At 72.4% G+C, this 55,068-nt stretch carries 55 protein-coding genes (2 of these 55 cut by a window edge); 25 read left to right on the top strand and 30 right to left on the bottom strand.

What is annotated here, in order from left to right; genetic code table 11:
- The 6 genes in view from ACQEWB_RS37215 to ACQEWB_RS37190 are tightly spaced (at most 32 nt apart) and all read right to left on the bottom strand, a layout consistent with a single transcriptional unit that may run on beyond the window.
- Positions 1-1,071, bottom strand: the 5' portion of a protein-coding gene (locus ACQEWB_RS37215; protein WP_432839020.1) for a beta-ketoacyl-[acyl-carrier-protein] synthase family protein. It extends 180 nt beyond the left edge of the window; only the first 1,071 of its 1,251 coding nucleotides appear in the window; the start codon lies at positions 1,069-1,071; the stop codon falls past the left edge of the window.
- 20 nt (positions 1,072-1,091) lie between these two features.
- Positions 1,092-1,355, bottom strand: coding sequence for an acyl carrier protein (locus ACQEWB_RS37210; protein WP_432839018.1), 264 nt, complete (start codon positions 1,353-1,355; stop codon positions 1,092-1,094).
- 25 nt (positions 1,356-1,380) lie between these two features.
- A complete protein-coding gene (locus ACQEWB_RS37205; protein ID WP_432839016.1) occupies positions 1,381-1,812 on the bottom strand; it encodes a MaoC/PaaZ C-terminal domain-containing protein in 432 nt (143 codons plus the stop codon).
- 1 nt (position 1,813) lies between these two features.
- Positions 1,814-2,311, bottom strand: a complete 498-nt coding sequence (locus ACQEWB_RS37200; protein ID WP_432839014.1) for an FAS1-like dehydratase domain-containing protein — start codon at positions 2,309-2,311, stop codon at positions 1,814-1,816.
- Positions 2,312-2,343: 32 nt separating this feature from the next.
- Entirely contained in the window at positions 2,344-3,762 is a 1,419-nt protein-coding gene (locus tag ACQEWB_RS37195) for an aldehyde dehydrogenase family protein (protein WP_432839012.1), read from the bottom strand.
- The gene (locus ACQEWB_RS37190) at positions 3,762-4,868 is read right to left on the bottom strand and encodes an AMP-binding protein (protein WP_432839010.1); all 1,107 of its coding nucleotides are present in this window, start codon (positions 4,866-4,868) and stop codon (positions 3,762-3,764) included. Before ACQEWB_RS37190 ends, ACQEWB_RS37195 begins: the two co-directional genes overlap by 1 nt.
- 145 nt (positions 4,869-5,013) lie before the next feature.
- Between ACQEWB_RS37190 and ACQEWB_RS37185 the strand changes: the two genes are divergently transcribed.
- Complete coding sequence (locus ACQEWB_RS37185; protein ID WP_432839008.1) at positions 5,014-6,570, top strand: acyl-CoA carboxylase subunit beta; 1,557 nt, start codon at positions 5,014-5,016, stop codon at positions 6,568-6,570.
- 33 nt (positions 6,571-6,603) lie between these two features.
- On the opposite strand, the gene ACQEWB_RS37180 is transcribed toward ACQEWB_RS37185, so the two are convergent.
- A complete protein-coding gene (locus ACQEWB_RS37180; protein WP_432839006.1) occupies positions 6,604-7,527 on the bottom strand; it encodes an LLM class F420-dependent oxidoreductase in 924 nt (307 codons plus the stop codon).
- A gap of 246 nt (positions 7,528-7,773) precedes the next feature.
- Between ACQEWB_RS37180 and ACQEWB_RS37175 the strand changes: the two genes are divergently transcribed.
- Positions 7,774-7,935, top strand: coding sequence for a hypothetical protein (locus tag ACQEWB_RS37175; RefSeq protein ID WP_432839004.1), 162 nt, complete (start codon positions 7,774-7,776; stop codon positions 7,933-7,935).
- Positions 7,936-7,938: 3 nt separating this feature from the next.
- On the opposite strand, the gene ACQEWB_RS37170 is transcribed toward ACQEWB_RS37175, so the two are convergent.
- The 4 genes from ACQEWB_RS37170 to ACQEWB_RS37155 all read right to left on the bottom strand — a co-directional run bounded on the left by ACQEWB_RS37170 (position 7,939) and on the right by ACQEWB_RS37155 (position 10,875).
- On the bottom strand, positions 7,939-8,409 hold the full coding sequence (locus ACQEWB_RS37170; RefSeq protein ID WP_432839002.1) for a DUF6099 family protein: 471 nt from the start codon (positions 8,407-8,409) through the stop codon (positions 7,939-7,941).
- Between the two features lie 180 nt (positions 8,410-8,589).
- Positions 8,590-8,928, bottom strand: a complete 339-nt coding sequence (locus tag ACQEWB_RS37165) for a nucleotide pyrophosphohydrolase (protein ID WP_432839000.1) — start codon at positions 8,926-8,928, stop codon at positions 8,590-8,592.
- Positions 8,925-10,085, bottom strand: a complete 1,161-nt coding sequence (locus ACQEWB_RS37160) for an ATP-binding protein (protein ID WP_432838998.1) — start codon at positions 10,083-10,085, stop codon at positions 8,925-8,927. The genes ACQEWB_RS37165 and ACQEWB_RS37160 overlap by 4 nt, the downstream gene beginning before the upstream one ends.
- A 400-nt stretch (positions 10,086-10,485) precedes the next feature.
- A complete protein-coding gene (locus ACQEWB_RS37155; RefSeq protein ID WP_432838996.1) occupies positions 10,486-10,875 on the bottom strand; it encodes a cell division protein SepF in 390 nt (129 codons plus the stop codon).
- Between the two features lie 202 nt (positions 10,876-11,077).
- Here ACQEWB_RS37155 and ACQEWB_RS37150 point away from each other — a divergent pair, with 202 nt between their 5' ends.
- Positions 11,078-12,814 carry a hypothetical protein gene (locus ACQEWB_RS37150; RefSeq protein WP_432838994.1) on the top strand — a complete coding sequence of 579 codons (1,737 nt, stop codon included), beginning with the start codon at positions 11,078-11,080 and terminating at the stop codon, positions 12,812-12,814.
- Positions 12,815-12,821: 7 nt separating this feature from the next.
- Here the strand turns inward: ACQEWB_RS37150 and ACQEWB_RS37145 are convergent, their stop codons facing one another.
- Positions 12,822-13,334 carry a YceI family protein gene (locus ACQEWB_RS37145; protein WP_432838992.1) on the bottom strand — a complete coding sequence of 171 codons (513 nt, stop codon included), beginning with the start codon at positions 13,332-13,334 and terminating at the stop codon, positions 12,822-12,824.
- A gap of 136 nt (positions 13,335-13,470) precedes the next feature.
- On the opposite strand from ACQEWB_RS37145, the gene ACQEWB_RS37140 reads away from it, so the two are divergent.
- The gene (locus tag ACQEWB_RS37140) at positions 13,471-13,998 is read left to right on the top strand and encodes a MarR family winged helix-turn-helix transcriptional regulator (protein WP_432838990.1); all 528 of its coding nucleotides are present in this window, start codon (positions 13,471-13,473) and stop codon (positions 13,996-13,998) included.
- On the opposite strand, the gene ACQEWB_RS37135 is transcribed toward ACQEWB_RS37140, so the two are convergent.
- The 4 genes from ACQEWB_RS37135 to ACQEWB_RS37120 form a co-directional block, all read right to left on the bottom strand.
- Positions 13,991-14,659: a sigma-70 family RNA polymerase sigma factor gene (locus ACQEWB_RS37135; protein WP_432844209.1), complete on the bottom strand. Its 669-nt coding sequence runs from the start codon at positions 14,657-14,659 to the stop codon at positions 13,991-13,993. The genes ACQEWB_RS37140 and ACQEWB_RS37135 overlap by 8 nt on opposite strands.
- 62 nt (positions 14,660-14,721) lie before the next feature.
- On the bottom strand, positions 14,722-15,417 hold the full coding sequence (locus ACQEWB_RS37130) for a hypothetical protein (RefSeq protein WP_432838988.1): 696 nt from the start codon (positions 15,415-15,417) through the stop codon (positions 14,722-14,724).
- A gap of 117 nt (positions 15,418-15,534) precedes the next feature.
- A complete protein-coding gene (locus ACQEWB_RS37125) occupies positions 15,535-16,269 on the bottom strand; it encodes a YcnI family copper-binding membrane protein (protein ID WP_432838986.1) in 735 nt (244 codons plus the stop codon).
- 38 nt (positions 16,270-16,307) lie between these two features.
- The gene (locus tag ACQEWB_RS37120; protein WP_432838984.1) at positions 16,308-16,946 is read right to left on the bottom strand and encodes a hypothetical protein; all 639 of its coding nucleotides are present in this window, start codon (positions 16,944-16,946) and stop codon (positions 16,308-16,310) included.
- A gap of 105 nt (positions 16,947-17,051) precedes the next feature.
- Between ACQEWB_RS37120 and ACQEWB_RS37115 the strand changes: the two genes are divergently transcribed.
- The 3 genes from ACQEWB_RS37115 (at position 17,052) to ACQEWB_RS37105 (ending at position 18,709) form a co-directional block, all read left to right on the top strand.
- Entirely contained in the window at positions 17,052-17,522 is a 471-nt protein-coding gene (locus tag ACQEWB_RS37115) for a DUF5990 family protein (RefSeq protein WP_432838982.1), read from the top strand.
- 70 nt (positions 17,523-17,592) lie between these two features.
- Positions 17,593-17,994 carry a DUF6153 family protein gene (locus ACQEWB_RS37110; protein WP_432838980.1) on the top strand — a complete coding sequence of 134 codons (402 nt, stop codon included), beginning with the start codon at positions 17,593-17,595 and terminating at the stop codon, positions 17,992-17,994.
- 88 nt (positions 17,995-18,082) lie between these two features.
- Entirely contained in the window at positions 18,083-18,709 is a 627-nt protein-coding gene (locus ACQEWB_RS37105) for a DUF305 domain-containing protein (protein WP_432838978.1), read from the top strand.
- Positions 18,710-18,769: 60 nt separating this feature from the next.
- On the opposite strand, the gene ACQEWB_RS37100 is transcribed toward ACQEWB_RS37105, so the two are convergent.
- From ACQEWB_RS37100 to ACQEWB_RS37090, 3 genes are all read right to left on the bottom strand, one after another.
- A complete protein-coding gene (locus tag ACQEWB_RS37100; protein ID WP_432838976.1) occupies positions 18,770-19,930 on the bottom strand; it encodes an NAD-dependent formate dehydrogenase in 1,161 nt (386 codons plus the stop codon).
- A 105-nt stretch (positions 19,931-20,035) separates the two neighbouring features.
- Positions 20,036-20,962, bottom strand: coding sequence for a LysR family transcriptional regulator (locus ACQEWB_RS37095; RefSeq protein WP_432838974.1), 927 nt, complete (start codon positions 20,960-20,962; stop codon positions 20,036-20,038).
- A gap of 10 nt (positions 20,963-20,972) precedes the next feature.
- Positions 20,973-22,520 (bottom strand): PucR family transcriptional regulator, encoded by a 1,548-nt coding sequence (locus ACQEWB_RS37090; RefSeq protein ID WP_432838972.1) that lies wholly within the window; start codon positions 22,518-22,520, stop codon positions 20,973-20,975.
- A gap of 185 nt (positions 22,521-22,705) precedes the next feature.
- Between ACQEWB_RS37090 and ACQEWB_RS37085 the strand changes: the two genes are divergently transcribed.
- The gene (locus tag ACQEWB_RS37085; protein WP_432838970.1) at positions 22,706-23,527 is read left to right on the top strand and encodes an FAD binding domain-containing protein; all 822 of its coding nucleotides are present in this window, start codon (positions 22,706-22,708) and stop codon (positions 23,525-23,527) included.
- Positions 23,524-26,268, top strand: a complete 2,745-nt coding sequence (locus ACQEWB_RS37080) for a molybdopterin-dependent oxidoreductase (protein WP_432838968.1) — start codon at positions 23,524-23,526, stop codon at positions 26,266-26,268. The genes ACQEWB_RS37085 and ACQEWB_RS37080 overlap by 4 nt, the downstream gene beginning before the upstream one ends.
- Here ACQEWB_RS37080 and ACQEWB_RS37075 read toward each other — a convergent pair.
- From ACQEWB_RS37075 to ACQEWB_RS37065, 3 genes are all read right to left on the bottom strand, one after another.
- Complete coding sequence (locus ACQEWB_RS37075) at positions 26,219-26,680, bottom strand: molybdopterin-dependent oxidoreductase (RefSeq protein WP_432838966.1); 462 nt, start codon at positions 26,678-26,680, stop codon at positions 26,219-26,221. The genes ACQEWB_RS37080 and ACQEWB_RS37075 overlap by 50 nt on opposite strands.
- A 124-nt stretch (positions 26,681-26,804) precedes the next feature.
- Positions 26,805-27,758, bottom strand: a complete 954-nt coding sequence (locus ACQEWB_RS37070) for an XdhC family protein (protein ID WP_432838964.1) — start codon at positions 27,756-27,758, stop codon at positions 26,805-26,807.
- A 21-nt stretch (positions 27,759-27,779) separates the two neighbouring features.
- Positions 27,780-32,000, bottom strand: a complete 4,221-nt coding sequence (locus ACQEWB_RS37065; protein WP_432838962.1) for a molybdopterin-dependent oxidoreductase — start codon at positions 31,998-32,000, stop codon at positions 27,780-27,782.
- A gap of 399 nt (positions 32,001-32,399) precedes the next feature.
- On the opposite strand from ACQEWB_RS37065, the gene ACQEWB_RS37060 reads away from it, so the two are divergent.
- The 7 genes from ACQEWB_RS37060 (at position 32,400) to katG (ending at position 39,532) form a co-directional block, all read left to right on the top strand.
- Positions 32,400-33,014 carry a hypothetical protein gene (locus ACQEWB_RS37060; protein ID WP_432838960.1) on the top strand — a complete coding sequence of 205 codons (615 nt, stop codon included), beginning with the start codon at positions 32,400-32,402 and terminating at the stop codon, positions 33,012-33,014.
- Positions 33,011-34,327, top strand: coding sequence for a CopD family protein (locus ACQEWB_RS37055; RefSeq protein WP_432838958.1), 1,317 nt, complete (start codon positions 33,011-33,013; stop codon positions 34,325-34,327). Before ACQEWB_RS37060 ends, ACQEWB_RS37055 begins: the two co-directional genes overlap by 4 nt.
- A 60-nt stretch (positions 34,328-34,387) precedes the next feature.
- Positions 34,388-35,404 (top strand): cupredoxin domain-containing protein, encoded by a 1,017-nt coding sequence (locus tag ACQEWB_RS37050; protein WP_432838956.1) that lies wholly within the window; start codon positions 34,388-34,390, stop codon positions 35,402-35,404.
- Positions 35,405-35,506: 102 nt separating this feature from the next.
- On the top strand, positions 35,507-36,022 hold the full coding sequence (locus tag ACQEWB_RS37045) for a hypothetical protein (RefSeq protein ID WP_432838954.1): 516 nt from the start codon (positions 35,507-35,509) through the stop codon (positions 36,020-36,022).
- The gene (locus tag ACQEWB_RS37040; protein ID WP_432838952.1) at positions 36,010-36,702 is read left to right on the top strand and encodes a cupredoxin domain-containing protein; all 693 of its coding nucleotides are present in this window, start codon (positions 36,010-36,012) and stop codon (positions 36,700-36,702) included. Before ACQEWB_RS37045 ends, ACQEWB_RS37040 begins: the two co-directional genes overlap by 13 nt.
- A gap of 180 nt (positions 36,703-36,882) precedes the next feature.
- The gene (locus ACQEWB_RS37035) at positions 36,883-37,320 is read left to right on the top strand and encodes a Fur family transcriptional regulator (RefSeq protein WP_432838950.1); all 438 of its coding nucleotides are present in this window, start codon (positions 36,883-36,885) and stop codon (positions 37,318-37,320) included.
- 25 nt (positions 37,321-37,345) lie between these two features.
- Entirely contained in the window at positions 37,346-39,532 is a 2,187-nt protein-coding gene (gene katG, locus ACQEWB_RS37030) for a catalase/peroxidase HPI (RefSeq protein WP_432838948.1), read from the top strand.
- Between the two features lie 10 nt (positions 39,533-39,542).
- On the opposite strand, the gene ACQEWB_RS37025 is transcribed toward katG, so the two are convergent.
- Positions 39,543-40,292, bottom strand: coding sequence for a restriction endonuclease (locus ACQEWB_RS37025; protein ID WP_432838946.1), 750 nt, complete (start codon positions 40,290-40,292; stop codon positions 39,543-39,545).
- Positions 40,293-40,543: 251 nt separating this feature from the next.
- Here ACQEWB_RS37025 and ACQEWB_RS37020 point away from each other — a divergent pair, with 251 nt between their 5' ends.
- The 3 genes from ACQEWB_RS37020 to ACQEWB_RS37010 all read left to right on the top strand — a co-directional run bounded on the left by ACQEWB_RS37020 (position 40,544) and on the right by ACQEWB_RS37010 (position 43,761).
- Positions 40,544-41,680, top strand: a complete 1,137-nt coding sequence (locus ACQEWB_RS37020) for an ABC transporter substrate-binding protein (protein WP_432838944.1) — start codon at positions 40,544-40,546, stop codon at positions 41,678-41,680.
- 126 nt (positions 41,681-41,806) lie between these two features.
- Positions 41,807-43,111, top strand: a complete 1,305-nt coding sequence (locus ACQEWB_RS37015) for a sensor histidine kinase (protein ID WP_432838942.1) — start codon at positions 41,807-41,809, stop codon at positions 43,109-43,111.
- Positions 43,108-43,761: a response regulator transcription factor gene (locus ACQEWB_RS37010; protein WP_432838940.1), complete on the top strand. Its 654-nt coding sequence runs from the start codon at positions 43,108-43,110 to the stop codon at positions 43,759-43,761. The genes ACQEWB_RS37015 and ACQEWB_RS37010 overlap by 4 nt, the downstream gene beginning before the upstream one ends.
- Before the next feature lie 3 nt (positions 43,762-43,764).
- On the opposite strand, the gene ACQEWB_RS37005 is transcribed toward ACQEWB_RS37010, so the two are convergent.
- From ACQEWB_RS37005 to ACQEWB_RS36990, 4 genes are all read right to left on the bottom strand, one after another.
- Positions 43,765-44,487, bottom strand: a complete 723-nt coding sequence (locus ACQEWB_RS37005) for a glutamine amidotransferase-related protein (RefSeq protein ID WP_432838938.1) — start codon at positions 44,485-44,487, stop codon at positions 43,765-43,767.
- Between the two features lie 31 nt (positions 44,488-44,518).
- On the bottom strand, positions 44,519-45,838 hold the full coding sequence (locus ACQEWB_RS37000) for an aminotransferase class I/II-fold pyridoxal phosphate-dependent enzyme (RefSeq protein ID WP_432838936.1): 1,320 nt from the start codon (positions 45,836-45,838) through the stop codon (positions 44,519-44,521).
- 188 nt (positions 45,839-46,026) lie between these two features.
- Positions 46,027-47,298: an MFS transporter gene (locus ACQEWB_RS36995; RefSeq protein WP_432838934.1), complete on the bottom strand. Its 1,272-nt coding sequence runs from the start codon at positions 47,296-47,298 to the stop codon at positions 46,027-46,029.
- Positions 47,299-47,318: 20 nt separating this feature from the next.
- Positions 47,319-47,849, bottom strand: coding sequence for a DinB family protein (locus ACQEWB_RS36990; RefSeq protein WP_432838932.1), 531 nt, complete (start codon positions 47,847-47,849; stop codon positions 47,319-47,321).
- A 287-nt stretch (positions 47,850-48,136) separates the two neighbouring features.
- Here ACQEWB_RS36990 and ACQEWB_RS36985 point away from each other — a divergent pair, with 287 nt between their 5' ends.
- Positions 48,137-49,108: an alpha/beta hydrolase gene (locus ACQEWB_RS36985; RefSeq protein ID WP_432844207.1), complete on the top strand. Its 972-nt coding sequence runs from the start codon at positions 48,137-48,139 to the stop codon at positions 49,106-49,108.
- A gap of 129 nt (positions 49,109-49,237) precedes the next feature.
- On the opposite strand, the gene ACQEWB_RS36980 is transcribed toward ACQEWB_RS36985, so the two are convergent.
- The 3 genes from ACQEWB_RS36980 to dhaM form a co-directional block, all read right to left on the bottom strand.
- Entirely contained in the window at positions 49,238-50,071 is an 834-nt protein-coding gene (locus ACQEWB_RS36980) for a PIG-L family deacetylase (RefSeq protein WP_432838930.1), read from the bottom strand.
- A 244-nt stretch (positions 50,072-50,315) separates the two neighbouring features.
- Positions 50,316-50,600, bottom strand: coding sequence for an HPr family phosphocarrier protein (locus tag ACQEWB_RS36975; protein ID WP_432838928.1), 285 nt, complete (start codon positions 50,598-50,600; stop codon positions 50,316-50,318).
- Complete coding sequence (dhaM, locus tag ACQEWB_RS36970) at positions 50,584-50,976, bottom strand: dihydroxyacetone kinase phosphoryl donor subunit DhaM (protein ID WP_432838926.1); 393 nt, start codon at positions 50,974-50,976, stop codon at positions 50,584-50,586. Before dhaM ends, ACQEWB_RS36975 begins: the two co-directional genes overlap by 17 nt.
- A 68-nt stretch (positions 50,977-51,044) precedes the next feature.
- On the opposite strand from dhaM, the gene ACQEWB_RS36965 reads away from it, so the two are divergent.
- The 5 genes from ACQEWB_RS36965 to ACQEWB_RS36945 all read left to right on the top strand — a co-directional run.
- A complete protein-coding gene (locus ACQEWB_RS36965) occupies positions 51,045-51,809 on the top strand; it encodes an IclR family transcriptional regulator (protein WP_432838924.1) in 765 nt (254 codons plus the stop codon).
- Between the two features lie 266 nt (positions 51,810-52,075).
- Positions 52,076-52,834 carry an MIP/aquaporin family protein gene (locus tag ACQEWB_RS36960; protein ID WP_432838922.1) on the top strand — a complete coding sequence of 253 codons (759 nt, stop codon included), beginning with the start codon at positions 52,076-52,078 and terminating at the stop codon, positions 52,832-52,834.
- Positions 52,831-53,829 carry a dihydroxyacetone kinase subunit DhaK gene (gene dhaK, locus ACQEWB_RS36955; RefSeq protein WP_432838920.1) on the top strand — a complete coding sequence of 333 codons (999 nt, stop codon included), beginning with the start codon at positions 52,831-52,833 and terminating at the stop codon, positions 53,827-53,829. Before ACQEWB_RS36960 ends, dhaK begins: the two co-directional genes overlap by 4 nt.
- A 133-nt stretch (positions 53,830-53,962) precedes the next feature.
- The gene (gene dhaL, locus ACQEWB_RS36950) at positions 53,963-54,589 is read left to right on the top strand and encodes a dihydroxyacetone kinase subunit DhaL (RefSeq protein WP_432838918.1); all 627 of its coding nucleotides are present in this window, start codon (positions 53,963-53,965) and stop codon (positions 54,587-54,589) included.
- Positions 54,586-55,068: the start of a phosphoenolpyruvate--protein phosphotransferase gene (locus ACQEWB_RS36945; RefSeq protein WP_432838916.1), read on the top strand. The gene runs 1,203 nt beyond the window's last position; only the first 483 of its 1,686 coding nucleotides appear in the window; the start codon lies at positions 54,586-54,588; the stop codon falls past the right edge of the window. The genes dhaL and ACQEWB_RS36945 overlap by 4 nt, the downstream gene beginning before the upstream one ends.

The following is a 55,068-nucleotide window of genomic DNA, read 5'->3' as shown; positions in this document are numbered from 1 at the left end:
GATCGTCGGCGGAATGAAGCCCTCGCGCAGGGCGAGGGTGCAGGCGATCGCGGCGAGGGCGCTGGCCGCGCCCATGGTGTGGCCGATCATCGACTTGATGGAGACCATGCGGGGCGAGCCGGCGCCGAAGACCTGGTGCATCGCGCGGGCCTCGCTGACGTCGTTGGCCTTGGTGCCGGTGCCGTGCGCGGAGATCAGGTCGACGTCGGCGGCGGTGACGCCCGCGTTCTCGTGGGCCAGCCGCACACAGCGGGCGAAGCTGTCCTCGTTCGGCGCGACCGGGTGGTCGGCGTCGCAGTTGAGGCCGTAGCCGAGCACCTCGGCGTGGATGCGGGCGCCCCGGGCGAGCGCCGACTCCAGGCTCTCCAGGAGCAGCATCCCGGCGCCCTCGCCGGTGAGGATGCCCTTGCGGTCGCGGTCGAAGGGCTGGCAGCGCTCGGGGGCGATGGTGCCCAGGCGGTAGAAGCCGGCGAAGGTCTTCAGGCACACCGCGTCCGCGCCGCCGCACAGCGCGAAGGCGAACTCGCCGGTGCGGACGGCGTCGTAGCCGTAGCCGATGGCGTAGTTGCCGGCCGCGCACGCGGTCGGCAGGGTCACCGCCTCCACGTCGACCAGGCCCAGCTCGCGGGCCGCGGCCACCGACAGCCGCCCGGCCGGGACCCGGCGGGCGACCACCGGGTCCATCCGGTCGGGCCCGAGCTCCACCTCCTGGCGCACCAGCCCGTCGAGGTCGCGGGACTCCCCGTCGGTGGTGCCGACGGAGACCAGCGAGCGCGCGGCCCGCAGGTCCTCGACGGGCAGCGCCGCGTCCGCGACCGCCATCCGCGCGGCCGCGGCGGCGAACTGGCTGGCCCGCCCGTACTCGCGGGCCGGCAGCCGGGTGACGAAGCGGTCCGCGTCGAACTCGGTGATCTCGCACCCCTGGGAGTGGTCGAACCCGCTCGCGTCGAAGGAGGTGATGGGCCCGGCCCCGCTGCGCCCGGCGCGCAGCCCGGCGAGGAACTCGTCGGCGCCGATGCCGATGCTGGTCACCGCGCCGAGGCCGGTGACGACGACCCGTCGTGCGGTCATGTCCGACTGCACGCCGCCGCCTATCGCCGGGCCGCGGCGGCCTCGGCGACCACCTCGTAGACGGCCTCCAGGTTCACCATGCGGGCCAGTTCCTGCTGGGCGATGGTGATCCGGAAGGTCTTCTCCAGGGAGGCGAGGATCTCGATGGCGAGCAGCGAGTCCGCCTCGTGGTCCTCCTTGAAGCGGCTGGTGCGGGTCATCTCGTCGGGTTCGAGTTCGAGGATGTCGGCCACGAGCTGCTTGATCTCGTTCTCGCGCTCGGCGGTGATCTGCGTGCTGGTCATGTGCGTTCGCTCCTCTGCAGGTTGTTCAGGCGAGTCGTACGACGGCCCGTGCCCCGGACATGACTTCCAGCCCGTCGAAGCGGGCGCGCAGCCGGACCACGGCCCGGCGGTCGTCGAGGAGTTCCTCGACGGCGCCGCTGATCCGCACGGTCGCGCCGGCGTCGTCGTCGGGCACCACGACGGGCCGGGTGAAGCGGCGGACGCTGTACTCCAGCAGGGCCGCGGGGTCGCCGACCCAGTCGGTGAGGACGCGGACGGCGGCGGCGATGGTGTAGGTGCCGTGGGCGATGACGTCGGGCAGGCCGACGGACTTGGCGATGCGTTCGTTCCAGTGGGTCGCGGTGAAGTCCGAGCAGGCGCCGCAGTAGCGCAGCAGGTCGATGCGCTTGACGGTGATGTCCCGGGCGGGCATCTCGGTGCCGACGCGGACGTCGTCGTAGGAGACCTGGGCGGCCATGTCACACCTCCTGCGGTGTGCGGACCCGGACCGGCATCTCGCGGGGCAGGTCCGCCGTACCGCGGGAGAGGATGGTGTTGACGACGGTGCACACGTGCTCGCCGTCGACCGTGCTGATGCGGTGGGTCATCACCCACTGCTCGTGCTCGCCCAGGACGCTCATGTCGTCGACGGTCGTGGTCTGCACGAGCCGGTCGCCGGGCACGATCGGCCGTGCGTGCTCCACCCGTTGGGCCCGGTGCACGCACACCGGTTCCCGGCGTTTGCCGAACTCCGGGTCGTACAGCGGCCAGCCGCCGAAGCGGAAGAAGAGCATGACGGCGAAGGAGGGCGGCGCGATCACGTCGGGGTGGCCGAGCGCCCGCGCGGCCCGCGGGTCGAGGTACACGGGGTGGGTGTCGCCGGTGGCGATCGCGTAGTCGCGGATCTTCTCCCGGCTGACTTCGTAGACCTCGCCGGCCTCGTGCGTACGGCCGACGAAGTCGTGGTTGAGTGCCATGGAATCCCCCTGTGGTGCGCGGCTCGGCGCGGTCAGTCCCGGATGACGGTCTTGGTCCGCATGAGGAACTCCGCGAGGTAGCGGTCGTGCGGCAGGCCCGGGCGCATCCGGTAGGTGGGGTGGTCGCCGATGTGCACGTTGCTGATGGTGGGTTCGTCGACCAGTCGTCCGACGAGCTGTTCGTCGTCGGTGATCGCGGTGAGTACGAGGGTGTGACGCAGCGGCGCGATGCCGTCGGCGCGGGTCCAGGGGGCCACCCAGACGCAGGGGAAGCCCAGTTCGACGCCGGTCTGCGGGGCGTCGGCGCGGTCGAGGCGGAACACGGCGGGGCGCAACACGGCGCTGCCGTCGCCGAGTTCGTCGACGATGCCGTCGCCGCCGAGGTGCGCGGTGGCGCCCCGGGCCGCTTTCAGCAGGTAGCCCTCGACGGCGCGGGCCGCGGCGAGCGGCTGGACCGGCAGGACGGCCTCGGGATCCTGGGGCGGCCGGCTCGGGATGGCGGCGAGCCGCGCGGCGATCGCGTCGGCCAGGGCGGCCGCCTCGGCGGGTCCGCCCTCGACGAGGACCGCGGTGGCGTTGACGCAGGCGGTGCCGCCCTCGTCGGCGACCGAGTCGACGATCACGTCCAGGTGCGGGCGCCAGTCCCCGCCGGTGACCAGGATCTTCGCCCGGCCCGGCCCCTGCGGCAGCACGGTGTGGTGGCCCGCGTACTTGCGCACCACGTCGTCGCCGCCGTAGACGAGGGCGAGGTCGGCGCCGGAGACGAGCGTGTCGGCGACGGTGTGGTCGGTGGGCGTCAGGGCCACCTGGTCGTCGCCGAAGCCCGCCTCGCGGAGGGCGGCGACCAGGCGGTGCGGGGTGAACGGCTCGCGCCGCGAGGGCCGTACGACGACCCGGTAGCCCATCGCCAGGGCCTCCAGCCAAAGAGCGTGCACGCCGGGGTGGTTACCTGCGGCGTGCACCGCGAAGACCTCCCCGCGCCGCGTCCACACCGCGCCGCCGCCCCGCGTCGAGGGCTCCCGCCAGTCGGTCGCGGCGGCCTGCGGGCGGGCGGCGAGCACGGTGGCCGCGGCCTGTGCGGCGGCCTCCGCGACGATGTCGGTCGCCGCGCGCACCACGGAGACGGGCAGCCCGGAACAGCGGCTGACCGACTCCCGGTAGGCGTCCGGGTCCAGGCCGCCGATGGTGGCGTCGGCGAACAGCCGGCCGGCCCGCTCCAGGGCGGCGGCCCGCGCGCCGGGCGCCGGCGGCTCGGCCGACCGCAGCGCGGCCAGGCTGCGCTGCACGAACAGCGGGGGCACGATGCTCAGTTCGGCGAGCGGCGCGCCCGTCACGTCGGGCACGGTCTGGCGTTTGCGGGCACGGTAGGGGCCGTTGGCACCGAACGCGTCGAGCTGGACGAGGAGTTCGCCCGCGTCCGGCTCCGTGACCACCGCGGCCTGCTGGGCCATCAGTAGACCCCTTCGATGACGGCCCGGTCGTCGAAGGTGGCCACCGGAGCGACGTCGGCGACCGAGTCACCCAGCTGTCCCGCCGGCGGCCGCATGCGCACGGCGGTGTCCCGTTCGAGGTTGTTGGGCAGCAGCATGGCCTTGCTGACGTGGTTCATCACGACCTGCCCGCGCTCCCCGTACGGCACGTTCTCCCCCGTCGCCGGGTCGATCACCGAGAAGGAGATGTACGGCGCGAACGGGTCGAAGACACAGGCGTCCTCGGTGGGCTGGTCGATGCGCTCCAGCGAGCCGCCCAGGATCATCGTGGAGCCGTAGGCGCCCTGGAGCTGGATGTCCGGGAAGACCTCGGTGCGGAACAGGTGGCGGGTGTCGGCGTCCATGTGCGCGCCGCCCCACTGGATGTAGCGCACCTTCTCGTTGATCAGCGCGACCATCCGCTCGTCCTGTACGAGGCGCTGGAGCAGCGGCGGGGTCGTGATCAGCACGCCGATGTCCTGGGTCTCCAGGAGGAATCCGGCCTGGGTGGCCAGGTGGTCGGCGTAACGCGCGGCGTCCTCGGCGCGGCCCTCGGCGATGCACTTCTTCACCCAGCGCGGGTCCATGTCGACGGTGAAGAGGATGCCGCCGGCCCTCTTGGCACCCTCGCGCAGCGCGGCGCCGAAGATGTGCGGCCCGTCGGGCATCAGGGCCAGCCAGTTGACCCCGCGCGGGCAGCCGCGGGCGTCCAGGTGGCGCTGGCTGAAGGCGAGCCAGCGCTCCATCCAGTCGGTGGTGCAGACGACGCGCTTGGGCGCGCCGGTGGTGCCGCCGCTCTCGTACACCCCGTACAGGTCGGTCCGGGCGTCGAGGCCGCGCGGTATGAGCTCCTCGGCGCGGACGTCCCGCAGTTCGTTGACGAGGTTGGGGAACAGCTTCAGGTCGTCGAAGGTCCTGACGTCCCCGATCGGGTCGAAGTCGAGTTTCCCGGCCCGCTCGAGCCAGAACGGCGAGCCGGTCTCCGGGCTGAAGTGCCACCGCATCGCCGCGGTGATGAGTGCCTCGCCGTCCGGCGTCTCGTCGGCCGGGCAGTCGAGAACCGGGTCCGTGCGGCCGTGGTCCGACATGTGCGTCCTTCCGCTGTGCCATGGCTACTGCTGCGACTCAACGCTCGCACAGCGTTATATTCTCAGTCAAGCGATGTGCATACTTTGACGACGACATGGACAGCGGAGATATGGACAGCGGGACATCGACAGACGGGGGAAGACGGTGCACGGAGACTCCCGCGGCCGGACCGTGGAGCTGCGCGCCCTGCACGAGCGGGTGCGGCGCGGACCCGATGAACGGTCGACGGCGGCCCAGCACGCCAAGGGGAAACTCACCGCGCGTGAGCGGCTCGAACTGCTGCTGGACGCCGGGTCGTTCCACGAGACGGAGCCGCTACGGCGGCACCGGGCCACCGGGTTCGGGCTGGAGAACCGGCGCCCGCACACCGACGGGGTGATCACCGGCTGGGGCACCGTGCACGGCCGTACCGTCTTCGTCTACGCCCACGACTTCCGCGTCTTCGGCGGCGCCCTCGGCGAGGCGCACGCCGAGAAGATCCACCGGCTCATGGACATGGCCCTGGCCGCCGGGGCTCCCCTGGTGTCGCTCAACGACGGCGCGGGCGCCCGCATCCAGGAGGGCGTGACCGCGCTCGCGGGCTACGGCGGCATCTTCCGGCGCAACACGCGGGCCTCCGGCGTCATCCCGCAGATCAGCGTGATGCTGGGCCCCTGCGCGGGCGGAGCGGCCTACTCGCCCGCCCTGACCGACTTCGTCTTCATGGTCCGCGAGACCTCACAGGTCTTCGTCACCGGCCCGGACGTGGTCCGGGCGGTCACCGGCGAGGAGATCGACCACGAGGGTCTTGGCGGCGCGGACGTGCACGCGGAGACCAGTGGCGTCTGCCATTTCGCGTACGACGACGAGGAGACCTGTCTGGAGGAGGTCCGCTACCTCCTCTCCCTGCTCCCCGCCAACAACCGCGAACAGCCCCCGGAGACCCGGCCCACCGACCACCCCGACCGGGACGGCACGGCCCTTCTCGACCTGGTGCCGGCCGACGGCAACCGCTCGTACGACATGCGGGCGGTGATCGAGGAGCTGGTCGACGACGGCGAGTTCCTGGAGGTGCACGAGCGGTGGGCCACCAACGTCGTGGTGGGCCTGGCCCGCCTGGACGGCAGGGTAGTCGGCGTCGTCGCCAACCAACCCGCCCGGCTCGCCGGGGTGTTGGACGCCCGGGCCAGCGAAAAGGCCGCGCGCTTCGTCCAGTTGTGCGACGCGTTCAGCATCCCGCTGGTCACGCTGGTCGACGTCCCCGGGTTCCTGCCCGGCGTCGCCCAGGAGCACGGCGGCATCGTCCGGCACGGCGCCAAGCTGCTGTACGCCTACTGCAACGCCACCGTGCCCCGCGTCTCGGTGGTCCTGCGCAAGGCCTACGGCGGCGCCTACATCGTGATGGACTCGCAGTCGATCGGCTCCGACGTCAGCTACGCCTGGCCGACCAACGAGATCGCCGTGATGGGCGCGGAGGCCGCGGCCGACGTGGTCTTCCGCCGGCGGATCGCCGAGGCGGACGATCCGGACGCCGCCCGGGCCGCGCTCGTCAAGGAGTACGCGGCCGAGCTGATGCACCCGTACCACGCGGCCGAACGCGGCCTGGTCGACGACGTCATCGACCCGGCCGAGACCCGCGCGATCCTCATCCGCACGCTGGCCGTGCTCCGCACCAAGCACGCGGACCTGCCGTACCGGAAGCACGGCAATCCGCCGCAGTGAGGCGCGCGGATCGCCGTCCGGGACTTCCTCGGCCTACGACAGCTGCGACTGCACCTGCGTGGAGATCAGCTCCAGGTGGTCCAGGTCGTCCAGGTCGAGGACCTGGAGGTACAGCCGCCGGGAGCCGATCGCGGCGAAGCGGCCGATCCGGTCGACGACCTCGGCCGGGGAGCCGGCCAGGCCGTTGGCCTTGAGCTCGTCGACCTCGCGGCCGATGGCGGCGGCGCGGCGGGCGACCTCCTGGTCGTCCTTGCCGACGCAGACCACGAGGGCGTTGGAGTAGACGAGGTCGTCGGCCTTGCGGCCGGCCTCCTCGGCGGCGGTTCGGACGCGGGCGAACTGCCGCTCGCTGTCCTCGATCGAGGCGAACGGGATGTTGAACTCGTCGGCGTAGCGGGCGGCGAGCCGCGGGGTGCGGGTCGCGCCGTGGCCGCCGACGAGCACCGGGATCCTGTCCTGGGCCGGCTTGGGCAGCGCGGGCGAGTCGGTGAGGTCGTAGTGGGTGCCGTGGAAGTCGTAGGTGTCGCCGGGCTTGGTCTGCCACAGGCCGGTGACGATCTCCAGCTGCTCCTCCAGGCGGGCGAACTTCTCCTTCGGGAAGGGGATGCCGTACGCCTTGTGCTCCTCCTCGAACCAGCCCGCGCCCAGGCCGAGTTCGACCCGGCCGCCGGACATCTGGTCGACCTGCGCGACCTGGATGGCGAGCACGCCGGGGAGGCGGAAGGTGCCGGCGGTCATCAGGGTGCCCAGGCGGATGCGCCTGGTCTCTCGGGCCAGGCCGGCGAGGGTGATCCAGGCATCGGTGGGGCCGGGGAGGCCGTCGCCGGAGCCCATGCGCAGATAGTGGTCGGAGCGGAAGAAGGCGTCGAAGCCGAGGTCTTCGGTGGCCTTCGCCACGGCGAGCAAGGTGTCGTAGGAGGCCCCCTGCTGGGGCTCGGTGAAGATGCGAAGATCCATGCCCCCATCCTGCACTCACCGGCGCCGGTCAACCCCACCAGTCCCCCCGGCCACTCCTGTCCCCGGTCGGGTGAAATTGCGTCAACGCCGCGGTACGGGGCGCTTCGCCTGAGTGACCTGCCACTTCGGTGATCGTTGGCTCGGGCGGAGCCGGACCGCCCGGCGCCCGCACCGGCCCTTCTCGTCGCCGGGGCGTCACCCGCATCGGCCTCACAGTCGTCGGGGCCCGGGGCCGAGGAGGCCGTCATGACCGAAGAATCCACCGTGCCGCAGCAGGGCGGGGAAGGCCGGCCGAAGGGCTTGCTGCAGCAGATGGAGGAGCTGATGGCGGCCCTGAACGCGGACCTCTCCGCCCTGGACGCGGACCTCCAGTCGGCGGGCCGCGGACCCGAGGAGAGCGAGGGGTAGGAGCTAACCGGCTTCTCTCTCCGGTACGGCCTCCTCGCGGTCCACCAGCTTGCGCAGCATGTCGCGGACCCGGTCCCTGGACTCGTCCGCGGCGTCGATGGCCTCCATGCACTGCCAGTAGGTGCCCTCGTCGTCCGCCGCGCAGGCGAGGCCCACCAGGGCGATGCCGACCTCGCCGAGGAGCCCGCCGAGGCCGAGGAGGGCCTGGCGGGCGTCGCCCAGGTCGGTGAGCTGGGCCGCGCGCAGGTCCTCGGTGGCGAGGTGCGGGGTGTCCAGGACACCGCAGCCGCGGCCCGCCAGCTCCGTCAACCCCAGTGCCTCGCCCCGCAGTTCGGGTGGGCCGGCGACCGCGAGGCGGCTGCCTATCGCCTGGGCGAGGGCCTGCGCCTGCCAGACCTCCGCCATGATCTCCGGCGCACCACCGCCACCCGCGAGGGCACGCCTGCTCGTCACGATGAGCCGCACCGCGTCCATGCGCTGCCCCCGTCTGTCCCGACGCGCTGCCCACGCGTCCGCCAGCCGAACTCCGTTGTCCACTACCCAGAGTGAGTGCCTACGGGACGAAAAGCCAGAGGAAGACGGAAATCTTCGGACAACGAATCGGTTTCGGGCGGGAATTCGACTCCGGAGAGTGAAAACGGATCGTACGGCTCCTCACGGCGCGGGGAACCGCCGCTCATTGCGGTCGATCTTCGCGTCCAGCGCGGCGAGCGGATCGATGTCCAGCACCTGGCACAGCTGGAGCAAGTAGGCGAGTACGTCGGCCACTTCGTCGGTCACCCGGTGGGCCGTATCCGGGTCGTCCATCACCCGCGCCGACTCCTCGGGCGTCAGCCACTGGAAGATCTCGACCAGTTCGGAGGCCTCCACGCTGAGCGCGGCGACCAGGTTCTTGGGGGTGTGGTACGGCTGCCAGTCGCGGGCGGCGGCGAAGTCGGCCAGCCTGCGCTGGAGTTTCGCCACGTCGAGGGGTTCGTGCTGAGGATCGGTCACGGGTCCAGGTGTACCACCGTGATCCCCTCGGCCCCGGCGGCCCAGGAGGCGTCGCCGACCGCGCCGACGAAGCGGATGTGACCGCGGTCGCCCATCCGGGCGGCCAGCCGCAGCAGTTCGCTGCGCTGGCCGGGGTCGAGCGAGCGGTCGAAGGCGTCGGCGAGCACGGTGAGCGTCTGCATGGCCTCGGGCACCTCGCCGGCCGCGTCGACGTCGAGCACGCCGGGCCCGGTCAGCAGCACCAGGGCGAGCGCCACGTACCTCAACTCGCCGTCGCCCAGCCGCCCGAAGGCCGTCCGGAACCCGTCGCCCCGGTCGAGCAGACCGCGCACGGTTCCGTCGCCGAGCGGCTCGGCGAGTACGTCGGTGACCGTTCCGAAGCAGCCGGCGCGCACCGCGGCGACGAACTGGGCGTGCCGGCGGCCGCATTCGGCGCGGGTGCGCCACAGGACGTCGGCGAGGTTGTCGCAGCCGGGGAGGAGACGGCCGGAGCCGGTCGGCACGGGGGCGCGCATCCGGCCGGGGCGCGGGTCGCAGGCGAAGACGGAGCGCAGGGCGACGACGGTCTGTTCGGCGGCGGCGAGCACCTGCCGCTGCCCGTCGGTCTTGCCGGCCACGCGCAGCGGCAACAGGGCGGTGCCGAGCCGGTCGTCGGGAAGCGGGGCACGGGTGACGGGCGCCGAGCCCGCGGTGTGCCAGGCGGCCTGGACGGTCCGTCGGGAGGGGTCCCGCAGCGCGGTCTCCAGCAGCACGAGCCCGCCCGACGTCAACCGCTCGCCGACGATACGGAGTTCGGGCTCGGCCTGCACGGCGACGTCGAGCCGCACCGGACCCTCGGGCCCGTCGGTCGTACACCCGATCCGGAACCCCCGCCGCCGCTGCCCGTCGGGCCGGGCCCGATCCGGCACACAGGCGCCGGGGTCGAGGAACACCTCCCCGACGGCGGCCCCGCCCCCGAGCCGAGCAAGCGCCTCGTAGGCCCGCAGGGCGCTCGTCTTCCCACTCCCGCTCCCCCCGGCGAACAGCGTGACGGGCCCAAGCCCGAACCCGGCCCCCCGATGCCCGGCGAACGCGGAGAGCCGTAACTCGGTGATGCGGGGGCGGGCGGGATGGCTGCGGTCCCGGACAGAGCCCGGGGCCACCCTGGCGAACGGCACCCGGGGATCGACCGGGGACGCACCGCCACCGGGCTCCGGTGGTCGGCGATCGAGCCGAGGCACTCGACCACTTGGCGTCGGCGGCACCACGGGATCGGGCGCGGACACCCGACCATCCGACACCGGCGGCGTCGCGGGATCGGGCGCGGGCGGAACACCGGCGACGCGCGCCGAAGGAACGCGGGCGCTCCGCTCGTGCGGCAGTCGGGTGTCGGCAGGCTCCGACGGCGGAGCCCCGTCCGACCCGCACGACGTGCTGTCGCTCGGGTCCGACGGCCTGCGAATCTCCGGTTCCGGGGGCGTGAATGACGCGGTCATGTCCGGACCGTAAGCCTGCCGGCGGAGGTGAACCGTTCCGGCAGGTTCCGCTTCCTACGATCGGGGGATGCGGGGAGGGAGGTCAGCCGCCTGTGACGCCCGCGTTCTCCATCGGGCCCGTGACCTCGGTGTCCGCCGGGGTCAGCAGGAAGACGTTGCGGTCGACGCGGTGCATGCCGCTCGCCAGGCCGAAGACGACTCCCGTGCTGAAGTCGAGGACGCGCTTGGCGACCTCGGTCTCGGCGCTGCTGAGGTCCAGCAGCACGGGTATGCCCGCCATCAGCGTCTCGGCGACCTCGCGGGCGTCCGCGAAGACGTTGACCCGCAGGACCACGAAGCGGCGCCGCGTCTCCGTCTCCGCGTCGGGATGCGCGCGGTGGTCCACCGCGGACGGCCACGCGTCCCGGCCACGCAGCGGCACCACCTGGGCGAGCCCCTCCCACTGTTCATCGGTGACGTCGTAGCTGTTCACCGGCTCCCCCCGACCTGACTCGCCATCAATACCTGCACTGTTCAATTCTTACGCCAAGTCACCCGTTCGGCCCAACAGCGACACGATCCGCGACCGTCACAGGGAGCGCTTCCAGCCGCACATTCCAGGTCTTACCGGGCTCACACCGGACTCTTCACCTCCGGCGGCACCCCCCTCACCGGGCCCGGCTAGCGTCCCTGACGTGCACTTGGCAGAAACCCCGCTGGTGACACCCGACCGGCGGACACAGTCGGCGGTGTCCGCCGCTCCGGAACCCCCCGCGCAATGGCACCGCGTCCTCACGCTCCTCGCCGACGTCAGCCTGTTCATCGGCACCCGCTCGGTGTGGACCCAGGCCGCCAGCCACCGCCTGGTCGTGGCCGCCGTGATCTCGCTGTGCTACGCCTCGATCCTGGTGTCCGGCGTGCTCGTGCTGGTCGTCCGCCGGGCGCGCTCGCTCGCGCGCCTCGACCTGTGCGTCCTCGTCACCGCGGTGACGCTCGCCCTGTGCACCTGGGTCATGAACCACGGCGGCTCCGACGAGGCGCTGCTGACCACCCAGGCCGCCAGGGAACTGGTCGCGGGCCACGCCGTCTACGGACACCCCTGGCCCTGGCTGTTCACCAAGGGCGTCGCCCTCACCCCGACCATCACCGGCGGCTACGACTTCACGTACGGCTATCCCCCGCTGGCCCCGCTGCTGACCGCGCCCCTGCTGTGGCTCGGCCACGGCGGCGCCCCGGCGACGGCGGTGAGCACCGGCGCGCTGATCGTCGGCACGGTGCTGCTGTGGCGGATGCTCCCCGTGCAGTGGCGCTCGGCGGCGACCATGGCCTGCCTCGGCTTCGGCTTCCTGCCCACGTACGGCCGCCTCGGCTACCCGGCGATCACCGCGCTGGCCCTGCTGATCCCGGTGGTGGTGCGCTGGCCGCGGATCGGCCGGGGCGGCCGGCTCGGGTCGGCCGGGGTGGCCCGGGCCGCGTGCCTCGGAGCGGCCTGCGCGGCGCAGCAACTGCCGTGGTTCCTGGCGCCGTTCCTGCTGGCCGGGATCTACGCGGTGCGCCGGGGCGAGCTCGGCGGCCGGGCGGCGGCGCTGGTGGTGGCGCGGATCGTCGGGGTCGCCGGCACCGTGTGGCTGCTGATCAACACGTACTTCGTCGTCAGCGAGCCGGGCACCTGGATCACCGGCATCGCGCTGCCGCTGACGCAGGGCGCGACGCTGCACGGACAGGGCCTCGGGGACGTCTCCCTGTACTTCACCAACGGCAGCGACCGGCTCGACTGGTACTCGCACGCGAGCCTGCTGCTGGCCGCCGCCCTGCTCGCGCTGCTGGTGCTGTTCATCCGCCGGCTGGGTCCCGCGGCGACCGTCCTGCCCTGGTGCGCCTTCTATCTGGCGACCCGGTCCCAGGACGGCTACTACCTGATGATGACGCCGCTGTGGCTGGCGGCCGCGATCACCGCTCCCCCGGCGGAGTTCGCCGCCGCCTGGCAGCCCCGCCCGCGCCCGCTGACCGGCCCGCACCGCCGTACGGCGCTGGTGCTGGCCTCGGCGCTGCTGGTGACCCCCGCGCTGGTGAGCGCGGCGGTGGCGGTCACGGGTTCGCCGCCGCTCAGGATGCGGGTGACGGCGGTACGGCGGGTCTCCGCGTACGTCGTCTCGCGGCTGACCCTCCAGGTCACCAACGTCGACGGCACGGCCCTGACCCCGCACTTCATGCTCACCTCGAACCAGGGCTCCAGCCAGTACTGGTCGCTGGTCCGGGGCCCGGCCACGATCCCCGCGCACGGCACCGTGCGGATCGAGATCAGGCCGGCCCACGGAAGGATCGCCCTGCCGACGAAGCCGAGCACCCGGCTGCGGCTGCGCGCCTTCACGGCGACACCGCAGACGCTGTCCAGCGCGTACGTGCACCTCGCGCCGGACACGGCGGGCTGAGCGCGGGTCAGGCCGCCGAGCGTACGAAGCGGAGGGTGGCGGCGACCGTGGTGAGGCCGCGGATCATGCCCATCTGGTTCCAGCCCAGGCCGAACTCGGCGCGGTCCACGGTGAACTCCGTGTCCAGGGTGAGCGCGTCCGCGTCGGCGCCGGTCAGGCTCGCGGTGAGGGACTGCGGGCGGCTGATGCCGTGGACCGTCAGCTGACCGTTCACCTGCACGGTGTCGCCGCTCAGTGCCGCGGAGCGCACGGCGAAGGTGATCTCCGGGTGGTTCGCGGCGTCGAAGAAGTCGCCGCCGCGCAGGTGCTCGTCGCGCTTGGCGTTCTTGGTGTCCAGGGAGGCGGCGTCCAGGCTCAGGGTGCCGGTGGCGGACCCGTCGGCACTCACCTCGCCGTGGCCGCTGACCACACCGAAGGTGCCCTTGACGGTGACCAGGCCCCACATCGTCTTGTGGCGCAGGGCGACGGTGGAGGCGGCGGCGTCGAGCTGCCAGACACCGGTTTCGACGGCGACGGTCATGATCTTCTCCAGTGAGCGGGGGATCCGGTACGGACTCGTACAGGTGCTTCAAATTTGGACGACTGTCACGCTAGCCCATTATCCAAATCTGGACAACCACATCGTGCAAAATTGGACAACAGGTAGACTCGGAGGCATGGCCGACCCCGAGGAGCACCGCACCGACCTGCCCGAATGTCCGTCCGCGCAGGGTGGCGGGCTGCTGCCCAAGGAGCTGCGGGCGTGGATGGTGATGCTGGGGGCCGTGGGCGCGGTGGAGCAGGAGCTGCGGTCCGTCGTGAAGGAGCGGCTGGACGTCTCGCACGACGAGTTCCTGATCCTGTGCCTGCTCGCCGAGCAGCCGAAGGCGGGCCTGCGGATGACCCGGGTCGCGGAGCTCCTCGGCCGCCCCAAGACCCGGCTGACGTATCAGATCGCCTGTCTCCAGCACGCCGGGCTCGTCACCCGCAAGTCGGTCTGCGGGGACAAGCGGGGCATTGAGGTCGCCCTCACCGACAAGGCCCGGCGCCTCCTGGAGGAGGCTTCCGGAACCCTCGCCTCGACGGTGACCCGGGCCCTGTCCCACGTCATGGGCCCGGACCAGCACGAGGCGATGTGCGGCCTCCTGCCGGAACTCGCCAGGGAGGCGGCCGAGGCCGAGGAGTCGGGGGACGCGGTCAGGTGAGCTGCACCTGGGTGGCCAGGGTGGCGCGGGCCCGGGAGACCCGGGAGCGGACCGTGCCCTCGGGACAGCCGGTCAGGGCGGCGGCCTCCGCGTAGGGCAGGCCCAGGAGTTGGGTGAGGACGAAGGCCTCGCGGCGTTCGTCGGGGAGCGCGGCCAGGAGGTCGAGCAGGGCCACTCCGTCGTCGAAGCCCGGCAGGTGGCGCGGCTGGGCGTGTTCGACCGCCGACTGCCAGTCCGGCTGGTCCGACAGCCGGGGCCGGGCGGAGGCGTGGCGGTAGCCGTCGATCACCGCGCGGCGCGCGATGGACAGCAGCCAGGAGCGGGCCGAGGAGCGGCCCTCGAACCGGTGCAGGCTGCCGAGCGCCCGCAGGAACGTGTCCTGCGCGAGGTCGTCCACGGCCTGCGGATCCGCGCACAGATGGGCGACGTAACGCTGGACGTCACGGTGCAGGGCGCGCACGAACAGGTCCACGGCGTCCGGGTCGCCGGCCCGGGCGGCGAGCGCCCACGCGGTTATCGACTCGTCGAGCGGGTGCGACGTGCGGCTCCTGCCGCCGGTTCGGGAGGTGCGGCTTCTGTCGCCGTCCCGCGGAGTACGGCTTCCGTCGCCATCTTGTGAAGTGCGGCTTCTGTCGCCGCTTTTCGGGCGCGGCGGAGTCAGGGCAGGGGTGATCACCAGTTGTCCTTCTCGGGTGCGGTGAGTGGGGAAGCGGCCGGCTGTCGTCAGGCGACAGCGGTCCCCACGGGCGGGCCCCGAGTGGTGATCGCGTGGACGAGGAGGAGCAGGCGCGGCGCCCGGTCCGAGCGGTTTCGGCGCGGACGCAGGCGCGGGCGGTGCGGTGGGACCGGCAGGGCGAGCAGCAGCCGCAGCGGTGCCACCAGCCGGCCGGCGACCGCCCGCAGAATGCGGAAGGCGGCCCGCTCCCCGTACGCCAGCCACAGGCCGCACAGCAGCGCGGCGAGCAGGTGGGCGGCGAACATGCCGGCGGACGAGGCGTCGTCGGCGGAGTAGCCCAGGTGCCCCAGGTGCGTGGAGCCGCCGCCCATGGGCATCGAGTCCATCGACCCCATGGACTTCATGTCGCTCATGTTCATGGACGACATGGAGTCCGTGACGGACATCGGGTCAGTGGCGGCCGTGGAGTTCACGGCGTCCGCGCCGCCGTGCGACTGCGCGAGCGAGAACGCCGTGTGGAGGGCCGTCTGGGTGCCGAGGACGGCGGCCACGATCAGCGCACGGCCGCGTTCCCGGCCCGCCAGGCACCAGCCGGTGGCGCCGGTCGCGGCCGCGCCGGCGGCCAGGGCCCAGGCGGGCACCCGGCTGCCGGACATCAGCACGTGGCCCAGAGCGGCGAGCAGCACACAGACGGCCGCGAACACCGCGGCCCGTACCGTGCGAGAACACCACCCTGCTGTCATGGCGCCTCATCCTCGCATCCGGATCCACGCCGTCGGCCGTGAGTACGGAGAACGCACAGGCACCACACTCAACTCACAGCCTGTGATCCAGGACACGAGGACTTGGAAACGCGCTCGCTACTCGGACCGCGTCCCGCTGTTACGGCCCCGTGCGAGGGCGAACCCGGCCGCCCCGAGCCCCAGTACGCCGACGACGAGTCCGGCGATGCCGAGCGCGCGTGCGGTGGAGTCGCTGCTGTCGGAGGCGGAGGCGGCCGCCGTGGTCTTCGCGGAGGCCGTCGGCGCGGCCGCCGCGTCCTCGTCGGCGCCCTTGGCGGTGAGCTTGAGGACCGGCGCCGGGTTCTCCGGCTCCTCGTCGCCCGAGGCCGCCGCCTCGATCCAGCGGACGGTCTTGCCGTCGGAGTACGTCTGGAGGGTCTTGAAGGTCAGCTGGTCGGTGTCGTCGGGCAGCTGCCCGAAGGCGACGTCGAAGTCCTGGTACTGACCCGCGCCGATCTTCCCGCCGGTCCAGGTGATCTCGGACACCGCGTCGGTGATGGTGCCGTCGTCGGTCTTCACCGGCGTCTTGAGCTTGGTGTTGGTCACCTTCGCGGTCCAGCCGTCCTGCGGGGTGACCAGGACGCCGAGGACGGGGTGGTCGGTGGGCAGGAAGACCTGCACCTTGGTGGTGGACGCCGTGTCCTCCTCGTTGGGGACGCGGAAGGTCAGGACGCCGTCGGTGGCGCCCTTGGCGTAGCTCTCCGGGTGGACGGTGACGTGCGCGGAGGCGATGCCCGCGGCGGCCAGGACTCCGGCGGCGGCGAGGGCGGAGACGGTACCGGCGCGGCGCAGGGCGATACGTGCTGAGGACATGGGTGGGTGAATCTCCGTACTGGAAAGGTGTGTTGGGGTCAGATCGGGTACGGAGTCACGAGCGGCGGCCCACGCCGCTGCACGGCGTGCCGCAACAGCAGCCGCCGCAGCGGCCGTGGAGCGGTGGTGTGCGGTCGTACGGCGTCCAGGGCGGCCGGCCCGACCGGCGCCCCGCGGCTCACCTGCCACCAGGCGGCGAGGCCCGGCACCAGCGCGGCGGCCCGGCGCAGCAGCGACCACAGCGCGGCCTCGCCGCGCCGCAACCACCAGGTCAGCAGGACCGCGGCCGCGACATGGGCGGCCGTGGCGTGCTGCGTCAGGGCGTGGGTGTGGCCGGCCATCCGCATGGCGTGCGGGGACGTCATGCCGTTCATCGCGGCCATGCCGTGCAGGGAGGCCATGCCGTGCAGGGAGGCCATGCCGTGCGGCCGGGCGGCGTCGAAGGCGAGGTGCAGGGCGCCCTGGGCGGTGAGCGTCCCGGCGCCGATGGCGGCCAGCGAGCGCTCCCGGCGGCCGAGCAGGTACGCGGCGCCGAAGACCGGTACGGATCCGGCGGCCTGCACCCACACCGGCGGTGCCGTCCCCGTCGCCAGCGCGTGTCCACCGGCGGCGAGCAGCACGCACAACGCGGCGAACACCGCCGCGCGCAGCACTCGTACCGGAGCGGACGCCGTCATGGCGACCGATCCTGCCATGCGGTGGGGCACGGGCGCCGCGCGGATCCCGAAGCCCACAGGTGGACACTGGAGATCCACAGCACGACGAGCCGAGGCGGTGACGGCATGACGGCCGGTCTGCGCATCCGTATCGAGGGGGGCGAGCTGCCCGGCCGCAGCTGCGGGCCCGACGGCGGCGGGGCGTCGTACACGAACATCCATGTGGCGGTGCAGCGCCGCGACCGGCCGGCCGAGCTCCTCGGTCCGCAGCCAGGCGACGCCACGGCCGTCGGCTGGACCCTGGAATGCACGGCCGTCCCTTCCGCGACCGGTACGGACGTCAAGGGGCCCTGGGTGCAGGGGCGTCCGGGCGGCCGGTTCGTCTATCTGTCGTGGGGTACGGTCGACGGCTCCGGTGCGTTCACCATGTTCCGCCGCGCCAAGCTGATGCTCGACGCCGTGCCGGACGCGGTGCTCGACGCGGCGGTGCGCGAGGGTGTGCTGGTCGGGCGGCTGGGGCTGACGGACGGGCGCGGGCATCCGCTGTGCGCGCGGGTGGTGCCGCCGCGGATCGACTGGACGGCGGGGCGGGAGTGAGTGCCGGGCGAGACTGGCCACCGGGCTGAGGTGACGGTCGGTCGGAATCGGTCGCCGCGGTGTGCGTAGCATGAGCGCCGTGACAGGCCGCGCACAGCAACGCACCGCGCCGCCGCCCTCCGTGGGGTGGCGGGCGCTGCTGGTGCTGGGGCTGCTGGCCGGTCTGCTCGGCATGCACGGGCTGGCTCCCGGCGGCGGCCTGATGGAGCACTCCGCGCCCCGGCACCTGTCGGTGGCGGTCGCCGCGCACGACGGCTGCGGTGGCGGCGGCTGCGGGGGCGGCCAGGTCCACCACGCCGACCAGACCTGCGCGTCGGCGGCGGTGAGCGGCGGGCCGACGCTGCCCGCGCTCGTACCCGACCCGGTGGCCGCCGCCGTACCGGACGATGCGCCATGCCCGTACGCGGGTACGGCTCCGGACGGCGCCCGTGCGCCACCGGACCTGGCCGAACTCCAACTCCTGCGGATCTAGAGGCACTTCGCACACCGCGTCCCGCCGAGACGGCGACGCGGTGCGCCCCGGCACGCCCAGATCCCTTTCGCACAGCAGGAGTTCCAGCATGCGCAGTTCCCGTACGCCCCTGATCCGCCGCACCGCGCTGACGGTCACCGCCGTCACGGCCGCCGTCACCCTCGCCGCCTGCGGCAACGACGACGGCGGCAGCAGCAGCGGACACGAGGGGCACGGCTCCTCGGCGTCCGCGTCGAGCACCGGCGACCACAACAAGCAGGACGTGTCCTTCGCGCAGGGCATGATCCCGCACCACCAGCAGGCCCTGGAGATGGCGGAGCTGGCCGCCGGGCGGGCCAAGTCGGCCCAGGTCAAGGACCTCGCCGCGCGCATCGAGAAGGCGCAGGACCCGGAGATCCGGACCATGTCCGGCTGGCTGAAGGCCTGGGGCGAGGACGTGCCCTCGGCGATGCCCGGCATGGACCACTCGGCGGGCTCCGGGATGACCGGAATGATGGACGCCAAGGACATGACGGCGCTGGCGAAGGCGTCCGGCACCGACTTCGACACCATGTTCCTGACCATGATGATCGAGCACCACAAGGGTGCCGTGGAGATGGCCGAGTCCGAGAAGAGCAAGGGCTCCTACGACCCGGCCACCACTCTGGCCGACGGCATCGTCACCACGCAGACCGCCGAGATCAAGGAGATGAACCAGCTCCTCGGCAAGGGCTGACCCCCGGGGAGGGACCGGCATCTCACCGGCCCCTCCCTCACTCCCCGGCCGGGTGAGCGGTCACTTGCTGACGGAGTAGGAGTGCGCGCCGGTGCCGGCCAGCCGGCCGCCGTCGACGATCAGGTACTCGTCGCGGATCGGGCGGCCCGCGAGCCAGGACTCCAGGATCTCGCGGGTGCCGGCCGCGTAACGGGCCTGCGCGGAGAGGGAGGAACCGGAGATGTGCGGGGTCATGCCGTGGTGCGGCATGGTCCGCCAGGGGTGGTCGGCGGGGGCGGGCTGCGGGAACCACACGTCACCGGCGTACCCGGCCAACTGGCCGCTCTTCAGGGCACGTTCGACGGCGTCCCGGTCGGCGATCCGGGCCCGCGCGGTGTTGATGAGATAGGCGCCGCGCTTCATCGTGCCGATCAGCTCGTCGCCGAACAGGCCCTCCGTCTCGGGGTGCAGCGGTGCGTTGACGGTGACGACGTCGCAGTGCGGCACCATGTCGGCGCTCGACTCGTGCCAGGCGAGGCCGAGTTCCTCCTCCACCTCGCGCGGCAGCCGGTGCCGGTCGGTGTAGTGCAGTTTCACGTCGAAGGGCGCGAGCCGCCGCAGGACGGCGAGGCCGATGCGTCCGGCGGCGACCGTGCCGACGTGCATCCCCTCCAGGTCGTACGAACGGGCCACGCAGTCCGCGATGTTCCAGCCGCCGTCGAGGACGACCTGGTGCGAGGGCAGGTAGTTGCGCACGAGGGACAGGATCATCATCACGACGTGCTCGGCGACGCTGATGCTGTTGGAGTACGTCACCTCGGCGACCGTCACCCCGTGCGCGACGGCCGCGTCCAGGTCGACGTGGTCGGAGCCGATGCCGGCGGTGACGGCGAGCTTGAGGTTCTTGGCGGCGGCGATCCGCTCGGGTGTCAGATAGGCCGGCCAGAACGGCTGCGAGATGACCACGTCCGCGTCGGCCAGCTCACGGTCGAAGACCGACCCTTCGCCGTCCTTGTCGGAGGTGACGACGAGGGTGTGCCCGGCCTTCTCCAGGAAGGAGCGCAGGCCGAGTTCACCGGAGACGCTGCCGAGCAGGTGGCCCGGGGTGAAGTCGACCGTCTCGGGGGTCGGGGTGGTCTGGCCGCCGGGGTAGTGGTCGATCGCGGGGAGGTCGTCGCGGGCGTACGTGGTCGGGTATCCGTCGGTGGGGTCGTCGTACAGGACGCAGAGCACCTTGGCCATGTCGCGGCTCCTCAACTGGCGTTGCGGGAAGGTGCGTTTCACGATCCTCGCGCCCAATTGCCCTGGTCAAAGCGTTCCTTGTTATGTCGGCATAGCCGGGAGCTATCAGCCCTCCAGATACGTCCGCAGCAGCTCGTCCAGCGCGTCCCGGACCCCCGCTTCCCTCGCGACCTTCAACAGCGCCTCGGCCAACACGGATTGGGGCTCGCTGTTGGCGACGACGAGACCGACCCGCGGCCCGTGCGCGGGCCCCTCCAGGGGTACGACCCGCATCCCGTCCGGCACGCCGAACATATGCAGCCAGGCATGGGAGATCACGCTGGACCAGCGGCCGCCGGGGAGGTGGACGTAGAGCCCGGCGACGCTGTCCGACTCGATCGCGGGGGTGGCCGTGGCGCCGTCGGCGGCGAAGCACTCGTCGATGATGCGGCGGTTGCGCATACGGGAGTTGAGGAGGCACAGGGGCAGCGCGGCGGCCTGGGACCAGCGGGCCCGGTCGGCGCCGGCAAGGGGGCCGTCGACCGGGGTGAGGAGGACGTACCGCTCCTCGTAGAGCGGGAGGCGGCGGACGTGGCGCAGGGTGTCGTCGTCGAGGTAGGTCATCGCCGCGTCGAGCTCGAACTCCGTCAGCCCGTGGGTGATTTCGGCGGACGACAGCGATTCCATGGCGACTCCGGCGCGCGGGTGGTGTTCGCAGAACGGGGTGGTGAGGAGGGAGGCGACGGGTACGGCGGTCGGTACGACGCCGAGGCGGAGGGTGCCGGCGAGGCCGCCGCGCAGGGCCGACAACTCCTGTTGCAGGGCGTCCCGTTCGGCGAGGATGCGGTGCGCCCAGGCGAGCACCACCTCACCCTCGGGCGTCAGACCCTCGTACCGCCTCCCCCGCCGCACGATCGGCACGTCCAACTCGTGTTCCAGGCGACGGATCGCGGCCGAAAGGGACGGCTGGGATACGTAACAGGCGGCCGCGGCGCGGGCGAAGTGGCGTTCGCGGGCGAGCGCGACGAGGTATTCGAGCCGGCGCAGCAGCATGCGGCCTCCGCTAGGGATGTCCGGCCGGGGTGGCGGTCTCCGTACGGCACAACAGCGCGGCCCACAGGTCGAGTCGGTCGCGCAGGCTGGACAGGTCGCGGCCGGTGAAGTGCTCGATGCGGCCGACGCGGTAGTGGACGGTGTTGACGTGCAGATGCAGGGCCTCGGCGGTACGGGCCCAGGACCCGTCGTGGGCGAGGAAGGTCTCCAGGGTCTCCAGCAGCACGGTGGTGGAGGGGGTGCGGGGCTGGAGCAGCGGACCGAGCACGGTGTGACTGTAGGCGGCCCGGACCTCGGCCGGTATCCCGGTGAGCAGCGTTTCGAGCCCGTTGAGCGCGGAGGCGTCGCCGAGGGCGGAGGTGTGGGGGGTGGTGGTACGGGCCGAGGCGAGTGCGTAACGGGCCTCCGCCAGCGCGGAGTTGAGCCCGCCGGCGGACGCGCCCCGCGCCCGAGCCGCACCCCGACTGCCCACGCGCGCCCCGATCCCCCCGTGCACCGGCACCGACGGCTCGCAGGACGTGACCAGCGGCCAGATCTCGGCCAGCGCGGCCGTGTCCGCCACCGGCACGACCGCGAAGGCGAGCCCGTCCGGCAGGCGGCCCACCGCGGACGGGCCCGGACCGTGCGCCACCGCCTCCGCCAACGCGCCCTCCGCCAGGCCTCCTTGGGGCGTTCCCGCGTCCGCGACGACCACGCCGTACGTGCCCTCGGCCGGCATCCCGCAGGCCCGCAGTGCGGCCTCGACCTCGGCCCGTTCCGCCCCCGCGTGGGCGAGCAGCGCCCCGAGTTCGTCCGCGGCCTGCTGGGCCGTGGCCCGCTGCCGGGTGCGCGAGTCCTGGCAGCGGCCCAGGATCGCGGCGATCTCGTGCAGCATGCGCGGCGGTACGGCGTCGGGATCGGCGAGATGGAGGTGCCAGCGTTCGTACGGCGAGACCGCCTCGGCGTCGACCGGCACCGCGCCCGCCTCCACCAGGGCGGCGGCCGGGCCGACCGGCAGGACCGGCGCGCCCTCCGTGGCCGCGACGGTCCGCCCCGACGGAGTCAGCACGTACGCGTCGGGCCGGTCGAGGTGGGCGAAGGCGGCCGCCAGGATCGCGCCCGGCCCGGCGTCCCGGGCCAGCAGCCGGGTGAGGCTGCCGCGGACGATCTCGGGCAGGGCGTGGTGCCGGCTCAGCTCGCCCCACTGCCGCAGGTAGACGGTGTCGGTGATCGCCCGGAACATGACGGTGGCCGGCACCCCGGCGACCGGCACCCCGTGCCGCACGCACGCCTCGATCAGGTCGTCCGGCACCACCCCGTGGGTCTCCTCGCCGGCCAGCAGCACGGCGGCCCCCGCGTCCTTCAGCGCGCCGACGAACCGTTCCGCCCGGCCGCGCCCGCCCTCCGGGTTCCACCACACCAGCCCGCTCAGCACCGCCTCCCCGGGCCGCACGAAACGCGCCGGGTCCTCCAGGTCGGTGACGGTGACCCCGCTGATCTCCCGCCGCAGCAGTGCGTCCTCGGCCCACAGCAGGCGCAGGCCGAGGGACTCGTCCCCCAGGAGGTGTTCGACGTGCATGTGCTCAGACTCCTCGTGCCGTCCTCGCATTCACCAGGTGAATGCGGGTTTCAGCATCGTAAATGCAAGGGGATGGATGGGGAACACTTCTTGGTGGATCCTCCAGTACCGGCCCCTCGGGCGCCGTGTTTTCCGTACTCGGCACCAGTCGTCCGGGCCGGGTCCGCGTTGCTTCACTGGCGGTCATGGACCTGAACACGGTGGTGGAGATCCGGGACGCCCGGGACCCCGCGCCCTGGCGGCCGGGCGACGCCTGGCTGGGCGGCGGGACATATCTGTTCTCGGAGCCGCAGCCGCGGCTGCGCCGCCTGGTCGACCTGAGCCGCACCGGCTGGCCGCCCGTGGAACTCCACACGGACGGCTCGCTGGAGATCGCCGCGACCTGCACGATCGCCCAACTCTCCAGGTTCGCCAGGACACTTGACGCCGAGGCGGCGCCGCTCTTCGAGCAGTGCTGCCGAGCCTTCCTGGCCTCCTTCAAGATCTGGAACATGGCCACGGTCGGCGGCAACCTCTGCAACGCCCTCCCGGCCGGCCCGATGATCTCGCTGACCTCCGCCCTGGACGGCGAGTGCCTCCTGCTGGCCCAGGACGGGGTACGGCGCCGGGTGCGCGTCGCCGACTTCGTGACCGGCGCGGGCCGCAAGGACCTGGCCGAGGGCGAGCTGCTGCGCTCCATCACCCTCCCCGCCCGCTCGCTCGCCTGCCGTACGGCCTTCCGGCAGGCCTCGCTGTACGGGCTTGGCCGCTCCGGTGTGCTGGTCATCGGCACGCTCGACCCCGTCGACGGGTCCCTGGCCATCACGGTCACCGCCTCGACGGTTCGTCCGGTGCGGCTGTGGTTCCCGCTGCCGCCGAGCGCGACGGCGCTGCGGGCGGCGATCGGGGCCGCCGTCGGGGAGGGCGAGTGGTTCGACGACATCCACGGGCTGCCCGAGTGGCGGTGCCATATGACATATCACTGCGCGGCGCAGATTCTTCGAGAGCTCACCGAGGTGAAGCGATGAGGGTCGAGGTCAACGGCCGGTCCCACGAGGAGGAGCCCCGCCCGGGCCAGTGTCTGCGCACCTATCTCCGCGAACGCGGCTGGTTCGGGGTGAAGAAGGGCTGCGACGCGGGCGACTGCGGCGCCTGCACGGTCCATGTGGACGGCGCGCCCGTGCACAGCTGCCTCTACCCGGCCTTCCGCGCCGACGGCCGCACGGTCACGACCGTCGAGGGGCTGGCGGCTCCCGACGGCGAACTCCACCCCGTACAAAGGAAGTTCCTGGACGCGCAGGGCTTCCAGTGCGGCTTCTGCACGGCCGGGTTCCTGATGACGACGGCAGCCCTGGACGAGGACCAACTCGCCGATCTGCCAAGAGCGTTCAAGGGCAACCTGTGCCGCTGCACCGGATACCGGGCCATCGAGGACGCGGTACGGGGCGTCAGCCATGTCGAGGCGCCGTGCGCGGGCGAGTCCGTCGGCCGCAACCTGCCCGCCCCCGCCGGCCCCCAGGTCGTCACCGGCAGCGCCCGCTACACCTTCGACGTCGACGTCCCGGGCCTGCTGCACATGAAGCTCCTCCGCTCCCCGCACGCGCACGCCCGCATCACCGCGATCGACACGACCGCCGCCCTCCGAGTCCCCGGCGTACAGGCGGTGTTCACCCATCTCGACGCCCCGGAACGGCACTTCTCCACCGCCCGCCACGAGCACCCCGAGGAGGACCCGGACGACACCCGCGTCCTCGACGACACCGTCCGGTACGTCGGCCAGCGCGTCGCCGCGGTCGTCGCGGACAGCGAGGCGGCGGCCGAGGAGGGCTGCCGGCGCGTGGAGGTGACGTACCAGGTGCTGCCCGCCGTACTCGATCCGGAGGAGGCGATGCGGCCGGGCTCGCCGGTCGTGCACGACAAGGACCCTGCCGTGGCCCGGATTTCGCGCCCGCACGACAACGTGGTCGGCGAGGCGCACGGCGAGATCGGTGACGTGGAGGCGGGGTTCGCCGAGGCGGACGCGGTGTACGAGGGGACGTACCGCACCCAGCGCGTGCAGCACGCGAGCCTGGAGACGCACGGGGCGGTGGCCTGGTTCGACGAGGACGACCGGCTCACCGTGCGCACCAGTTCACAGACCCCGTTCCTCACGCGGCGCGCGCTGTGCGCCCTCTACGACCTGCCCGAGGAGAAGGTACGGGTGGTCGCGGGCCGGGTCGGCGGCGGCTTCGGCGGCAAGCAGGAGATGCTCGTCGAGGACGTCGTGGCGCTCGCCGTGCTGCGGCTGCGGCGGCCGGTGAAGCTGGAGTACACACGGGCCGAGCAGTTCTACGGCGCCACCACCCGGCACCCGTTCACCATCCGCGTGAAGGCGGGCGCGCGGCGCGACGGCACGCTGACCGCGCTGCGGTTCCGGGTGGTGTCCAACACGGGCGCGTACGGCAACCACGGGCCGGCGGTGATGTTCCACAGCGTCGGCGAGTCGATGGCGGTCTACCGCGCCCCGCACAAGAAGGTCGACGCCTACTCGGTCTACACGCACACCGTCCCGGCGGGCGCCTTCCGTGGTTACGGCCTCGGGCAGGTGATGTTCGCGGTCGAATCGGCGCTGGACGAGCTCGCCCGCCAACTCGGGCTGGACCCACTGGAGTTCAAGGCCCGCAACGTCATCGGCCCCGGCGAGTCCATGGTCACGCCGGGCGGCGAGGAGGAGGACCTGCACATCGCCAGCTACGGCCTCGACCAGTGCGTGTCCATCGTGCGCCGGGCACAGTCCGAGCCCGCCGAACCGGCGCCCGAGGGCTGGCTGGTGGGTGAGGGCTCGGCCCTGGCGATGATCGCGACCGGGCCGCCCGGCGGCCACATCGCCGACGCCCGGGCCGCCCTCCTGCCCGACGGCACCTTCGATCTCGCCGTCGGCACCGCGGAGTTCGGCAACGGCACCACCACCGTGCACCGGCAGATCGCGGCCGGTGAACTCGCCACCACGGTCGACCGCATCACCGTCCGCCAGTCCGACACGGACGTCGTACGGCACGACACCGGCGCCTTCGCCTCCACCGGCACGGTCGTCGCGGGCAAGGCCACCCTGCGCGCCTCCCGCGCCCTCGCCGACCAGCTGCTCGACTTCGCCGCCGCGCACCTGCGCGCACCGCGCGCCGACTGCCGGCTCGCGGAAGAGGCGGTCCTGCATCCGGGCGGACGGCTGCCGCTGAAGGAGCTGTACGCGGCGGGACGTACCGTGGGCATGGGGTTCGCGGCCGACGGGCACTTCGGCGGCACCCCGCGCTCGGTCGCCTTCAACGCGCAGTGGTTCCGGGTGGCCGTGGACCCGGACACCGGCGAGATCCGGATCCTGCGCAGTGTGCACGCGGCCGACGCGGGCAAGGTGATGAACCCGATGCAGTGCCGGGGCCAGGTCGAGGGCGGGGTGGCGCAGGCGCTCGGGGCCACCCTCTTCGAGAACGTGCGCATCGACGGGCGGGGCGAGGTCGAGACGGCCGCCTTCCGCCGCTATCGGCTCCCCCAGTACGCGGACGTGCCGCGCACCGAGGTCCACTTCATGGAGACGGCCGACGCGATCGGCCCGCTGGGCGCCAAGTCGATGAGCGAGAGCCCCTTCAACCCGGTCGCACCCGCCTTCGCCAACGCCCTGCGGGACGCAACCGGCGTGCGCTTCACGGAGCTGCCGCTGACCCGGGACCGGGTGTGGCTGGCGCTCACGGACAGGAGTAGTGCCCGTCCACGCGTATCGCCCGGATCCCGCTGATGTAGCGGGCCCCGCACCGGTCCTGCGGCAGCACCAGCTGGGGGCCGGCGCGGTCGAGCGGGTTGTCGTCGATGGCCGTCGCGAGCAGCACCGGCGCGTCCGCGAAGTCGGGGTCGATCTCGGCCCAGGAGAGGAGCGCGTGATGGCCGTCGGTGCCGCTGACGGCGATCAGGAAACGCAGCCGGTCCTTGCGGCGGACGGGGTCGAAGCCGGGGCCTGCGTCCTTCAGCACGTCGTACAGGCGCGGCCCGGCGAACCGGTGGTGCTGGATGCCGCTGGTCCGGCACTCGAAGGCGACCTTCGCCCGGTGCTGCGGCCAGCCGAGCAGATCGGGCACGGTCAGCCGGGCCGGGCGGGCCAGGTCACCGGTCAGGGCGAGCTCGGCGACGGGCTGCGTCAGCGTCTGACTCACGGGCTACCACCTCCCGGAAGACGGTACCCGGACGACAGCACCGGACAAACGCACCTGCACACCAAAACGGGCCAGTCGCCGAGCTCGTGCGATGCGACAATGGATCTCCGCCTCGCACTTGCGCTCAGCGCACCAGCGCCGTGAGTACCTCCGCGCAGATGGCCATGGCGGTCTCTTCGGGTGTACGGGCCCCGATGTCGAGGCCGATCGGACCGTGCACGCGCCCGAGGTGCTCCTCGCCCAGCCCGGCCTCGACGAGCCCGGCGGCGCGACGCTCCTGCGTGTGCCGGGAGCCGAGCGCGCCCACGTACGGGATACCGGCGCTCAGCGCGGCGTGGAGGGTCGGCACGTCGACGTCGGGCTCATGGCTCAGCATCACCAGACAGGCGGCGGCCGGACGCTCGGCGAGCAGCTTGCCCGCGTCCTCGGCGGACGGGGTGACGGTGGCCTGCCAGCGCAGCAACCCGGCCTGGGCGACGAGGAGTTCGGCCAGCTCCCCGCCGCCGACGATGACCAGGTGCGGCACGGCGGGGCACGTCTCGATGAGCACGAGCCCGGCATCGGTGGCGTGCACCTCGCGCCCGGCGCGGCGACCGGCGAGCAGCTCCCGGGCCCGAGCGGCGGCCTGCGGCGGTACGCCCGCCCCGTCGGTGGTTGTGCCGGGCGCCACGACGGTACTGACGGCATGGGTCCGCCGCTCGTCGAGCCAGGTGATCAACGCGACGTCGGCCCCCGCGGCCAGCAGCTCCCACCAGCGCCCGGGCACGGCGGGCAAGGGCTGCAGCAGGATCTCGGCCTGTCCTCCGCAGGTCAGCCCGGCTTCCCGTACCCCTTCGTCGTGCACGGCGACGGCGCACACCCGGGCGGTGTGCCCGGTGGCGAGCCCGGCGCACGCACCGACCAGCTGCCGGTCGAAGGCTCCGCGGTAGAGCGTGCCGTGGCAGTTCCCGTCGGCGTCGATCAGAATCGCGTCCCCCGGCCGCCGCGCTCCGAAGCCACGCTCGGTGAGCGGCCTGGCAAGCACCGCCGTACCACCTCGAGCGACCCACTGCCGTGCCGTCTTCGCCAGTTCGCGCATGGATTCAGGGTAGTCCGCAGGTCAGTAGACGTCCCTGACGTATTTCCTGTCGGTGGCCAGCTGCTTCACGTACGCCGCCGCCCCCGCCTCGTCCATCCCGCCGTGCAGCACGGCGATGTCCCGCAGCGCCTCGTCGACGTCCTTGGCCATCCGGGACGCGTCGCCGCACACATAGAAGTGCGCCCCGTCCTGAAGCCACGACCACAGCAGCGGCCCGTGCTCACGCATCCGGTCCTGGACGTACACCTTCGCCCGCTGGTCGCGCGAGAACGCCGTGTCCAGGCGGTCGAGCGTGCCGTCGGTGAGGAAGCCGGTCAGCTCGTCCTCGTAGTAGAAGTCCGTGGCGCGGTGCTGCTCACCGAAGAACAGCCAGTTCGGCCCCCGGTGACCGAGCGCCCGGCGCTGCTCCAGGAAGCCGACGAAGGGGGCGACGCCCGTGCCGGGGCCGACCATCACCATCGGCGTGGCGGAGTCCGCGGGCGGGCGGAAGTGGCTGGAGCGCTGGACGTGGACCGGCACCGGGGTGTCCGGCTCGGCGTCAGCCATGAACGGGGAGCAGACACCTTGGCGGGGCCGGCCGGCCAGGTTCTCGTAGCGGACGACGGAGACGGTCAGCGAGACCAGAGCGGGGTCGGTCAGCGGACTCGACGATATGGAGTACAGGCGCGGCTGCAACCGCCCCAGCGCCTCCACCCACTCCTGTCCCTCCGCCCGTACCCCGTACTCGGCGACCACGTCGACCGCCTGCCGCCCCCACGACCACCGGGCCAGCTCGCCCTTGTTGTCGGGCCGCATGAGCTTCTTCAACTCCCGTGGATCGCGGGCCCGTTCGGCGACGAAGCGGAGGAAGCCGGGGGTGACGCGGGTGATGTCGAGATGGCGGAGCAGCGCTTCGTCGAAGGGGACCTCGCCGACGCCGTTCACGTCGACCGCGCGGTCCGAGACGAGGCCGGTGACGTTCAGCCACTCCTCTACCAGCGCACGGGAGTTGAGCGGCCGCACCCCGAGTGCGTCGCCGGCCTCGTACAGCAGGGGTGTCTCGCTGTCCCGGGTGTCGAAGGTGAACCGGCGCACCTCCTTGCCGGCGCCGGGGAGGCTGAGGAGACGGTTGCCGGTGAGGCGGGCGAGGACGGGGGCGGGTTTCCTGCTGCGGGGCGCGGCCGGGGCGGGGGCCGGAGCCGTCGCCGTAGCGGAGGGGGCCGGGGCGACGGTCGGCGCGAGCGCGGGGCCCGGTTCCGGCGTACCGGCGAGCGCTTCCGCCGTACCCGCGAACCCTCCCGCCGTATCGGAGAGCGCCGTCAGAACCGAGTCCAGCCAGCCGTGCGCCGCGTCCTCGAAGTCCGGTTCGCAGTCCGTGCGTGGCGCCAGCCGCAGTCCGCCCAGTTCGTCGAGGCGCTGGTCGAGGCGGCGGCCGTGGCCGCAGAAGTCGTCGTAGGAGGAGTCACCGAAGGCGAGGACCGCGTAGCGGCGGCCCTCCATGCGCGGGCCGTCGGGGGCGGCCAGGGTCTCCCAGAAGCCGCTGCCGTTGTCGGGGGCGTCGCCGTCGCCGAAGGTGCTGGTGATCAGCAGCAGATCGGCACCGGGCGGCAGCGTCGCGGGGTCGGCCTCGTCCATGCCGAACAGGGAGGCCGCGTGCCCGACCGTCTTGAGCCGCTCGGCGGTCGCGGCGGCGAAGTCCTCGGCGTTGCCGGTCTGGGAGGCCCAGAGGATGACGACCTCACGGGTCACGACGGCCCCCGCGGTCGCCGTGGGCGGGACCGGTGCCGGGGTCGCCGTCCTGGAGTACATCCCGGCGAGTACGCCGTTCACCCACAGGGCGTGGTCGGGGCTGAAGGGCGCGTCGGGCGGGAGGACCGGCACGCCCGAGGCGCCGGAGGGGATGCCGGCGAGGAAGCCGACCAGGTACTGCCGCTCGGGGGCGGTCAGCACGGGCGGCGGAGCGGGTTCGAGCCCGAAGGCGCCCGCGGCGGCGGACGCGGCCGGGGCGGCCGCTCCGACGAGCGCGGGGATCTCAGCCGTCTCGACCGTCGTCCCAACCACCGGCTGCGCGACGGGAGTTCGTACCGTCACCGGCGTCGACACCTTGCTCAGCGACACCGCGCAGACCTTCAACTCGGGCTGGAAGGACAGCGGATCGACCGCGTCGCTGGTCACCGCGTTGACGCTGAGGTACTCGCCGAACAGGTCGTTCCAGTGGAAGGGCGCGAAGCAACTCCCCACCTGCACACGGTCGGTGACCACCGCCGGCAGCACGGCCCGGCCGCGCCGCGAGGCGACCTCCACCGAGTCGCCCTCGGTGATGCCGAGTTCGGCCGCGTCCCGTGGGTGCAGCTCCACGAAGGGGCCGGGGTTGAGCTTGTTGAGCTTGGGCACCCTCGCCGTCTTGGTCAGCGTGTGCCACTGGTGCTGCAGACGCCCGGTGTTGAGGACGAACGGGTAGTCGTCGTCCGGCATTTCGGCGGCCGGCAGATGCGGGCGGGCGAAGAAGGCGGCGCGTCCGGTGGCGGTCGGGAAGGTGAGACCGCCGTCCTCGTCGACGTACCGGATCGGATTGCGGTCGGGGCCGTCCGCGCTCGCCGCCGGCCACTGCACCGGCGTCTCCCGCAGCCGCTCGTACGTCACTCCGCGCAGGTCCCAGCCCGTCTTGGGGTTCCAGGCCCGCTTGAGCTCCTCGAAGATCTCCTCGGCGCTGTCGTACGAGAAGCCGTCCTCGTATCCCATCTCGCGTGCGACGGCGGCGATGAGCCGCCAGTCGGCCATGGCCTCGCCGGGTGGGTCGGCGGCCGGGCGGGCGAGGGTGAGGTTGCGTTCGCTGTTGATGAGGACGCCCTCGGTCTCGGTCCACAGGGCGGCGGGCAGGACGACGTCGGCGTAGGCGTTGGTCTCGGTGTCGGCGAAGACGTCCTGGGTGACGACGAACTCGGCGGCCTCCAGGCCCTCGATGACCGTCTTGCGGTTGCCGACGGAGGCGACGGGGTTGGTGCAGATGATCCAGCAGGCCCTGATCTCGCCGTCGGCCATCTTCCGGAACATCTCGACGGTGCCCTTGCCGACGCCGTCGGCGCGGATCGCGCCCGGCTCCAGCCCCCACAACTCCTCGACGAACGCCCGCTCTTCGGGGACCAGCACGGACCGCTGGCCGGGGAGACCGGGGCCCATGTAGCCCATCTCCCGCCCGCCCATGGCGTTCGGCTGCCCGGTGAGGGAGAAGGGCCCGCTGCCCGGACGGCAGATCGCACCGGTCGCCAGGTGCAGGTTGACCAGGGCGTTGGTGTTCCAGGTGCCGTGGGTGGACTGGTTGAGGCCCATGGTCCAGCAGCTGGTCCACTCCCCCGCCTCGCCGATCAGCCGGGCGGCCTCGCGGATGTCGTCCTCGGGGATGCCGGTGATCTCGGCGACGGCGGCGGGCGGGTAGTCGGCGAGGAAGGCCGGCATCTCGTCCCAGCCGTCGGTGTTGCGGGCGATGAACTCGGCGTCGGTGTGCCCGTTCTCGTACAGCAGGTGCAGCAGTCCGTTGAGGAGCGCCAGATCGGTGCCGGGCCTGATCTGCAGGAACAGGTCCGCCTTCTCGGCGGTCGCGCTGCGCCGCGGGTCGACGACGATCAGCTTGGCGCCCGCCGATTTCACCCGGTCCATCATGCGCAGGAAGAGGATGGGGTGGCAGTCGGCCATGTTGGAGCCGATGACGAAGAAGAGGTCCGCCCGGTCGAGATCCTGGTACGACCCCGGAGGGCCGTCGGCGCCGAGCGACAGCTTGTAGCCCGTGCCCGCGCTGGCCATGCACAGACGTGAATTCGACTCGATCTGGTTCGTGCCGACGAACCCCTTGGCCAGCTTGTTCGCCAGGTACTGCGCCTCCAGGCTCATCTGCCCGGAGACATAGAGGGCGACGGCGTCGGGCCCGTGCTCGTCGACGATCGCGCGCAGCCGCTTCGCCGTCTCGGAGATCGCCGCGCCGACGCCGGACGGCACCGGCTCCTCGCCGCGCTCGGGCCGGACCAGGGCGGTGGTCAGCCGGCCGGGCGCGGCGAGCATGTCGGCGGTGGTCGCGCCCTTGGTGCACAGCCGGCCGAAGTTCGCCGGGTGCTCCTTGTCGCCGGAGGCCTTCAGGACCGTACGACGGCCGTCCGGGCCCATGCCCACGTCGAGGACGAGACCGCAGCCCACACCGCAGTACGAGCAGACCGTCCGCACCTTCGCAGCCGTCGTCGTGCTGGCCTTCCGCGAGTCCGGCGCGGCCACGGGCACCCCCTGCCTCTCCTGCTCGTTCCGTGCGGGTGGATCTTCCCCGACGGTACGAAATGCCCATTACACGGGTGTCTCCTGGGGTCGTCATCAGGGGTTACACGTGACGCACAGAGGCGGGAGGGACGGTGTGAGAGGCGTGACGTCCGCAGGCATATGCATTCACGGCGATTACGTGAAGAAATAAATGCCGTGCGCGTTCGAATTCACGCTCTCTTCTTTTCCTTCACGGAATGCAATGCGCGCATTCGGGCGGGGAGGTCCGTTCTCACAACCCACCCCCTGTCGAAAATGAGGCAATGAAACGGCCGATTAACTGACGCGTAGCGGACGGGAATCGTCGCATCGGTCCACTCCTGGTCACCGTCGTTCCACGCGCAGCGTCAGGGAGGGACCATGTCCTTCTTCGCCAGGGCGTCCTGGCCAGGAGACCATCGCGACGAGATCGTGGCGGGCGCACTCGTCGCCGCCGTGGTCGTCGTCCTCGGATACGCCTCGGGCATCGGAGCCCCGGCACCGACGACCGTCACCACCACCTCGCCCCCGGCATCCGGGGCCTCGCCGACACCTCACCAGCCCACGGCCCGCTCGGAGACCGGCCCGCCCGACACCGACACCGGCGGCGGGACGTCCGGGGGCGGCTACCGGGCAGGAGGGGGCGCCGCCCTGGTTCCGGTGGCCGGCGGCCCGGCGCCCACGGGCGGGAGCGACGGCCACGATCACGGCACGGGCGGAGCGGGCGGCGACCCCACGACCACGCCCTCGCCGTCCGCCACACCGACGCCGTCCCCCTCCCGCACGCCCACGGACAGCTGCGACGAGGGTGAAGTCAGCCTCGTGAAGCCCCTGTTGAACGGCGTGACCACCTCGGTGACCGGTCTGCTGGACGGCCTGCTCACCCCGGCCACGCCGACCCCGTCCCCCTCCGCGTCCACGTCGACCGGCGTCCTCTCGTCCCTCTGCGTCGGCGTGGCCCCCTCGCCCTCGGTCCTCTCGGAGGTGCTTCCGTGAGACGCCGTGCGCCCTCGCTCCTCACCGTCCTGCTGACCGCCCTCACCGCCCTGCTGCTCGCCGCGCCACCCGCTTTCGCCCATACGGAACTGGAGTCCTCGTCCCCGGCCGACCGCTCCCGGCTCGCCCGCACCCCGGCCACCGTCCGGCTCGCCTTCAGTGAGCCGGTCGAACTCGACGACGTCCATGTCACCGCGGACGGCAGGCAGTTGACCGTCCACCGGAGCGGTCGGGGCGACGACACCGTCGAGGTCACCGTCCCGAAGACGTCCGGACGGAGCCGCGTCGCACTGGTTTGGCAGGTACTTGACATGAAGGACGGGCATCCCACGTCCGGGACACTCTCGTTCCGCCTCGCCGCGAAGGCCGCGCCCGATGCCGCCGCCCCGACGGCGCCCGAGCCGTCCGAGGCCGTGCACACCGCCTGGGTCACCGTCCGCTGGGCCGGCTACCTCGCCCTCGCCCTGTACGTCGGCGGTCTGGCCTTCCTAGCGCTGCTGTGGCCGCAGGGCACCCTGGACCGCCGTACCCGCCGCCTCCTCACCCTCTCCTGGGCCACCGGACTCGCGGCGAGCCTGCTCGCGCCGGGGCTCCAGGGGGCGTACGGATCGCTGGGCACGCTCGGCGACGTGTTCCAACGCGCCACCTACACCGACCTGTTGGGCACCGAGGTCGGCGTCGTGGCCGCCTGCCGGGTGCTGATGTGGGTGCTGGCCGCGATCGTCCTGGCCGCCGTCCTGCAAGGCGGGGACCGGGCCGCGCGCTCACCCGGCTGGCGGGTCGGCGCACTGGCGGTGAGCCTCGGGCTGCTGCGCACGACGAGCATGACCGGGCACAACTCCGAAGGCACGCACCCCGGTTGGGGCGCGGTGGCCGACCTGGTCCATCTGCTCGGCGTCTCGCTGTGGCTCGGCGGTCTGACGCTGCTGCTGCTCGGGGTGCTGCCCCGGCGCCGGCCCGAGGAGCTGTCGGCGGTCGTGCCCGGCTACTCCACGCTGGCCGGGGTCTCGGTCGCCGCGATCGTGGCCGCCGGGGCGGTGCTGACCTGGCAGGTCGTGGGCTCCTTCGGTGCCCTCCTGCACACCGGCTACGGCCGCCTCCTGCTGCTCAAACTCGCCGTGCTGGCCCTGGTACTGGCGCTCGCGCAGCGCAGCCGGGGCTGGGTGCGGACGCGGCTCGACATCGCCGTACTGCTGCGCGGCGACCGCGCCACCGTGCGGCCCTTCGTCCACTCGGTCGCGGCCGAGACGGGGCTCGTCCTCGTCGTACTCGCCGCGACGAGTCTGCTGGTCACGTCCGCTCCCGGCCGCTGACCGGCACCTGTCCCACCCCCCTCGCCGTACCGGCGAATCTCACAAGGGAGACCCACCACCATGCACACAGAGGAAACCACCGCACCCCCGGCCGCCCACCGACGCTCCCGGGCGGGCAACCGGGTGCTGCTGGCCACCGGGCTGGGCGCCGGCCTCGCGGCCGTCGCCTGTCTCGGTCTGCTCCAGGCGTCCACCGGCGCCGCGGCCCCGCAGACCGCCCAGCCCGCCGCCGAGGCCCACTCCATGGCGGACACGGACCAGGCGGCGACGGACGCCGCGGCGGCCGACCACACCGTCGAGATCAAGGACATGGCCTTCGCGCAGCCGAAGCTGACGGTGAAGGTCGGCCAGACCGTGAAGTGGGTCAACGAGGACTCCGCTCCGCACACGGTCACCACCACCAGCGGCCCGGCCAAGTTCGACTCGGGGACCCTGGAGAAGGGGGACAGCTGGTCGTACACCTTCACCAAGGCCGGCACGTACGAGTACTACTGCGCGGTCCACCCGGACATGACGGCCTCGGTGACCGTGGTCGCCGACGACAGCGGGGGCAGTTCCGGCGGTTCGACCGGAGGCACCACCGGCGGGTCCACGGGCGGCTCGACCGGTGGCTCGACGGGCGGGACCACGGGTGGCTCCGACTCCGGTGGCAGCGGCGGCGGTTCGAGCGGCGGGGGCAGCAGCTCCGGCGGTTCGAGCGGCGGGGACGACGGCGGCGACGAGCAGTGCGTCAGCGTCCAGCAGGTGCTGCTGCCCATCCTCCAGCACATCGACAAGGCGCATCTGGAGGAGTCGCCCGGGCAGCAGGTCCAGGACGCGCTCCAGCTCGACAGCTACATCAAGATGCACACCGTCTGGCTGGAGTCGATCCTCACCCCGGCGGTGAACGGTGCCGGCAGCGTCTCCGACGACACGCTGAGCGTGCTGCTCCAGCACATCGACTCGGCGCACCTGGAGGAGTCGCTCGGCCAGCAGGTCGCGGACATCCTCGACCCCGACGCCTACGTGAAGATGCACACCGTCTGGGCCGAGCACCTGCTCGCCCCCACCGAGGACTACATCACCAACTCCTGCTGATCCCCCGGCAGGAGGCGACGGGCCGGCCGAGTCGCAGTCGGCCGGCCCGTCGCCGCTCCATTCTCCCCGCCCGTCACTCCGCCCGAACACCGAGGTGCCGAGATGACCACAGAGACCCTCCCGACCATTCCCCTGCCACCGCCCCGCCCGGGCCCCGACTGGCTGCCCGACCCCGGCACCTACACCGCCGCACCGGACCGCTGCATCACCGAACTGACCGCCCGCTTCGGCCCGTTGACCACCCTGCGCCACCGGCTCACCGCCCTCGACGCGACCCTCACCGTGGCGCACGACTCCGACGACTGCGTGCTGAGCCTGGAGCTGGCGGGCCGGCCGCTCGGCGGCCGACCGCTCACCTTCGTCAGCACGAGTCTCACGCCCACGGACGAGGCCACCCGGCTGCACGTCCCCAGCGAACTCGCCCTGGCCGACGCGCCGTTCCCGGCCGTGCTCGGCCTGCGGGTCGTCGAGCGCACCGCCGAGCGGCTGCTCGTCCTCGGCACGCTCCGGGTGCCGTACCGCCCGCTCCGTCGTACGACCGGACTGCCCCTGTCCCGCACCCGCCCCGCAGACCGCATCCGGCTGCTCGTCGCCGCGGAGTTCACATGCCCCGCCTGACCGCCCTGCTCGCCGCCCTGTTCCTCGTGGCCGCCGCCCTGTTCCTGCCCGCCCCACCGGCGCGGGCGGCCGCCGGTCACCAAGTCGCCATGTCCGGCTACGCGTTCGCGCCGCGGAGCCTGACCATCACGGCCGGGGACACCGTCACCTGGACCAACCAGGACCAGGCGCCCCACGACGTGAAGACCAGCTCCGGCCCGGCCGCGGTCCACTCCCCGATGCTGAGCAAGGGCGGCAGCTGGAGCCACACCTTCGGCACGCCGGGGACGTACGGCTACGCCTGTACCGTGCACCCGGACATGACGGCGCGGCTCGTGGTGGAGCCGGCCCCCACCCCGACCGTGCACCGGCACCCGGCGACCCCGGCGCCCGCGCCCACCCGGCGCTCCACCGCCGCGGCCATGCCCTCCATGACCATGCCCATGACCACGAAGGGCTCCGGTCACGTCGGCCAGAGCGCGTCGGCCGCCGCCCCGGCGGCCGCGGACCCCGCCCCGTCGCCCGCCTCCGCGACCGCCGTCCAGCAGGCCCCGGACCTCCAGAACGCCGCCTCCACCACCCGTCCCCTCGACCCCCTGCTCCTGCTCACCGGCGTGGTCGCGGGCGTCGCGGTCCTGTGCCTGCTACTGGTGGGCTCCCGAGCGGCGACCGCCCCGCGCGAGAGCCCCGGAGGTGACTGACGTCACATCCGACTCAGTGCCACCCAGATGATCGGCGGCACCGTGGCGCCCACGCTCGCCCCGTGGGCGCCACAGCGCGTCCCGGACATCACCTCGCGTCCCTCAGGCCACTCCCCCGACACCAAACCTGTACGGTTCGTTTTCTTGAACCGTTCGTGTTTATGGGGGTAGGTTGGCGCCATGACTTCACCCGGGACCCCGTCCACCGCCGATGAGCTGCGCGGTGCCGGCCTGCGGGTGACCGCCGCCCGCGTCGCGCTGCTCGAGACCGTCCGCCACGGTGACCACCTCGGCGTCGAGGCGATCGCCTCGGGAGTGCGCGAGCGTGTCGGCCACATATCGCTACAGGCCGTGTACGAGGCACTCCACGCCCTCGCCACGGCCGGCCTGGTCCGCCGTATCGAGCCGCCCGGCAGCCCCGCCCGGTTCGAGGGACGGGTCGGGGACAACCACCACCACCTCGTATGCCGGTCCTGCGGCGCCGTCTCCGACGTCGACTGCGCGGTCGGTCATGCCCCCTGTCTCACCGCTTCGGACGACCGAGGCTTCGCCATCGACGAGGCCGAGGTCATCTACTGGGGCCTGTGCCCCGACTGTTCCACCGCACGCACGGCCTGAGCACCAACCCCCCGGAAGGATTCCCATGTCTGAGAACAACGCCGCAGAGGCGAAGTGCCCGGTAGCGCATGACGGGCGAGCCCTGCACCCCACCCAGGGCGGCGGCAACCGCCAGTGGTGGCCGGAGCGCCTCAACCTGAAGATCCTCGCCAAGAACCCGGCCGTGGCGAACCCGCTCGGTGAGGAGTTCGACTACGCCGAGGCCTTCAACGGCCTCGACCTGGCGGCCGTGAAACAGGACATCGCCGAGATCCTGACGGACTCCAAGGACTGGTGGCCGGCGGACTTCGGCAACTACGGCCCGCTGATGATCCGGATGGCCTGGCACAGCGCGGGCACCTACCGCATCTCCGACGGCCGCGGCGGCGCCGGCGCCGGCCAGCAGCGCTTCGCGCCGCTGAACAGCTGGCCGGACAACGGCAACCTGGACAAGGCCCGCCGTCTGCTGTGGCCGGTCAAGAAGAAGTACGGCCAGAGCCTGTCCTGGGCCGACCTGATGATCCTCACCGGCAACGTGGCGCTGGAGCAGATGGGCTTCACCACCTTCGGCTTCGGCGGCGGCCGCGAGGACGTCTGGGAGTCGGAGGAGGACGTCTACTGGGGTCCCGAGACGGTGTGGCTGGACGACCAGCGCTACACCGGCGACCGCGAGCTGGAGAGCCCGCTCGGCGCGGTCCAGATGGGCCTCATCTACGTCAACCCGGAGGGCCCGAACGGCAACCCGGACCCGATCGCCGCGGCCCGCGACATCCGTGAGACCTTCCGCCGGATGGCGATGAACGACGAGGAGACCGTCGCCCTCATCGCCGGTGGCCACACCTTCGGCAAGACCCACGGCGCGGGCGACGCGGACCTGGTCGGCGCCGACCCCGAGGCCGCCCCGATCGAGGCCCAGGGCCTCGGCTGGGCCTCCACCTACGGCTCCGGCAAGGGCGGCGACGCGATCACCTCCGGCCTGGAGGTCACCTGGACCACCAAGCCGACCCAGTGGAGCAACGACTTCTTCGACATCCTCTTCGGCTACGAGTGGGAGCTGACCCAGTCCCCCGCCGGCGCCAACCAGTGGGTGGCCAAGGACGCCGAGGCGGTCATCCCCGACGCCCACAGCGCCTCGAAGAAGCTCCCCATGATGCTCACCACCGACCTCTCGCTGCGCTTCGACCCGGTCTACGGCGAGATCTCCAAGCGCTTCCACGAGAACCCGGCCCAGTTCGCGGACGCCTTCGCCCGCGCCTGGTTCAAGCTGACCCACCGTGACATGGGCCCGAAGTCGCTGTACCTCGGCCCGGAGGTCCCGGCGGAGACCCTGCTGTGGCAGGACCCGCTGCCGGCGGCCGAGGGCGCGGCGATCGACGCCGCCGACGTGACGGCCCTGAAGGCCAAGCTGCTCGACTCGGGCCTGTCCGTGTCCCAGCTGGTCTCCACCGCGTGGGCGTCGGCCTCCACGTACCGCAACAGCGACAAGCGCGGCGGTGCCAACGGCGCCCGTATCCGCCTCCAGCCGCAGGCCGGCTGGGACGTCAACGAGCCCGACGAGCTGGCGCAGGTCCTGCGGGTCCTGGAGGGCGTGCAGGCGGAGTTCAACTCCGGCGCCAAGAAGGTCTCCCTGGCCGACCTGATCGTCCTCGGTGGCGCCGCCGCCGTGGAGAAGGCCGCCAAGGACGCCGGTGTGGCCGTCGAGGTGCCGTTCACCGCGGGCCGCGTGGACGCCACGGACGAGCACACGGACGCGGAGTCCTTCGCCGCGCTCGAGCCCTCCGCCGACGGCTTCCGCAACTACCAGGGCAAGGGCAACCGCCTCCCGGCCGAGTACCTGCTGCTCGACAAGGCGAACCTGCTCGGCCTGAGCGCCCCCGAGCTGACCGTCCTCGTCGGCGGCCTGCGTGTCCTGGGCGCCAACTACCAGAACACCGCGCACGGCGTCCTCACCGAGACCCCGGGCAAGCTGACGAACGACTTCTTCGTCAACCTGCTCGACCTGGGCACGACGTGGAAGTCGGTCTCCGAGGACCAGACGGTCTTCGAGGGCCGTGACGACGCGACCGGCGAGGTCAAGTGGACCGGCACCCGTGCCGACCTCGTCTTCGGCTCGAACTCCGAGCTGCGCGCGCTGGCCGAGGTCTACGCCTCGGACGACGCGAAGGAGAAGTTCGTGAACGACTTCGTCGCCGCCTGGGTGAAGGTGTCGAACGCGGACCGCGTCGACATCTGATCCACACCGGTCATACGGCGTCCGGGCCGTCCCGCAGGGGGCGGCCCGGGCGTCGCCGTTTCTGCCGCCCGTACGTCGTCCGCCAGCGCGCCCGGTGCGTGGCGTCACCCTGCCCGGAACCGTTCACACCCATCAGCGAGGGCAGCGAGGCGCCGCTGTTCCACGATCCCAGCAGATCGCGGTTGACGGCGATGACGCCGTTCTTGAGAACGACGTCCATGGCCTGTCTGCTGAACCGGGTCGTCGTCACGAACACCGCGACGTCCATCCCGAAGTGCACCTTCGAACCGAGCAGATCACGCACCTCACGGCTCGCGATGACGGCACTCGGCGCGTACCGCTTGCACTGCACGACCATGGTCCGCCCGTCCGGCAACCGCCCGACCACATCGGCCCCTTGATCGCCGGCCCCGCCGACCCTTCGCACCTCGGCGCACCCGTCCCGCCGGCACAGCGCGGCCACCAGGTCCTCGAACTCCGTGCCGGTCATGCCGTCCACCTCGGCGAGCGTCCGACGCCCCGCGGCCACCGCGTCCTGCCGCCGCCACTCCCGGTCACGGCCGCGCACCAGCCGGTCCGTGCGCCACAGCCACCAGCCGAGCCCGCCGACGGCGGCGACCGCGGCGAGTACGACGACGTACACCCAGATCCTCGACCAGAACACGGCGAGTACCAGCAGGCCGAGCAGCAGCCCACCGCCGGACGGAACCGCCCGGCCCCGCGCCTTCCGCCGTCTCCGTGCCTTGCGCCGCGCAGCCATCCGCACCCCCGGTCGGTCCCCTGCCTCGCAGTGTGGACACCGCCCGGGCGGGCTGAAAGGGCGCACATCGGCCAAGGCGGCCGAAGAGGGACGACCGCCGGGCTTCAACCGTTCGGTTGAACGGCGTTTCCATCTTGCGGCCGCCCATCGATCCGTACGGACGACGCGGCCCGCCGCTCCCCCGCGCCAGACTGACGAACGCCCATGGCGCCCGGGCCGTACGTCACCCCCAGCAGAGAGGTCTCCTCAGCGTGTCCAGCTTCCCCAGCAGACGGCGTGTCCTCACCACCGGGGCGGGCGCCGCCCTCGGTATCGGCGTGGCCGGTGCCAACGCCTCGGCCGCCTCGGCCGCCGCACGGAACTCCGGCGGCCCCGAGGAGACCCGCACCCTCGACGAGCTCTACCGGGCCGCGCTCGAGGAGGGCGGCAAGCTCGTCGTCTACTCCGGCGGCGACACCCCGACCCAGCAGGACGGCACCAAGGCCGCGTTCAAGGCCCGCTTCCCCGACATCGACCTGACGCTGATCGTGGACTACAGCAAGTACCACGACGTCCGCGTCGACAACCAGTTCGCCACCGACACCCTCGTCCCCGACGTCGTACAGCTTCAGACCTTGCAGGACTTCGTCCGCTGGAAGCGGCAGGGGCGGCTGCTGCACTACAAGCCCGCCGGGTTCTCGAAGCTGTACGAGGGGTTCCGGGATCCGCAGGGCGCGTGGGTCGCGGTGGCGGCGATCGCGTTCAGCTTCCTGTACGGCACGGCGGCCGTCGGCTCGGACGCGCCCCGCGACCCGCTCGACCTGGTCGACCCGAAGTGGAAGGGGAGGATCGCCTCGTCGTACCCGCACGACGACGACGCCGTCCTCTACCTCTACACGCTGTACGTCCAGAAGTACGGCTGGGACTGGGTCGCCCGACTCGCCACGCAGGACGTGCGGTTCGCGCGCGGCAGCAACTCGCCGGGCGATGCCGTCTTCGCCGGGCAGAAGGCGATCGGCGTCGGCACTGCGGGCTCGGCGGTGCCCAACTCGTCGTCGCCCGCGAGGTTCGTGATCGCCGACAAGCACCCGTTCATGGCCTGGGGTCAGCGCGCGGCCGTGCTCAAGCAGGCCGGGAACCCGACGGCCGCCAAGCTCTACCTCAACTGGCAGCTGTCCGCCGAGACGCAGCAGAAGGCCTTCAACGGCTGGTCGGTACGGACCGACGTCACGCCGGCCGGCGGTCTGCGGCCGATCTGGGAGTACCCGAACGCCCATCTCGACGGCTTCCCGGAGTTCATGGCCGACCGCGCCGCGGTGGAGCGCTGGAAGCAGACCTTCGCCCTCTACTTCGGCGAGGTCAGGGGCGACCCCACGCCCGGCTGGCCCGGACTGCACCCGGGCGCCTGACGCACCGCGGGGCTCCGGTCGCCCGCGCCCCGGCGCCATCGACCGGGGCCCCGCTCTTCACATCGCCCATACAGCCGACGGATAGACTCGGCCGCCCCGACGGATCATCTCTCCAGGGGGTTTGTCGTGTCCGACCCGGGCCCCGCCCACCCGTCACCGCCGGTCCCCGGCAGTCGGTTCGCTCCCCGCCACCTTGCGCACCTGGTGTTCTTCCTGGTCGTCGGTGCCGCGCTGGTCCGGCTGGCCCGGCTGAACATCGCGCTGTGCTGGGACATCGTGGCCGCCAGCACGCTGCTCGCCATGACCTACTCGGCGGGCCTGCTGCTGTGGCGCCGGCTGGGCCCGCTCACCCGGCACGGCTGGGTGGCGGCGCTGATCCTGCTGTGGGCGTACCTCACGGCCCTCACTCCCTCGCCCCTGACCGGCGCCTATGTGTGGTGCGCGGTGCCGCTGGCCTGCGCGGCCCTGCGGGCGCTCGGACGCCGGGCGGCGCGGGTCGCGACGGGTGCCGTCACCCTCGTACTGATCGCCCAACTCACCAGGAGCGCGGGCGGGTTCGACCCCGAGCTGGTGCTGATCCCGGTGGCGGCCGTGTGGGGCACGGTGGCCCTGTACCAGGCGCAGCAGCGGGTCGCCGTCGACCGCCAGCGCCTGGTGGACGAGCTGCGCAGCACCCGTGACGTGCTGGCGCGGGAGCAGCGGCGGGCCGGGGTGCTGGGCGAGCGTGAGCGCATCGCCCGCGACCTGCACGACACGCTCGCGCAGGAACTCTCCGGCAGCCTGATGCTGTTGCAGGCCGCCGAACGGGACTGGGAGGAACGGCCGGACGTGGCGCGCACCCGGGTGCGCGCGGTCGCCGACGGCCTGGACGTGAGCCTCGCGGAGACCCGGCGGATGATCCGGGACCTGACCCCGTCGGTGGTGGCCGAGGAGGGCCTGGAGGGCGCCCTCGAACTGCTGTGCCTGCGGGCGCGGGAGGAGGGCACGGCGCCGGAGGTGCGGTTCCACTCGACGGGCGTACACCGCCCCGACCTCGACGAACAGGCGGCGCTCACCCTGTTCCGGGTGGCCCAGAGCACGCTCGCCAACGTCCGCGAGCACGCCCGCGCCACCAGCGTCCTCGTCACCCTCCGCCGAGCCGCCGACCGCGTCGAACTGGAGGTGCGCGACGACGGCATCGGCTTCGACCTCGTCCGCGCGGGCGGCGAGTACCTCCCGGGCCGCGGCTTCGGCCTCGCCCGTACGGACGGCGCGTCCCCGGCGGGCCGCGGCTTCGGTCTGCCGGCGGCGCGGGCGCGGCTTCGGGAGTACGGCGGTGATCTGACCGTCGACAGCGCCCCGAACCGGGGCACCCGCATCCGGGCCACGGTCCCCGTCCGCACCCGCTCCGGCCTGCTGACGGCACCGAGCCCGACGGCGGCGGTCCGATGACGCCGTCCCCGCTCCGCCTGCTGATCGCGGACGACCATGCCGTCGTACGGGCGGGGCTGCGGGCCCTGTTGGAGGGCGAACCGGATCTCGACGTGATCGCGGAGGCGGGCGACCCCGGGGAGGCGGTCCGGCTCACCGAGTCCTTGGCACCCGATGTCGTACTGATGGACCTGCGTTTCGAGAGCACGGGCCGGGGCGGCATCGGCGACGGCGTCGAAGCGGTGCGCGCGCTCACGGTTCGGGCCCCGGAGGTGCCCGTGGTGATGCTGACCAGCTACTCCGGACGCGCCGACGTGGTACGGGCGTTGGAGGCCGGCGCGCGCGGTTACGTCCTCAAGGCCGGACCGCCCGAGGACCTCTTCCGGGCGGTGCGTGGCGCCGCGGCGGGCGGCATGGGGCTCGCGCCCGGGATCGTCGGCGACCTCGTGGGCCAAGTGGCCGCTCCGATACCGGAGTTGACGGAGCGTGAGCGGGAGGTGGTCCGGCTGATGGCCGACGGCAACAGCAGCCGTGCCATCGCCGGGTCCCTGTATCTCAGCGAGGCGACGATCAAGACCCACCTCGTGCGCATCTACCGGAAGCTCGGCGTCGACAACAGGGCGGCGGCGGTCTCGGAGGCGGTGCGGCGGGGGCTGCTGGAGCTGACGTGAGAACTACTCGCGGCCGGTGTGGTCCGCGGCGAGCCGGTCGAGGAACGTCATCAGCTTGGCGTTCATCTCGGTGTAGTCGTTGGCCCGGAGCTGGTCGGGCTGCTGGACGTAGGGGCGGTCGGCGAAGGTGGCCAGTTCCTTCTCGGAGTGTTCGATCAGGGCCTCGACACAGGCCGGGGTGAACTCCATGTGGCACTGGAAGCCGTACACGTACCGGCTGTAGCCGACGATCTGGCGGGGGCACCCGGCGCTGGTGGCGAGCACGGTGGCGTCGGCGGTCAGGCCCGGCATGTCGTTGTGCCAGTGACCGGTGTCGAAGGTGTCGCCGAGGCCGGCGAGGAAGGGGTGCTCGCGACCGGCGTCGGTGAGGGAGACGGGGAAGGAGCCGATCTCCGTGTTCGGGCTGGAGTCGAAGGCGGCGCCCAGCGCCTCCCCGACTAGCTGGGCGCCCAGGCAGATCCCGATGACCGCCCGGTCCGCCGCGACGCAGGCGGCGATGAGCGCCTTCTCGGCGGCGGCGTCGAAGTGCGGGCACTCCTCGGTGGTCGTGCTGGGCCGCTGCGGGCCGCCCATCACGATCAGCAGGTCGATGCCGTCCGCGCTTCGGGGCAGCGGATCGCCCTCGTGGACACGGGAGTGGCTGATCTCGTGCCCGCGGGCTCTGGCCCAGTCCTCGTAGGCCCCGGGGGCCTCGAAGGACTCGTGGACGATGAAGTGTGTACGCATGACCGAAGCCGGCCTTTCTGTGGGTGGCCGGTCAGTGCCGGCTGGAGCGGTGCAGGATGTCGGCGAGGTCGTCGGTGAACCGGTCGGCCTGTTCCTCGGTGAGCGTGGAGGTCGTCACCCGCAGGGCCTGGGGCACGGAGGTTCCCGCGGTGAACAGGTCGCCGGGCTGGACCGCCCAGCCCCGCCGCGCGAGCGCGTCCGCGACCGGGCGCGCTGGTGTCGGCAGCGGGATCCACACGTTCAGCCCGTCCGGCGGGGCTCCGTCCCGGACGCCGATCCCGCGTTCGTCGAGCCGGGCCAGGAGCAGCGTGCTGCGCTGTCCGTAGGTCTCGCGCGCCCTGGCGGTGAGGGCGGTGACGTCCGGGTCGGTGAGGAGGGCGTGGGCGGTGTGCTGGAGCAGCCCGCTCACCCACGTCGTACCAGTGTTGAGGCGGGTCTCCAGGCGGGTCGCGGTCTCCTCGTCGCAGGCGACCAGGGCCAGGCGCAGATCCGGGCCGAGGAACTTCGACACCGACCGGACCAGCGCCCACCGGGAGGTCCCCGGCGGTGTGATCCGGTGGTAGCCGGCGCGGGACACCGCCCAGAAGTGGTCGTCCTCGACGACCAGCGCCTGGGGGTGATCGGCGAGGACCGCCCGGAGTTCGGCGGCGCGTGCCCGGGTGATGCTCACGCCGGTCGGGTTGTGCGCACGGGGCGTGCACACCACCGCCCGCGCCCCGCCCTCCAGGGCCGCGCGCAGGGCCTCCGGGCGCATGCCCTGCCCGTCGACGGCCACCGGGAGCGTCCGCAGACCGTTCAGCCGGAGCGTGCCGATGCTCGCCAGGAAGCAGGGGTCCTCTACCGCCACCGCGTCCCCGCGCGTCAGGTAGGCGCTCAGCAGGCGCTCCGTCGCGTCGACCGCGCCATGCGTGGCCAGGACGCGGAAACCGCCGCCGTCGAGGTCGGGTGCGAGCTGTCCGGCGGCCCACTCGGCCAGCCGCTCGTCGACCGGCGGCGCCCCGTACAGCGCCGGCCGGTACCCGCCGCCGCGGAGCGCGCCGAGCGGGTCCGGCAGCAGCAGCGGGTCCGGGTTGCCGCTGGCCAGATCGGTCAGCCTGCCCCCGAACCAGGCGCCCTCGCCGGCCAGTTGGGGCACCCCGGTCACTACGGTCCCGCCACGCCCGCGCGTCTCGGCCTCGCCCGCGGCCACGAGTTGCCGGTAGGCGGAGGCCACCGTGTTCCGGTTCACGCCCAGCTCCTCGGCGAGCGTGCGCACGGGCGGCAGCACGTCCTGCGGAGCCAGCTCGCCCGAGGCGATCAGGTCCCGCACACTGCCGGCGATCTCGGCCGCGGTCGTCCCGCTGATCTGCATGCCGTCCACCTCCCGAGCCGACCATAGCATTGGACCTAGGACATAGAAAATACGTCATAGGACAAATACTCGGTGGGCTGCCAGCCCTAAGAAGGTCGACTCCATTGCTGACGGCAGATTCCACGGGCTGACTTCCTCAGGCCTCGGCCGGGGTCCCGGCCGGCATGAGGCTCAATCCCCGGAGCGTCTCAGCGGCTGCTCGCGGTGGCCGCGATCGCGGGGAGTACGGCGAGGGCGAGGATGCCGCCGGTCAGGGCGAGGACCGGGTAGCCGGCGGCGGAGACGACGAGGCCGGAGGTGAGGCCGCCGGTGGCGCCCGCGATGGCGATGGAGACGTCGACCAGGCCCTGGGTCCTGGCGCGGGTGGCCGGCGGCACGGCGTCGGTGATCATCGCCGTACCGGAGACGAGTCCGAGGTTCCAGCCCAGGCCGAGGAGGGCGAGCGCCAGGGCGAGCAGGGCGACGGAGTCGGCGGGCGCCGCGGCGGCGGTGACTCCGGCGGCCAGGAGGGTGACACCGGACGCGGCGGCGATCTTCACCGGGCCGTACCGGTCGACGAGCCAGCCGGTCAGCGGGGACGGCAGATACATGGCCCCGACGTGGATGGCGATGACGAGGCCGGAGGCGGCGGTGCCGTGGCCGTGGTCGTGCATGTGGACGGGGGTCATCGTCATGATCGCGGTCATGACGAGTTGGGTGAGGATCATCGTCAGCGCGCCGGGCATCAGCCCCGGACCCCGGGTTCGCACCGGGGCCGAGGTCGGGGTCGCGTCGGTGCCGTCCGTCTTGTTCGCCTCCGCCCGCTGCCGGAGGTCGAGGCTGCGGGCGAGCAGCAGCGGGTCGGGGCGCAGCCATACGGCGAGGACGAGGGCGGCCAGCGCGTACGCCGTGCCGGAGAGCAGGAACGGTCCGGCCAGGGTGGGGATGCCGAGGGTGTCGGCGAGGTGGCCGGTGGGTGCGGCGAGGTTGGGGCCGACGACGCCGCCCAGGGTGGTGGCGACCAGGACGGTGGAGACGGCACGCGCGCGATGGGCGGGCTCGGCCAGGTCGGCTCCGGCGTACCGGGCCTGGAGGTTGGTGGCGGTTCCGGCGCCGTAGACGAACAACGCGATGAACAGCAGTACGGGGTTGTCGGCGACGGCCGCGGCGATGACGCCCGCGCTGCCGACGGCGCCGGTCAGGTACCCGGCCGCCAGGCCCGGTCGGCGGCCGCGGGCCTGGGAGATGCGGCCGATGGTGACGGCGGCGAGGGCGGAACCCGCGGTGAACAGGGCGCTGGGCAGACCAGCGAGGTCGGTGGAGCCGAGCATGTCCTGCGCGAGCAGGGCACCCACGGTGATACCGGCCGCGAGACCCGCCCCGCTCAGGATCTGGCTGCTGACCAGGACCGCGAGGACGCGGCGCTGCGCCTCGGGCCCGGCAGGCGTACCGGCGGCGGTGTCCGGGGCGGTGCTTGTCACGGGTGACTCTCTCCCTGTGGTCACGGAACGTCGACGACGAGATAGCCGTCGATGCGGCGTACGTGCTCGCTGTCGGGGTCGGACGGGAGGGCGTGGCCGAGGTCGTCCGCCCGTACCTCGCCGATCCACTGGTCGTGCTGGTACTCGTGGTTGATGAGCGTGGTGAGCAAGTGGGTTGCCACGACGGCGAGTTGGGCGGGGGCGCCGACCCGGCCGGCGGCGATGTCGCCGATGCGGGCGTGTACGCGTTCGGCGACGGTCGTACGGAACTCGGTGAGCCGTTGGACGGTCGGCAGCGTGCCGCGGAACTTCTCCGGGTTCGCCGAGTCCATCAGGGCGTCCAGTTCCGGGTCGGGACTGGGCTCGGCCGCGGTGAGGTTGCGGATCATGAAGTGGGCGACATGGGCCTGGTGGCCGAGGTGCCAGCCGATCGCGCTGGACTCCTCGTGCGGGCGCCAGATCACCTCGTCCGGGGTGAGGTCGCGCCACAGGTCGTCGGTGTAGGCGCGGGCACGGTCGTACTCGCGCAGCAACACATCTATCGGGAGCATGAGTTGGCCTCTTCCACGGTATTGGACAGGACTGCGTGCACCGCCCGGCACGGCTCCGTCCGCACCGTAGGGCGCCCCGGGACGGCCACGGTAGAAGATCATGGTGAATGGGGGTACAACCAGCGGCTATGGCCACCGCCACATGGCGGGGAACCGTCGCCACATGGCGGCTCCGGCTTCCGGCTCCGTTCGCCCAGTATGTGCACAGGAGCCGCGTACGTGGTCGTACGCAAGGAACACGCGTACGTACGGAGACCGTGTACGCCGGGAGGAGACAGACCATGCCCCTGACCCCGCCACCGCCACCGTTCGATCCCGAACTCGCCGCCGCTCTGGAGATCCTGCTCGCCCGAGTGCCCAGCGCCTTCGACGCCGAGCGGATTCGCGAGCTGCGGGCCGGCATGGGGGCCGCCACCCCGAGCGACGAGCAGCTGAGCTGCGCGGGCTTCTTCGAGGTCGAGAACCGTGTGGTCCCGGGTCCTGAGGACGCCCCCGACCTCTCGTTGCTGGTGTGCCGGCCGGCGCGGGCCGCCGCCGGTCCGCGGCCGGTGTTCTACTTCGCGCACGGCGGAGGGATGGTGATCGGCAACAACAGGGTCGGCGTGGAGGTCGTACTCGACTGGGCGCGGCAGCTGGACGCGGTGGTGGTCTCGGTGGAGTACCGCCTCGCGCCCGAGGACCCGCACCCCGCGCCGGTCGAGGACGTCTACGCCGGACTCGTGTGGACGGCCGGGCACGCCGCCGAGATCGGCGGGGATCCCGCGCGCATCGTGGTGGCGGGCACCAGCGCGGGCGGTGGCCTGGCCGCCGCGTCGACCCTGCTGGCCCGTGACCGCAAGGGCCCGCGGCCCATCGGCCAGGTGCTGATGTGCCCCATGCTCGACGACCGCAACGACACTCCGTCCGCCGTGCAGATGGCCGGCCGGGGCGTATGGGACCGGTCGGCCAACGAGCAGGGGTGGACGGCGCTCCTCGGCGACCTGCGCGGCACCCCCGAGGTCCCCGCCCACGCGGCCCCGGCCCGCGCCGAGGACCTCTCCGGCCTGCCGCCGGCCTTCCTCGACGTCGGCTCGGCGGAGACGTTCCGGGACGAGGTCGTCGCCTACGCCTCCGGTATCTGGCAGGCCGGCGGCACGGCCGAACTCCATGTGTGGCCCGGCGGCTTCCACGGCTTCGACACGCTGATGCCGCAGGCCGCGCTCTCCCAGGCGGCATGCGCCGCCCGCCTGACCTGGCTGCGCCGCCTGCTCGGCGAGTGACGTCACCGGATCCCGTGCCCAGATGAAAGAGCCGACCGAGCGGCCGAGCGCCGTGGCGAAACAGCTCGAAAGCCATCTCCGCCAGCTGGGCACGGACAGCGGCGCGCGACACCCCTTGCGCCGGGCGGATCAGCGCAGTCCGGCGAAGAGGTCGTTCTCGGGTACGGCCGCGCCGGTGGCGTCCTGGACACGTACGAAGGTCTCCATGCCCATCAACTCGCCGAACCTCTCCTTGCCCATCTTGAGGAAGAAGATGTTCTCGCCCTGACTGGCGTGCGCGGCCAGCGCGTCGAACTTCTGGTCGCTGAACGCGGTGGTGTCCACCCACGTGGTGATCTCGTCGTCGGGAAGGCCGATCTCGGCCAGCGCGGCGGCCTCTGCGGGATCCGGCTCCGGCATGTCCTCACCGAACTCCCGCATGATCTCGCCGAACCGTTGCATCCCCGAGCGGGGCATCGTGGTCCAGTACACCTTCGGCGTCAGATCGGTCATCTCCAGCGCCGCCATCGTGATGCGGTGGGCCTGGATGTGGTCGGGGTGACCATAGAAGCCGTTCTCGTCATAGGTGACGACCACATCGGGCCGGTAGTGCCGCATGAGTTCCGCAAGCCGGGCCGCGCCCGCCTCCACGGGGGTCCGCCAGAAGGATCCGGGGGCGTCATTGCTCGCCCAGCCCATCATCCCGGAGTCGGCATAGTCCAACATCTCCAGATCACTGACCTTCAGCACCTCGCAGCTCGCCTCGAGTTCTTGACGGCGCATCAGGGCGACCGCCGCCGGATCGTGCCCGGGCTCCCCCGGCTTGACACCCCCCGGTCCGTCACCGCAACCGCCGTCGGTACAGGTCACGAGAACCGTGCGAATCCCTTCCGCCGCATACCGCGCAAGGACCCCGCCGGTTCCGGTGGCCTCGTCGTCGGGGTGGGCGTGCACTGCCATGAGCGTCAGCGGCCGATCGGTCATGAAACTGTCCTCCTGGAAAAATAGGCCTCGACCGATGCAACCGCACCGACCGCACCGACTGTTCCCGGCACGGCCGGACGAGAAGATCACCCTGCGGCTGTTCACCGACGACGACTACGTCGCGGCGGGCAGCGCCGACCCTGCGGCCTGCTCATGGCCGCGCCCGCCCTCATCCTGTTCCGCCTCTTCGTCCCGGCCCCCTGGTCGGCGCACTCGTCCTCAGCCTCGCCCACTGGGACGGGGGTCACTCGGCGTTCGCCAGGATGTCGGTCAGTGCGGCGACTGCCTCGCGGGCGTCGGGGCCGGTGGCCCGTACGGTCACGCTGTTTCCGGCAGTGGCGCCCAGGCCCATGACTCCGAGGACACCGGTGGGGTTGATCGTCCTGCCGTTGTGGGTGAGTTCGATGGTGCTGGTGAATCCGCCTGCGGCGCGGGCGAGTCGGCCGGCGGGGCGGGCGTGGAGGTTGGCCGGGAGTACGACCTGCGCCTCGTGGCAGGTGCCGGGGGTGGTGTCAGAGCTTGCGGACATGGCGGGCCTCTTCTGCGGAGTTGGCGACGGTGTGCAGGTCGGCACCGGACGCGGCGGCGACCACGGCGGCGACGGCTCCCTCGACGAAGGGGGCGTCGACGATGACCACATCGGGGCGGGGATGGTCTTCCAGGACGGTGCGGGTGGTCAGGACGGAACTGCCGAGGTCGGGCAGGACGAGGACACCGCCGCCCCGGTCGGCGTCCTTGATGGCGGTCAGGACGAGGTCGTAACTGGTGCCGATCCTTCCGTCGTCGGTTCCTGCCGCGGTGGCGATGGGAACGGCGTCGGAGCCGATCTGCTGCACCAACAGGCGGAGACCTGCCGCGAGCTCGGCGCTGTGGGACACGAGTACGATGCCGACGTGTGCGCTCATGAACAGCAACCCTAAATCTCGGAACACTGTTCAGCAATACTGAATCGGAGATCTCTATGGTCCAGTCCGTGCATAGGGCAGTGCAGATCCTGCGGGAGCTTGCTTCCGGCGGGCCCCGGTTGGGCGTGACCGAGCTCGCCGACCGGCTGGGCGTCGCCAAGCCGACGGTGCACGCACTGCTGCGCACGCTGGAGATCGAAGGGCTGGTCTCGCAGGACAGGGACAGCTCGAAGTACCAGCTCGGCCCGAACCTGGTACAGCTGGGCAACGCCTACCTGGATACCCACGAACTGCGGACACGGTCGCTGACCTGGGCGGACGCGCTGGCCAAGCGGACCGGGGAGGCCGTGTGGGTAGGGGTCCTCACCGGGGACCACATGCTGATCGTGCACCACGCGTTCCGCCCCGAGGGCGCGGTCCAGATTCTCGAGGTGGGTGCCAGCATCCCGTGGAACACGTGCGCGTTGGGCAAGGCCGTCGCCGCATCGCTGCCGGCCGGCGAGCAGGACCGCCTGCTGACCGGGGAGTTGGCCGTGCTCACGGGCGCCAGCATCACCGCCCGCGAGGAGCTGGCGCGACAGCTGGACGATGCCGCCAGGGCGGGTTACGCCATCGAGGACCAGGAGTCGGCCATCGGGGACGCGGGAATCGCGTCGCCGGTCTTCGGTCGTTCCGGTGAGGTGGCCGGCGCCATCGGCATCGTGGGTCCGGTGGAACGCATGCTGGGCGAAACCGCACGTCAGGAGCTCGCCGTGGCCGTCCGGGAAACGGCCCGCAATCTCTCCAGGGACCTGGGAGCCCCGCGTCGGGCCGCCTACGCCCCGGGCGCATAGGGGCTCCACACCGCTACGGGTTCACGCCGGCCGGGCCGCACTCGCCACCGACGCCGAACCCCTTGACAGGCGCGAAACGCGGGCTTAACTTCCGGAACAACGTTCATCAATGATGAACATCCACCGGAGAGGGTTCATCGTCCGGTTCCCATCCGGCCGCCGTGTGCTCCCCACTACGGAAGCGCCCGGCAGTCCTTCCCCTTCACAGCCCGCGTCACGCGGAGGAGGTGAAGCGTCCGCGCCGGCGTCGGCACGGACGCCGTCATATGGAAGAGAACTCCTACCCACAGAAGCTCCTCGCCGAAGTGCTGGGCACCGCCGTGCTGGTGTTCATAGGCGTCGGGTCCGTGCCTGCGACCGCAATCGTCGGCGGCGGCGCCCCGTTCACCATGGCCCAGTTGGGCATCATCTCGCTGGCCTTCGCCACGGCCGTCATCGGGATGGCCTACGCCATCGGCCACATCTCGGGCTGTCACATCAACCCGGCCGTCACCCTGGCCCTGGCCGCCACCAGGAACATGCCCTGGCGGGACGTGCCCGGCTACGTCGTGGCCCAGGTCGTGGGAGCGGTGCTCGGCGCGCTCGCGATCGTGGGGGTGCTCGGGCACAAGGCGGTCGACGCCGGCCTCGGAATCGCCGCCTACGGATCGGGAGTCGGCGCGGGGCAGGCATTCTTCGCGGAGGCGGTGGGGACGTTCATCCTCACCCTGGTGGTCTTCGGTGCCGTCGACCGGCGTGCGGCCGGGGGCTTCGCGGGCCTGGCCATCGGATTCGCGGTGTTCGCCGTCATCATCCCGGTGGCGCCCGCCACCGGAAGCTCCATCAACCCGGCCAGGACCCTCGGTCCGATGATCACCGGCGAACTGTTCGGCGGCACGGTCCACTGGTCGCAGCTGCCCGTCTATCTGCTCGCCGAGGTGGTGGGCGCGGTTGCGGCCGGCACCCTCCACACGGCCTTGAAGGCCCGTCCAGCGGCAGCCGTGGTGCAGGTGTCCGAGCCCGTTTCCGAAGGAGTCGCGTCGTGAAGAAGTTCATCAACGCCCCTGAGCGGGTTCTCGAGGACGCCCTGGCGGGGATCGCGGCCGCCCATCCGGGTCTGTCGGTCGATGTCGAGGGCCGGGTGATCACCCGGGCGGGCGGGGCGCGGCCGGGGAAGGTGGCTCTCGTCTCCGGCGGCGGCTCGGGCCACGAGCCCTTGCACGGCGGGTTCGTCGGGCCCGGGATGCTGGACGCCGCGTGTCCCGGCGAGGTGTTCACCTCGCCCGTGCCGGACCAGATGCTGACCGCGGCCAAGGCCGTCGACGCGGGCGCGGGCGTGCTGTTCCTCGTGAAGAACTACACGGGTGACCGTCTCAACTTCCAGATGGCAGCGGAACTCGCCGACGACGAAGGCATCACGGTGGAGACCGTGCTGGTCGACGACGATGTCGCGGTGCAGAACTCCACGTGGACCGCGGGGCGTCGGGGCACGGGTGCCACGGTCTTCGTCGAGAAGATCGCCGGCGCTCTGGCGGAGCAGGGCGGTGACCTTGCGGCCGTGGCGGAGATGGCCAAGCGGGTGAACGCGGCGAGCAGGTCGTTCGCGGTGGCCCTGAGCGCGTGCACCACTCCCGCCGCGGGCAGGCCCGGCTTCGAGCTGGGCGAGGACGAGATCGAGATCGGCGTCGGCATCCACGGCGAACCCGGCCGCCGCCGCGAGAAGATCCGGCCCGCCGGCGAGACCGTCGCCACCTGTATGGACGCCATCCTCGACGACCAGCCCCTGGAGGCCGGCGAGGAGACCGTCGTCATGGTCAACGGCCTGGGCGCCACTCCCCTGATCGAGCTGTACGTGGTCTTCAAGGAGGTCGCCGCCACGCTCGCCGCGAAGAACGTGACCGTCGCCCGGAGCCTGGTAGGCAACTACGTCACCAGCCTGGACATGGCCGGTGTCTCCATCACGGTGTGCAGAGCGGACGCCGAGATGCTCGCCCTGTGGGACGCACCCGTGAACACCCCGGCGCTGCGCTGGGGGGTCTGAAGCCGGGCCGGAGGCGGGGCGTGCGCACGGCACACGGCCCGGCAGGAGACGGCCGCGCCTCCCCGCCCCCGGCTCACCCAACCACCCCGTACCACCGCCCCCGTACACATCCGATCATCGAACGGAGACCCCCATGGATATCGACCTCGCCCGGACCTGGGTGCAGGCCATCGCCGTCGCCGTGGGCCAGAACAAGGACCACCTCACCCAGCTCGACTCGGCGATCGGCGACGCCGACCACGGGACCAACCTGGACCGCGGCTTCACCGCCGCTGCCGCCGCCGTGACCGACCTCACCGCGGACACGGTCGGAGCCGTGCTCGTCAAGACCGGCACCACCCTCATCTCCAGCATCGGTGGCGCCTCCGGCCCGCTGTACGGCGGCGCGTTCCGCGCCCTGGGCAAGCAACTCGACGTTCCTGCCGCCGACTCGGACGCCTTCGCCGCTGCCCTGGCCGCCGCCCTGGAGAGCATCCAAAAGCTGGGCACGGCCAGTCCCGGCGACAAGACGATGATCGACGCCTTCGCGCCCGCCGTCGCCGCCTTCGAGGAACGCTCCCGCCAGGGAGGGGACTTCGCCGCAGCTGCCGCGGCCGCTGCGGACGCCGCGGAGGAGGGCATGCGCGCCACGACACCGCTGCAAGCCCGCAAGGGCCGCGCCTCCTACCTCGGCGCGCGCAGCGTCGGCCACCAGGACCCGGGCGCCACCTCGACGGCCCTGATCTTCCGCGCCCTGGCCGATGTGGCGGCCGCGACGTGACCGACCGCCGCAGTTTTCCCGGACGTCCGGCAGCCTCCGGCATCGCCCTGGGCTTCCTGCACCGCACCGACCGGCCCACGGTCGAAGCCCTGCCCACCGGGACGGAGACCGACCCCGCCCAGCAGATCACCGACGCCTTCGACGCCGTAGCCGGTCATCTGCTGGCGCTGTCCGCCTCGCTGCGTGAGCAGGGCAAGCCCGATGAAGCCGACATCATGGAGGTCGACTCCTACATCGCGCAGGACGACGACCTGCGCGAGCGGGCCATCGCCCACACCCGGCACGGCGCCCCCGTCGCGATCGCCGTACGGCAGGCCGTCGAGAGCCAAGCCCGGACCATCGCCGCGCTGGAAGACCCCACGCTCGCCGAACGGGCCGCCGACATACGGCAGGTGGGTCGGCGCGTACAGGCCCACATCCACGGCGACACCGCACCCGCCCCCGACCGGCCCCTCGTCCTGGTCGCCCACGAGATAGGC

Source organism: Streptomyces sp. CA-249302, from assembly GCF_050936785.1.
Taxonomy (GTDB): domain Bacteria; phylum Actinomycetota; class Actinomycetes; order Streptomycetales; family Streptomycetaceae; genus Streptomyces.
The sequence above is the reverse complement of the archived record's forward strand: the minus strand, read 5'-3'. Positions and strand labels throughout refer to the sequence as shown.

Excerpts from the sequence above, each read along its gene's own strand:
- ACQEWB_RS37210 (WP_432839018.1), bottom strand. The coding sequence starts at position 1,355 with ATGACCAGCACGCAGATCACCGCCGAGCGCGAGAACGAGATCAAGCAG.
- ACQEWB_RS37205 (WP_432839016.1), bottom strand. The coding sequence starts at position 1,812 with ATGGCCGCCCAGGTCTCCTACGACGACGTCCGCGTCGGCACCGAGATG.
- ACQEWB_RS37200 (WP_432839014.1), bottom strand. The coding sequence starts at position 2,311 with ATGGCACTCAACCACGACTTCGTCGGCCGTACGCACGAGGCCGGCGAG.
- ACQEWB_RS37195 (WP_432839012.1), bottom strand. The coding sequence starts at position 3,762 with ATGGCCCAGCAGGCCGCGGTGGTCACGGAGCCGGACGCGGGCGAACTC.
- ACQEWB_RS37190 (WP_432839010.1), bottom strand. The coding sequence starts at position 4,868 with ATGTCGGACCACGGCCGCACGGACCCGGTTCTCGACTGCCCGGCCGAC.
- ACQEWB_RS37180 (WP_432839006.1), bottom strand. The coding sequence starts at position 7,527 with ATGGATCTTCGCATCTTCACCGAGCCCCAGCAGGGGGCCTCCTACGAC.
- ACQEWB_RS37175 (WP_432839004.1), top strand. The coding sequence starts at position 7,774 with ATGACCGAAGAATCCACCGTGCCGCAGCAGGGCGGGGAAGGCCGGCCG.
- ACQEWB_RS37170 (WP_432839002.1), bottom strand. The coding sequence starts at position 8,409 with ATGGACGCGGTGCGGCTCATCGTGACGAGCAGGCGTGCCCTCGCGGGT.
- ACQEWB_RS37145 (WP_432838992.1), bottom strand. The coding sequence starts at position 13,334 with ATGACCGTCGCCGTCGAAACCGGTGTCTGGCAGCTCGACGCCGCCGCC.
- ACQEWB_RS37140 (WP_432838990.1), top strand. The coding sequence starts at position 13,471 with ATGGCCGACCCCGAGGAGCACCGCACCGACCTGCCCGAATGTCCGTCC.
- ACQEWB_RS37130 (WP_432838988.1), bottom strand. The coding sequence starts at position 15,417 with ATGACAGCAGGGTGGTGTTCTCGCACGGTACGGGCCGCGGTGTTCGCG.
- ACQEWB_RS37125 (WP_432838986.1), bottom strand. The coding sequence starts at position 16,269 with ATGTCCTCAGCACGTATCGCCCTGCGCCGCGCCGGTACCGTCTCCGCC.
- ACQEWB_RS37120 (WP_432838984.1), bottom strand. The coding sequence starts at position 16,946 with ATGACGGCGTCCGCTCCGGTACGAGTGCTGCGCGCGGCGGTGTTCGCC.
- ACQEWB_RS37115 (WP_432838982.1), top strand. The coding sequence starts at position 17,052 with ATGACGGCCGGTCTGCGCATCCGTATCGAGGGGGGCGAGCTGCCCGGC.
- ACQEWB_RS37110 (WP_432838980.1), top strand. The coding sequence starts at position 17,593 with ATGAGCGCCGTGACAGGCCGCGCACAGCAACGCACCGCGCCGCCGCCC.
- ACQEWB_RS37105 (WP_432838978.1), top strand. The coding sequence starts at position 18,083 with ATGCGCAGTTCCCGTACGCCCCTGATCCGCCGCACCGCGCTGACGGTC.
- ACQEWB_RS37100 (WP_432838976.1), bottom strand. The coding sequence starts at position 19,930 with ATGGCCAAGGTGCTCTGCGTCCTGTACGACGACCCCACCGACGGATAC.
- ACQEWB_RS37095 (WP_432838974.1), bottom strand. The coding sequence starts at position 20,962 with ATGCTGCTGCGCCGGCTCGAATACCTCGTCGCGCTCGCCCGCGAACGC.
- ACQEWB_RS37090 (WP_432838972.1), bottom strand. The coding sequence starts at position 22,520 with ATGCACGTCGAACACCTCCTGGGGGACGAGTCCCTCGGCCTGCGCCTG.
- ACQEWB_RS37085 (WP_432838970.1), top strand. The coding sequence starts at position 22,706 with ATGGACCTGAACACGGTGGTGGAGATCCGGGACGCCCGGGACCCCGCG.
- ACQEWB_RS37080 (WP_432838968.1), top strand. The coding sequence starts at position 23,524 with ATGAGGGTCGAGGTCAACGGCCGGTCCCACGAGGAGGAGCCCCGCCCG.
- ACQEWB_RS37070 (WP_432838964.1), bottom strand. The coding sequence starts at position 27,758 with ATGCGCGAACTGGCGAAGACGGCACGGCAGTGGGTCGCTCGAGGTGGT.
- ACQEWB_RS37060 (WP_432838960.1), top strand. The coding sequence starts at position 32,400 with ATGTCCTTCTTCGCCAGGGCGTCCTGGCCAGGAGACCATCGCGACGAG.
- ACQEWB_RS37050 (WP_432838956.1), top strand. The coding sequence starts at position 34,388 with ATGCACACAGAGGAAACCACCGCACCCCCGGCCGCCCACCGACGCTCC.
- ACQEWB_RS37045 (WP_432838954.1), top strand. The coding sequence starts at position 35,507 with ATGACCACAGAGACCCTCCCGACCATTCCCCTGCCACCGCCCCGCCCG.
- ACQEWB_RS37040 (WP_432838952.1), top strand. The coding sequence starts at position 36,010 with ATGCCCCGCCTGACCGCCCTGCTCGCCGCCCTGTTCCTCGTGGCCGCC.
- ACQEWB_RS37035 (WP_432838950.1), top strand. The coding sequence starts at position 36,883 with ATGACTTCACCCGGGACCCCGTCCACCGCCGATGAGCTGCGCGGTGCC.
- katG (WP_432838948.1), top strand. The coding sequence starts at position 37,346 with ATGTCTGAGAACAACGCCGCAGAGGCGAAGTGCCCGGTAGCGCATGAC.
- ACQEWB_RS37025 (WP_432838946.1), bottom strand. The coding sequence starts at position 40,292 with ATGGCTGCGCGGCGCAAGGCACGGAGACGGCGGAAGGCGCGGGGCCGG.
- ACQEWB_RS37010 (WP_432838940.1), top strand. The coding sequence starts at position 43,108 with ATGACGCCGTCCCCGCTCCGCCTGCTGATCGCGGACGACCATGCCGTC.
- ACQEWB_RS37005 (WP_432838938.1), bottom strand. The coding sequence starts at position 44,487 with ATGCGTACACACTTCATCGTCCACGAGTCCTTCGAGGCCCCCGGGGCC.
- ACQEWB_RS37000 (WP_432838936.1), bottom strand. The coding sequence starts at position 45,838 with ATGCAGATCAGCGGGACGACCGCGGCCGAGATCGCCGGCAGTGTGCGG.
- ACQEWB_RS36990 (WP_432838932.1), bottom strand. The coding sequence starts at position 47,849 with ATGCTCCCGATAGATGTGTTGCTGCGCGAGTACGACCGTGCCCGCGCC.
- ACQEWB_RS36980 (WP_432838930.1), bottom strand. The coding sequence starts at position 50,071 with ATGACCGATCGGCCGCTGACGCTCATGGCAGTGCACGCCCACCCCGAC.
- ACQEWB_RS36975 (WP_432838928.1), bottom strand. The coding sequence starts at position 50,600 with ATGTCCGCAAGCTCTGACACCACCCCCGGCACCTGCCACGAGGCGCAG.
- dhaM (WP_432838926.1), bottom strand. The coding sequence starts at position 50,976 with ATGAGCGCACACGTCGGCATCGTACTCGTGTCCCACAGCGCCGAGCTC.
- ACQEWB_RS36960 (WP_432838922.1), top strand. The coding sequence starts at position 52,076 with ATGGAAGAGAACTCCTACCCACAGAAGCTCCTCGCCGAAGTGCTGGGC.
- dhaL (WP_432838918.1), top strand. The coding sequence starts at position 53,963 with ATGGATATCGACCTCGCCCGGACCTGGGTGCAGGCCATCGCCGTCGCC.